Source organism: Polaromonas sp. P4_F9 (genome assembly GCF_056401235.1).
Genome location: NZ_JBFUJT010000002.1, coordinates 167615 through 225062 on the forward strand (window position 1 = coordinate 167615; position 57448 = coordinate 225062).

The 57448-nt window shown below is 62.2% G+C and carries 51 protein-coding genes, 1 tRNA gene and 1 pseudogene (2 of these 53 cut by a window edge); 19 read left to right on the forward strand and 34 right to left on the reverse strand.

The genetic code is table 11. The annotated features are described in order from the left end of the window. Both AC1DUB_RS02885 and AC1DUB_RS02890 read left to right on the forward strand, forming a co-directional pair. Positions 1–625 carry the final stretch of a translocation/assembly module TamB domain-containing protein gene (locus AC1DUB_RS02885; protein ID WP_477728212.1) on the forward strand. 3380 nt of this gene lie to the left of the window's left edge, so the window shows 625 of its 4005 coding nt (coding positions 3381–4005); its start codon lies off the left edge, out of view; it ends in the stop codon at positions 623–625. Positions 626–728: 103 nt separating this feature from the next. After that, positions 729–803, forward strand: a tRNA-Arg gene (locus tag AC1DUB_RS02890). 517 nt (positions 804–1320) lie between these two features. Here AC1DUB_RS02890 and AC1DUB_RS02895 read toward each other — a convergent pair. From AC1DUB_RS02895 to AC1DUB_RS03000, 22 genes are all read right to left on the reverse strand, one after another. Continuing rightward, on the reverse strand, positions 1321–2562 hold the full coding sequence (locus AC1DUB_RS02895) for a cytochrome P450 (RefSeq protein ID WP_477728367.1): 1242 nt from the start codon (positions 2560–2562) through the stop codon (positions 1321–1323). Positions 2563–2579: 17 nt separating this feature from the next. Next, the gene (gene bioB / locus AC1DUB_RS02900) at positions 2580–3614 is read right to left on the reverse strand and encodes a biotin synthase BioB (protein WP_477728213.1); all 1035 of its coding nucleotides are present in this window, start codon (positions 3612–3614) and stop codon (positions 2580–2582) included. A gap of 133 nt (positions 3615–3747) precedes the next feature. Next, the gene (gene bioF / locus AC1DUB_RS02905; protein WP_477728214.1) at positions 3748–4965 is read right to left on the reverse strand and encodes an 8-amino-7-oxononanoate synthase; all 1218 of its coding nucleotides are present in this window, start codon (positions 4963–4965) and stop codon (positions 3748–3750) included. Between the two features lie 45 nt (positions 4966–5010). After that, positions 5011–5391 (reverse strand): aspartate 1-decarboxylase, encoded by a 381-nt coding sequence (panD, locus tag AC1DUB_RS02910; RefSeq protein WP_477728215.1) that lies wholly within the window; start codon positions 5389–5391, stop codon positions 5011–5013. Between the two features lie 189 nt (positions 5392–5580). Next, entirely contained in the window at positions 5581–6765 is a 1185-nt protein-coding gene (gene bktB, locus AC1DUB_RS02915; RefSeq protein WP_477728216.1) for a beta-ketothiolase BktB, read from the reverse strand. 71 nt (positions 6766–6836) lie between these two features. Next, on the reverse strand, positions 6837–7622 hold the full coding sequence (locus AC1DUB_RS02920; protein WP_477728217.1) for an enoyl-CoA hydratase/isomerase family protein: 786 nt from the start codon (positions 7620–7622) through the stop codon (positions 6837–6839). Positions 7623–7656: 34 nt separating this feature from the next. Beyond that, a complete protein-coding gene (locus AC1DUB_RS02925; protein ID WP_477728218.1) occupies positions 7657–8268 on the reverse strand; it encodes a DsbA family protein in 612 nt (203 codons plus the stop codon). Positions 8269–8283: 15 nt separating this feature from the next. Then, positions 8284–9267, reverse strand: coding sequence for an NAD(P)H-dependent flavin oxidoreductase (locus AC1DUB_RS02930; RefSeq protein WP_477728219.1), 984 nt, complete (start codon positions 9265–9267; stop codon positions 8284–8286). Between the two features lie 10 nt (positions 9268–9277). Continuing rightward, positions 9278–10945: an AMP-binding protein gene (locus AC1DUB_RS02935; RefSeq protein WP_477728220.1), complete on the reverse strand. Its 1668-nt coding sequence runs from the start codon at positions 10943–10945 to the stop codon at positions 9278–9280. A gap of 33 nt (positions 10946–10978) precedes the next feature. Then, on the reverse strand, positions 10979–12586 hold the full coding sequence (locus tag AC1DUB_RS02940; protein WP_477728221.1) for an acyl-CoA carboxylase subunit beta: 1608 nt from the start codon (positions 12584–12586) through the stop codon (positions 10979–10981). Then, positions 12583–13074: an acyl-CoA carboxylase biotin carboxyl carrier protein subunit gene (locus tag AC1DUB_RS02945; RefSeq protein WP_477728222.1), complete on the reverse strand. Its 492-nt coding sequence runs from the start codon at positions 13072–13074 to the stop codon at positions 12583–12585. The genes AC1DUB_RS02940 and AC1DUB_RS02945 overlap by 4 nt, the downstream gene beginning before the upstream one ends. Before the next feature lie 8 nt (positions 13075–13082). After that, the gene (locus AC1DUB_RS02950; protein ID WP_477728223.1) at positions 13083–14555 is read right to left on the reverse strand and encodes an acetyl-CoA carboxylase biotin carboxylase subunit; all 1473 of its coding nucleotides are present in this window, start codon (positions 14553–14555) and stop codon (positions 13083–13085) included. Further along, on the reverse strand, positions 14552–15340 hold the full coding sequence (locus tag AC1DUB_RS02955) for a TetR/AcrR family transcriptional regulator (RefSeq protein WP_477728224.1): 789 nt from the start codon (positions 15338–15340) through the stop codon (positions 14552–14554). The genes AC1DUB_RS02950 and AC1DUB_RS02955 overlap by 4 nt, the downstream gene beginning before the upstream one ends. Before the next feature lie 8 nt (positions 15341–15348). Then, complete coding sequence (locus AC1DUB_RS02960) at positions 15349–17154, reverse strand: acyclic terpene utilization AtuA family protein (RefSeq protein ID WP_477728225.1); 1806 nt, start codon at positions 17152–17154, stop codon at positions 15349–15351. Positions 17155–17177: 23 nt separating this feature from the next. After that, complete coding sequence (locus tag AC1DUB_RS02965; RefSeq protein ID WP_477728226.1) at positions 17178–17969, reverse strand: enoyl-CoA hydratase-related protein; 792 nt, start codon at positions 17967–17969, stop codon at positions 17178–17180. A gap of 2 nt (positions 17970–17971) precedes the next feature. Beyond that, complete coding sequence (locus tag AC1DUB_RS02970; RefSeq protein ID WP_477728227.1) at positions 17972–18937, reverse strand: SDR family oxidoreductase; 966 nt, start codon at positions 18935–18937, stop codon at positions 17972–17974. Between the two features lie 28 nt (positions 18938–18965). Further along, on the reverse strand, positions 18966–20168 hold the full coding sequence (locus AC1DUB_RS02975; protein WP_477728228.1) for an ABC transporter substrate-binding protein: 1203 nt from the start codon (positions 20166–20168) through the stop codon (positions 18966–18968). Between the two features lie 65 nt (positions 20169–20233). After that, on the reverse strand, positions 20234–21280 hold the full coding sequence (locus tag AC1DUB_RS02980; RefSeq protein ID WP_477728229.1) for a branched-chain amino acid ABC transporter permease: 1047 nt from the start codon (positions 21278–21280) through the stop codon (positions 20234–20236). Beyond that, positions 21280–22152 carry a branched-chain amino acid ABC transporter permease gene (locus tag AC1DUB_RS02985; protein ID WP_477728230.1) on the reverse strand — a complete coding sequence of 291 codons (873 nt, stop codon included), beginning with the start codon at positions 22150–22152 and terminating at the stop codon, positions 21280–21282. The genes AC1DUB_RS02980 and AC1DUB_RS02985 overlap by 1 nt, the downstream gene beginning before the upstream one ends. Continuing rightward, the gene (locus AC1DUB_RS02990) at positions 22149–24050 is read right to left on the reverse strand and encodes an AMP-dependent synthetase/ligase (RefSeq protein WP_477728231.1); all 1902 of its coding nucleotides are present in this window, start codon (positions 24048–24050) and stop codon (positions 22149–22151) included. The genes AC1DUB_RS02985 and AC1DUB_RS02990 overlap by 4 nt, the downstream gene beginning before the upstream one ends. Continuing rightward, complete coding sequence (locus AC1DUB_RS02995) at positions 24047–24853, reverse strand: ABC transporter ATP-binding protein (RefSeq protein ID WP_477728232.1); 807 nt, start codon at positions 24851–24853, stop codon at positions 24047–24049. Before AC1DUB_RS02995 ends, AC1DUB_RS02990 begins: the two co-directional genes overlap by 4 nt. After that, positions 24850–25641, reverse strand: coding sequence for an ABC transporter ATP-binding protein (locus AC1DUB_RS03000; protein ID WP_477728233.1), 792 nt, complete (start codon positions 25639–25641; stop codon positions 24850–24852). The genes AC1DUB_RS02995 and AC1DUB_RS03000 overlap by 4 nt, the downstream gene beginning before the upstream one ends. Positions 25642–26012: 371 nt before the next feature. Here AC1DUB_RS03000 and AC1DUB_RS03005 point away from each other — a divergent pair, with 371 nt between their 5' ends. Both AC1DUB_RS03005 and AC1DUB_RS03010 read left to right on the forward strand, forming a co-directional pair. Beyond that, the gene (locus AC1DUB_RS03005; RefSeq protein WP_477728234.1) at positions 26013–26801 is read left to right on the forward strand and encodes an enoyl-CoA hydratase/isomerase family protein; all 789 of its coding nucleotides are present in this window, start codon (positions 26013–26015) and stop codon (positions 26799–26801) included. 15 nt (positions 26802–26816) lie between these two features. Then, positions 26817–28034 (forward strand): acyl-CoA dehydrogenase family protein, encoded by a 1218-nt coding sequence (locus AC1DUB_RS03010; protein WP_477728235.1) that lies wholly within the window; start codon positions 26817–26819, stop codon positions 28032–28034. A 373-nt stretch (positions 28035–28407) separates the two neighbouring features. Here AC1DUB_RS03010 and AC1DUB_RS03015 read toward each other — a convergent pair whose 3' ends face one another. The 11 genes from AC1DUB_RS03015 to AC1DUB_RS03065 form a co-directional block, all read right to left on the reverse strand. Then, positions 28408–28806: a hypothetical protein gene (locus tag AC1DUB_RS03015; protein WP_477728236.1), complete on the reverse strand. Its 399-nt coding sequence runs from the start codon at positions 28804–28806 to the stop codon at positions 28408–28410. Between the two features lie 46 nt (positions 28807–28852). Continuing rightward, entirely contained in the window at positions 28853–29596 is a 744-nt protein-coding gene (locus AC1DUB_RS03020) for a hypothetical protein (RefSeq protein WP_477728237.1), read from the reverse strand. A 605-nt stretch (positions 29597–30201) separates the two neighbouring features. Beyond that, positions 30202–31347: an ABC transporter substrate-binding protein gene (locus AC1DUB_RS03025; RefSeq protein WP_477728238.1), complete on the reverse strand. Its 1146-nt coding sequence runs from the start codon at positions 31345–31347 to the stop codon at positions 30202–30204. Positions 31348–31395: 48 nt separating this feature from the next. Next, entirely contained in the window at positions 31396–32379 is a 984-nt protein-coding gene (dhaK, locus tag AC1DUB_RS03030) for a dihydroxyacetone kinase subunit DhaK (protein ID WP_477728239.1), read from the reverse strand. Beyond that, positions 32376–33014, reverse strand: a complete 639-nt coding sequence (gene dhaL, locus AC1DUB_RS03035) for a dihydroxyacetone kinase subunit DhaL (protein ID WP_477728240.1) — start codon at positions 33012–33014, stop codon at positions 32376–32378. Before dhaL ends, dhaK (AC1DUB_RS03030) begins: the two co-directional genes overlap by 4 nt. A 27-nt stretch (positions 33015–33041) precedes the next feature. Continuing rightward, positions 33042–34052 (reverse strand): ABC transporter ATP-binding protein, encoded by a 1011-nt coding sequence (locus AC1DUB_RS03040; protein ID WP_477728241.1) that lies wholly within the window; start codon positions 34050–34052, stop codon positions 33042–33044. Next, positions 34045–35154, reverse strand: a complete 1110-nt coding sequence (locus AC1DUB_RS03045; protein WP_477728242.1) for an ABC transporter ATP-binding protein — start codon at positions 35152–35154, stop codon at positions 34045–34047. The genes AC1DUB_RS03040 and AC1DUB_RS03045 overlap by 8 nt, the downstream gene beginning before the upstream one ends. A gap of 89 nt (positions 35155–35243) precedes the next feature. Continuing rightward, complete coding sequence (locus tag AC1DUB_RS03050; protein WP_477719764.1) at positions 35244–35432, reverse strand: hypothetical protein; 189 nt, start codon at positions 35430–35432, stop codon at positions 35244–35246. Further along, complete coding sequence (locus tag AC1DUB_RS03055; protein WP_477728243.1) at positions 35429–36376, reverse strand: carbohydrate ABC transporter permease; 948 nt, start codon at positions 36374–36376, stop codon at positions 35429–35431. The genes AC1DUB_RS03050 and AC1DUB_RS03055 overlap by 4 nt, the downstream gene beginning before the upstream one ends. Beyond that, on the reverse strand, positions 36373–37383 hold the full coding sequence (locus AC1DUB_RS03060) for a carbohydrate ABC transporter permease (RefSeq protein WP_477728244.1): 1011 nt from the start codon (positions 37381–37383) through the stop codon (positions 36373–36375). The genes AC1DUB_RS03055 and AC1DUB_RS03060 overlap by 4 nt, the downstream gene beginning before the upstream one ends. Beyond that, positions 37380–38711: an ABC transporter substrate-binding protein gene (locus tag AC1DUB_RS03065; protein WP_477728245.1), complete on the reverse strand. Its 1332-nt coding sequence runs from the start codon at positions 38709–38711 to the stop codon at positions 37380–37382. Before AC1DUB_RS03065 ends, AC1DUB_RS03060 begins: the two co-directional genes overlap by 4 nt. A 313-nt stretch (positions 38712–39024) precedes the next feature. Here AC1DUB_RS03065 and AC1DUB_RS03070 point away from each other — a divergent pair, with 313 nt between their 5' ends. Beyond that, positions 39025–40053, forward strand: coding sequence for a LacI family DNA-binding transcriptional regulator (locus AC1DUB_RS03070; RefSeq protein ID WP_477728246.1), 1029 nt, complete (start codon positions 39025–39027; stop codon positions 40051–40053). Positions 40054–40105: 52 nt separating this feature from the next. Next, entirely contained in the window at positions 40106–41089 is a 984-nt protein-coding gene (gene dhaK / locus AC1DUB_RS03075; protein WP_477728247.1) for a dihydroxyacetone kinase subunit DhaK, read from the forward strand. Between the two features lie 36 nt (positions 41090–41125). Here dhaK (AC1DUB_RS03075) and AC1DUB_RS03080 read toward each other — a convergent pair. Beyond that, positions 41126–41229 (reverse strand): annotated as a pseudogene (locus tag AC1DUB_RS03080) (ArsR family transcriptional regulator); the annotation flags it as partial. Positions 41230–42081: 852 nt separating this feature from the next. Here AC1DUB_RS03080 and AC1DUB_RS03085 point away from each other — a divergent pair. The 13 genes in view from AC1DUB_RS03085 to AC1DUB_RS03145 are tightly spaced (at most 57 nt apart) and all read left to right on the forward strand, a layout consistent with a single transcriptional unit that may run on beyond the window. Continuing rightward, positions 42082–43341 carry a sarcosine oxidase subunit beta family protein gene (locus AC1DUB_RS03085; RefSeq protein WP_477728248.1) on the forward strand — a complete coding sequence of 420 codons (1260 nt, stop codon included), beginning with the start codon at positions 42082–42084 and terminating at the stop codon, positions 43339–43341. Position 43342: 1 nt separating this feature from the next. Next, positions 43343–43651: a sarcosine oxidase subunit delta gene (locus AC1DUB_RS03090; RefSeq protein WP_477728249.1), complete on the forward strand. Its 309-nt coding sequence runs from the start codon at positions 43343–43345 to the stop codon at positions 43649–43651. Next, a complete protein-coding gene (locus AC1DUB_RS03095; RefSeq protein WP_477728250.1) occupies positions 43648–46644 on the forward strand; it encodes a sarcosine oxidase subunit alpha family protein in 2997 nt (998 codons plus the stop codon). The genes AC1DUB_RS03090 and AC1DUB_RS03095 overlap by 4 nt, the downstream gene beginning before the upstream one ends. Then, positions 46637–47290: a sarcosine oxidase subunit gamma gene (locus AC1DUB_RS03100; RefSeq protein WP_477728251.1), complete on the forward strand. Its 654-nt coding sequence runs from the start codon at positions 46637–46639 to the stop codon at positions 47288–47290. The genes AC1DUB_RS03095 and AC1DUB_RS03100 overlap by 8 nt, the downstream gene beginning before the upstream one ends. Positions 47291–47302: 12 nt before the next feature. Further along, a complete protein-coding gene (locus AC1DUB_RS03105) occupies positions 47303–48577 on the forward strand; it encodes a serine hydroxymethyltransferase (RefSeq protein ID WP_477728252.1) in 1275 nt (424 codons plus the stop codon). Between the two features lie 11 nt (positions 48578–48588). Then, complete coding sequence (locus tag AC1DUB_RS03110) at positions 48589–49560, forward strand: dipeptidase (RefSeq protein ID WP_477728253.1); 972 nt, start codon at positions 48589–48591, stop codon at positions 49558–49560. A 57-nt stretch (positions 49561–49617) separates the two neighbouring features. Then, complete coding sequence (locus AC1DUB_RS03115) at positions 49618–50499, forward strand: glycine betaine ABC transporter substrate-binding protein (protein ID WP_477728254.1); 882 nt, start codon at positions 49618–49620, stop codon at positions 50497–50499. A gap of 27 nt (positions 50500–50526) precedes the next feature. Beyond that, the gene (locus AC1DUB_RS03120; RefSeq protein WP_477728255.1) at positions 50527–51060 is read left to right on the forward strand and encodes a DUF5943 domain-containing protein; all 534 of its coding nucleotides are present in this window, start codon (positions 50527–50529) and stop codon (positions 51058–51060) included. 9 nt (positions 51061–51069) lie between these two features. After that, positions 51070–53142, forward strand: coding sequence for an oxidoreductase (locus tag AC1DUB_RS03125; protein ID WP_477728256.1), 2073 nt, complete (start codon positions 51070–51072; stop codon positions 53140–53142). Position 53143: 1 nt separating this feature from the next. After that, the gene (locus tag AC1DUB_RS03130) at positions 53144–55027 is read left to right on the forward strand and encodes a (Fe-S)-binding protein (RefSeq protein WP_477728257.1); all 1884 of its coding nucleotides are present in this window, start codon (positions 53144–53146) and stop codon (positions 55025–55027) included. Continuing rightward, a complete protein-coding gene (locus AC1DUB_RS03135; protein WP_477728258.1) occupies positions 55024–56136 on the forward strand; it encodes an FAD-binding protein in 1113 nt (370 codons plus the stop codon). Before AC1DUB_RS03130 ends, AC1DUB_RS03135 begins: the two co-directional genes overlap by 4 nt. Beyond that, positions 56133–56888: an adenine nucleotide alpha hydrolase family protein gene (locus AC1DUB_RS03140; protein ID WP_477728259.1), complete on the forward strand. Its 756-nt coding sequence runs from the start codon at positions 56133–56135 to the stop codon at positions 56886–56888. Before AC1DUB_RS03135 ends, AC1DUB_RS03140 begins: the two co-directional genes overlap by 4 nt. 13 nt (positions 56889–56901) lie before the next feature. Beyond that, positions 56902–57448: the 5' portion of an aromatic ring-hydroxylating oxygenase subunit alpha gene (locus AC1DUB_RS03145; protein ID WP_477728260.1), read on the forward strand. The gene runs 710 nt beyond the window's last position; only the first 547 of its 1257 coding nucleotides appear in the window; its start codon is at positions 56902–56904; its stop codon lies beyond the right edge, outside the window.

A 57448-nucleotide genomic window follows, 5' to 3' on the forward strand; every position in this document is an offset into this window, starting at 1 on the left:
GTACGGCGAGTCGCTCCGCGAACCTCGCCTGACCGGCACTGTCAACACCGCGGGCGGACAATACCGCGCCTATGGCCAGCGCCTGGACGTCGAACAGGGCGTGCTGCGCTTCACAGGCCCCCTCGACAACCCGGCCCTCGACATTCTGGCCATCCGCCCCAACCTGACGCAGCGCGTGGGCGTGCAAATCACCGGTACCGCCCTGCTGCCCCGCGTGCGCCTGTATGCCCAGCCCGAGCTGCCCGATGCCGAAAAACTGTCCTGGCTGGTGGTGGGCCGGGCATCGGCATCCGGGGGCGCGGAAGCCGCGCTGCTGCAGCAGGCGGCGCTGGCCCTGCTGGGCAGCAAAGGCGGCGGCATGTCAGGCGGGCTGGCCTCGTCGCTGGGACTGGACGAGCTGTCGTTTCGCGGCGCCTCCAGCAATGCGGACGGCACGACCACGCAGGGCGCCGTCACGCTGGGCAAGCGCTTTTCGCGTAATTTTTATGCCGCCTACGAGCGCAGCATTTCCGGTGCGCTGGGCACCCTGTATGTTTTTTATGACCTGTCGCAGCGCTTCACGGTACGCGCACAAACGGGCCAGCAAAGCGCCGTGGACCTGATCTTCACCGTGCCTTACGATTGAACCCTGGCAACCGAGCCGCATCGAAGCAAGCACCCATCCCGGTTCCCCGGAGCCAGCGCATACAATTCCAGTTCTTCGAAAGAAGTACAAAAGCAGAAAAAGTGCCGCCATAGTTCAATGGATAGAACGAGTGCCTCCTAAGCGCTAGATACAGGTTCGATTCCTGTTGGTGGTACCACCCCAACATCCAAAAAAAGCCAAAAACCCGCATGCCTATTGGCATTGCGGGTTTTTCTTTGTCCAAGGTCGTGCAGTGGAATACACTGGTATGCAGCCGTTTTGATGGTACTTTTGATGGTACCTAGAAAACGCCCTAAAAAAAGTACCATCAAACACTGCCATGGCACTAACCGATATTGTTTAGGTTTGCCCGTGCTGCGCACCGCGGCATAAACAGCCCCCCTGCCCCCGTGCGGAGCATTGCGGGTGCATTTTGTCAACTTGCTAAAACAAGTACTTATCGAAGGTAGGCGCGTTTCCAGTGATTAATCTCCCGACTAATGAGAGGACAGCGTGCTTATTCGTAACCCATTGCGGTGCGTGCTGTGTTCGGCTCACGCAATGTCGCTGAAAATTCACCATAAAAATACGGCCATGCAAACGCTCATTGACTTCGCCGACGCTAGTGCCAAGGCAGCCTTAGTGAGTTGCGCGGCTAGATCAACTCAGCGCCGTGCTGGTTTGAATGCCGTTGGCTAGGCGGGCGCCTCACGCCTCAGTGACAGAGTCACCAGCCCACGGTAGAGCGGGTTGCTGATCCAGCGCGGCGTGGCATCGACAAGACTGAGTTCGGGCCACCGCCGCAACAATTGCCGGAAGACGATTTCGGCCTCCATCAGTGTGAGCGCCGCACCGATGCAAACGTGCGGGCCCGAGCCGAATGACAGCGAACTGCCGTCGCGCCGGGTGATGTCGAGAGCGTCGGGCTGCGCGTAACGCCGCGGGTCCCTATTGGCGGCGCCGATCAGGGGTACCACCAGATCGCCGCGGCGCAGTTGCTGGCCATGCAGCACCATATCGGTCGTTACGCGTCGCCCGGTGTATTGCACGGGACTGTCGTAGCGCAGCAGCTCGCGCACCGCGCCTGGTAGTAGTTCGGGGGCCTGCCGCAGGCGCTGCCATTGCCCGGGATGCGCCAGCAATGCCTGCAAGCCGCTTCCCAGCAAATGGCGCGTGGTTTCAAAACCCGCAAACAGCAGCATGGCGCACTGTGCGAGCAGCTCGGCGCCGCCCTGGATCTCTCCCTGGGCCTCGGCCTGCACCAGGCGGCTGGTCAGATCGTCGCCCGGCGTTTGGCGCTTTTGTTCCAGCAGGATTTCGAAGTAGCGGCCCATGGCCAGCAGGCTGGTCTGGGCCCGGCGTGCCTGCCCGCGCGTGGGCTGGGGTGCGGCTATGAAGCTGGCAAGATCCTCTGACCAGGCCATGAAGTCATCGTACTGGAGGCACTCGATGCCCAGCAGCAGCGTGATCACGCGCACCGGCAGCGGCCGGGCGACCGTCTCGATGAAGTCGAAGCAGTCCGCGCCCTCCCCCTGGTCGAGCAGTTCAGTGACCGCCTGCTCGATGTGCGGAACCAGCCGCTGAAGCACATCCATCCGAAAGCCCGCATGCAGCACCTTGCGGATGCGCGGGTGGTCCGGTGCGTCGAGAAACAGCAGGGCTCGGGCAAACAGCTGTTGAAAGCCGCTCAGTTCCCCAGGAGAGTCTTCGCGGCCCTTGACCCAGCCACCGGTACGCTGCGCAGAAAAGCGCGGGTCGCGCAACACCAGTTCGACATCGGCATGGCGTGTCAGCAGCCAGGCGCCGCCAAAGAATTCCTCGCTCCAGTGGATAGCGCCGGCCCGCCGCAAGGCGTGGTAAGTTGGATAGGGGTTGGCCAGGAACGCGGCATTCATGAGGGGACGCGCCAGCGCTGGCGGCCTCAGGTCTGCGCTCATGGTTACCGCGTTCATGTTTACTGCGCCAGTTGCGCTGTGGAGCGAGCGCCTTGGCTTTTGAGTCCCAGGCGCTCAAACAGCTGGCGGTCGCGATCGGCTTGCGGGTTGCTGGTGGTGAGCAGCTTGTAGCCATAAAAAATCGAATTGGCGCCCGCCGCGAAGCACAGCGCCTGCAGGGCTTCATCCATCTGCTCGCGTCCGGCCGATAAGCGCACCATCGTCGTGGGCATGGTGATGCGGGCCACGGCGATGGTGCGCACGAACTCGAACGGGTCCAGTGGCGGGGTGTTCGCCAGCGGCGTGCCTTCGACCGCAACCAGGTTGTTGATGGGCACCGATTCGGGGTAAGGGCTGAGGTTGGCCAGTTGCGCGATCAGCCCGGCGCGCTGCAGCCGGCTTTCGCCCATGCCGACGATGCCGCCGCAGCAGACATTGATGCCGGCATCGCGCACATGACCGAGCGTGTCGAGCCGGTCCTGGTAGGTGCGGGTGCTGATGATGTCGCCGTAAAACTCGGGCGAGCTGTCCAGGTTGTGGTTGTAATAGTCCAGCCCGGCCTCTCTCAACGCCTGGGCCTGCTCGGCCTCAAGCATGCCCAGTGTCATGCAGGTCTCCAGGCCCAGCGAGCGGACCTCGCGCACCATCTCGGTCACACGCTCCATGTCGCGCTCTTTCGGGCTGCGCCAGGCCGCGCCCATGCAAAAGCGGGTGGCACCCTGGGCCTTGGCCGCCTGCGCGGCTTGCATCACCTCGGCCAGCGGCATCAGCTTGCTGGCTTTCACCCCGGTCTCGAAATGGGACGACTGCGGGCAGTAGCCGCAGTCTTCGGCGCAGCCGCCGGTCTTGATGGACAGCAGCGTGGACAACTGCACTTCGTTGGCGTCAAAGTGTTCGCGATGCACCTGTTGGGCGCGAAACAGCAAGTCCATGAACGGCAGTTCGTACAGGGCAGCGATATCTTCGACCTGCCAGCGAAGCGGTGCTTGCGGCGCGGTGGAGGGCGCGGGGGCGCGACGCAGGGTCGAAACGGGAATGGTGGCAATGGTCGTCATGGGTGAATTTCTCAGGTGAAGAGGGAAGAGAAAAAAGGCGAAGCCAGGAAAACACGCTTCTGAGGGCCGCATTGTCCAGAGGGGCCGCCACGGCAGCGGGTAACAAAGCAGCCGGGCAGCGGAGGAGATGCGGTCATGGCAACTCCCGCGCGGCGCAGACCAGGCCATCGACCAGGCGCTGTACATCCGCGACGCTGTGGCTGGCGCTGAGCGTGATGCGCAGCCGGGCCGTGCCGACCGGTACGGTGGGCGGGCGGATGGCCGGCACCCACAGACCTTGGGCATCCAGTGCGGCCATCAGCGCCAGGGCGGCGGCATTGTCGCCCACGATCAACGGCTGAATCGCGGTGCTGGAGTCCGCCAGCCGCCAACCCAGGGTCGGGTGCGCGGCGATCAGGGCGGTAAGCTGCGTGCGCAGCTGGGCGATCAGTTGCTGAAGTTGGGCGCGCCGCTGATCGCCCTCGGCGCCGCTAATTAGCTGCAGGCTCTCGCGCAAGGCATGGGCCACGGCGGGCGGCGCGGCAGTGGTGTAGATGTAGGCGCGGGCCGACTGCACCAGCCAGTCGATGATGCTCGGGTGGGCCGCGACAAAAGCGCCGCCCAGGCCCGCCGCCTTGCCCAGCGTGCCCATGTAGATCAGGCGTTCGCTGCACAAGCCAAAATGCGACAGGCTGCCGCGGCCCTGAGCGCCGATCAAGCCAAAGCCATGGGCATCGTCCGCAATCAGCCAGGCGTCAAAACGCTCGGCCAGCGCCAGCAGCGCCGGCAGGTCGGCCAGATCGCCGTCCATGCTGAAGACCGCATCGGTCACGATCAGCTTGATGGGCGTCGTGCAGCGTCCCAGCTGGCCGGCCAGTACGGTCAGGTTGCGGTGGGCATAGCGCTGCATAGACGCCTTGGCCAGCAGCGCACCGTCAATCAGCGAAGCATGATTGAACTTGTCGGCAAAGATCGTGGCGCTGGCGTCGCCCAGGGCGGTGAGCAAGGCCAGGTTGGCCAGGTAGCCGGTGCAGAAGTACAGCGCCGCAGCATCGGGAATGCAGGGTGCCAGCCAGGCAGCCAGATCGTCTTCGAGCCCGGCATGGGCGCGCGAGTGGCCACTGATCAGGTGCGAGGCGCCACTGCCGGCGCCGAATTGCCGCGCGCCCTCCGCCAGCGCCTCGACCAGGGCCGGGTGATTGGCCAGGCCCAGATAGTCGTTGCTGCAAAACGCCAGCATCTCGCGCGCTGGCTGCCCGCCCTGGCTAACCTGCTGGCGCGGCGCGCACGGCGACTCGGCGATGCGGCGCTGGCGCTGTAGCCCCTGGGCCTCGCGTTCAAGCCGTTGACGGTTCAGGTGTTCGATGAGCATCGGGCAACGCTAATGAGGGGGTGGGCCAGCCGCGCGGGGGTGGCATTACAGGCGCTGGGTGGGAACCTTGTGGCGCAACTCAGTCTGGCGGTTCTTGTCGTCCACAAATACCAGTTGGGGTTCATGCGCGCTAAGCTGGTCGTTGTGCACCTGGGCAAAAGCCGCGATGATGATCAGGTCGCCGGCAGAGGCGCGGCGTGCGGCCGAGCCGTTGACCGAAATCATGCCGGAGCCGCGTTCACCCTTGATGGCGTACGTGACAAAACGCTCGCCATTGTTGATGTTCCACATATGGATTTGCTCGTTCTCGACAATGTTAGCCGCGTCCAGCAGGTCTTCGTCGATGGCGCACGAGCCTTCATAGTGGAGCTCGCAATGGGTTACTGCAACACGGTGGATTTTGGATTTCAGCAGGGTTCGAAACATGATGGGTCTCTGTAGTCAATAGAGGGAATTTCAGTTACGTCATGGGGCATCAGGCTTTGTAGACGGCCTGGTTCGAAACGGCCGATACTGGCTGAAACCAGGCCCGTTGACCACGCAAAGTTCGCCCCCAAGGATCAGTTGCTGCCTCATGGTTCGATTTCTCAGCCTGCTCTAACGCGCCCGCCAGCCTTACATGCGTTCAAAAATCGCAGCAATGCCCTGACCGCCACCAATACACATGGTCACTAGGGCGTAGCGGCCCTGGATACGGTGCAACTCGTGGATGGCCTTGACGGTGATCAGCGCGCCGGTCGCGCCAATCGGGTGGCCTAGCGAGATGCCCGAACCGTTGGGGTTGACCTTGGCCGGGTCCAGCCCCAAGTCACGCGTCACGGCGCAGGCCTGGGCGGCAAAGGCTTCGTTGGCCTCGATCACGTCCAGGTCCTTGACCGTGAGGCCGGCTTTTTGCAATGCCAGCTTGGTAGCGGGCACCGGGCCGATGCCCATGTACTTGGGATCCACGCCGGCGTGCGCGTAGGCCACCAGGCGGGCCAATGGTTTGGCGCCACGGGCCTTGGCGGCACCTAGCTCCATCAGCACCACGGCGGCGGCCGCGTCGTTGATGCCGGAGGCATTGCCGGCGGTGACAGTACCGTTTTCTTTCAGGAAGACAGGCTTGAGCTTGGCCATGTCCGCCACGCTGCAGTCGGCGCGAAAATGCTCGTCGGCCACATAGGCTGCCTCGCCTTTTTTGGTCTTGATCATGACGGGCACGATCTGACTCTTGAAGTAGCCTGCCTCGGTGGCGCGCTGGGCGCGGTTGTGGCTTTCGGTGGCGATGGCGTCCTGCTCTTCGCGGCTGACACCCCACTTGGCGGCGATGTTCTCGGCCGTCACACCCATGTGGATGGTCTGGAAGGGATCATGCAGCGCGCCCAGCACCATGTCGACCATTTTGCTGTCTCCCATGCGGGCACCCCAGCGGGTGTTCAAGCTGGCGTAGGGGCCGCGGCTCATGTTCTCGGCGCCGCCGCCGATGGCAATATCCGCGTCGCCGAGCAGGATGGACTGGCTGGCCGAAACGATGGCCTGCAGGCCGGAGCCGCACAGGCGGTTGACGTTCATGGCCGGTGTGCTTTCAGCACAGCCGCCCTGTATGGCTGCCACGCGTGAAAGGTACAGGTCGCGCGGCTCGGTGTTGACGACGTGGCCGAACACCACATGACCGACGTCCTTGCCTTCGACGCCGGCGCGCAACAGCGATTCGCGCACGACGATGGTGGCTAGCTCGATGGGAGGAATGTCCTTCAGGCTGCCGCCATAGGTACCGATGCCGGTGCGCACACCGCTGACAACAACAACTTCACGGCTCATAACTTGATCCTCATTTTTACTTTATTCCAATTTGAATTTTCGCATTCAGGAGTCGGGCCAACATTTACCTGTTACCTTCCTTCGAAGCAAGGTCTCCGCTTCTCCACAAACGCGCTACATCCCTCGTGCGCATCCTCGCTGTCAAACACCAGGCTGATGGTGGCGGCCTCGTGTGCCAAGGCTGCCGGGAGCGGCATGTCTGCGCCGTGGAGCATGGAGCTTTTTAAAAACTTCAGGGCGATTGGTGATTTTTCGGCGATCCGGTGGGCGAGCTTCATGGTCTCGTCCAGCAACCGCGCCCTGGGCACCGCCTGATTGACCAGGCCCATGGTCACAGCTTCTTCTGCATTCAAAAAGTCCCCGGTGAACATCAGCAGCTTGGCCTGACACAGGGGCAACTGGCGCATCAGGCGCTGGGAGCCGCCGCCGCCAGGAAAAATGCCTAGCTTGATTTCGGGCAGGCCGATCCTGGCTTCGTTGGCCATCAGCCGGATGTCAATGGTGAGCATGAACTCCATGCCGCCGCCCAGCGCCCACCCGTTAACGGCTGCAATTGTCGGCTTGTTGCAGACTTCAAACCGCCTGAAAACGCGGTGCACCGTCTCAGAAAATTCGTTGTAGTGCTGCAGGCCGCGCCTGGCATTGAGATCTTTTATGTTGCCGCCGGCGATAAACGCCTTGTCGTCCACGCCGGTGACCACGATGACGCGCACGCTGGCGTTGTGCTCCAGCACGGTGAGCGCTTCCTCCATGGCCAGCAGCATGGGAACGTGCAGCGTGTTCAGCTCTTCAGGGTTGTTGAAACGCATGAGGCCGACGTGACCGATGGTTTCCGTGATAACGAGGTCTTGCTTCATGCGTGTCTCCGGGGGGTATTGGCGTTGACAGCCGTCAAGCGGCGGTGTGGCCGGCCAGTCTTTCTGCAATCTGCGGCAGGCGATCAACGCCAAAGAAGGGCTCACCGTCGACGATGACAAACGGTGAACCAAAAACTTTTTTCTCAACCGCCGCAGTGATGGCGTCTTGCAGTAACGCCTTGGCTGCGTCGGTCTTCAAATGCTCGCGTACCGCGGCCGCAGCGCCGAGGCAGTCGGTGGTTTCACACACCATCTGCGAGATCACCTCGATGTCTGAAATATCGCACCCCTGGCAAAAGTAGCTGCGCAGCACGTCCCGCGCAAACGACACCGCGGCGCCGGGCGCTTTTTCATTGAGCAGGTAATAGGCGCGTGCTGCGTGTTGCGTCAACGCCGGAAAGGCTGCAGGCATGCGGTATTCAACATCCAGGAATTTCGCCGAACGTTCGAAGTCGGCGGTGATGTATTCCAGCTTGACGGGATGTTCAAACGGCGGCGGTAGCCCGAGTGCACGCAGCATGGCAAATAGCAAAACAGGCCGCCAGGTAACAGTACGGCCATGCTGGCCGGCCAGCGCATTGATCTTCTCCGACATGAAGTAGCCATAGGGCGACGCGAAGTCAAAATAAAAATCAATGGGCGACATGGACTTGCTCATGCATCATGCACTTGCGAGCGCCGGCCTGACGGCGGCGCTGCGGCCCAGTTTGCATGCCTGTTCGTATTCTTCCGCGATGCGCCTGACCAGCTCCGCCACCGTTGGCAGGTCACGGATGGTGGCGATGCCCTGGCCAGCGCTCCACAGGTCCTTCCAGAGTTTGGCGGTGGTGTCGGTCAATGACGCCATGTCGGGCGTCTTGGGTGGCAACGTGGCCACGTCAATGCCAAAGCGGTCCAGCGACGGTTTGAGGAAGTTGGCATGCACGCCGGACAGCCTGTCGGTATAGACCAGGTCGGACACGCCGCTGTCCACCACCATCTGCTTGAATTCGTCCTGCGCATTGGACTCCCGCGTTGCCAGGAAGCGCGTGCCCATGTAGGCAAGGTCGGCGCCCAGCGCTTCGGCGGCGCGTATCTGGTGGCCATCATTGATGCCACCACCCAATACCAGGCAGCCATCCCAGAACTCGCGGATCTCGCGTACCAATGAAAACGCACTCTGGCTGGATGCATGGCCGCCGGCCCCGGCGCCCACGCAGATAAGGCCATCCACACCGGCATCCATGGACTTGCGCGCATGGGCCGCGCTGGTAACGTCACAAAATACCGTGCCGCCATAGGCGTGCACGGCATCCACCACCTTGCCCGGGTGACCCAGGCAGGTGATGACAAAGGGTACGCGGTGCGCAACCACGATGTCGAGGTCAGGCTCAAACCGCGCATTGGTGCGGTGCACGATGAGGTTGACACCGTACGGTGCCACCACGGCGGCCGGGTTGGCCGCTCGGTGGCCGGCCAGTTCGGCCTCAATGTCTGTCAGCCACTGGTCGAACTGTGCAGAGGTGCGCGCATTGACGTGCGGAAAGGATCCGACCACGCCGGCCTTGCACTGCGCGCTGACCAGCGGCGGGAAAGACACCAGGAACATCGGTGAACCGATGGCTGGAATGGACAGGGCATTCTGGAACAGTACGGGCAAAGACATGGCAGTAGCCTCAGGCGTCAGAGAGGGATTGCGGCACGGCCGGCCGTACATCGCGTTTCTTGAGTGCGCGCAGGTCGATCATGCCGCCCAGGGTGCGTGGGTCCAGTCCGGGCTCAAAGATCTGATGTTTCTGGATTTTTTGCGTGGCCGTGGTCGGGATGCTGTCGGTCAGCCAGAGCCAGCCCGGCGCCTTGTAGTACGCCAGGTTGTTGTGGCAATGGTCAAAAAGTGTGCGGGCGGTTGCCGCAGGGTCCTGTGGCGGCCCGTTCTTCAACACGATACAGGCCAGCACTTCTTCTTCGCGCACCTCGTCTTTCACGGCCAGTACCGCCACATGCTCCACCAGCGGATGCGCCTGCAGCAAGGCCTCGACTTCTGCGGCAGCAATGTTCTCGCCCGAACGGCGGATGATGTTTTTGCGCCTGTCGACAAAACGCAGAAGGCCGGTCGCGTCTCGCGTGATGATGTCGCCGGTGTGGAACCAGCCCCCGCGCCAGGCGATCTCGGTCGCGACTTCGTCGTCGAGGTAGCCGCTGAAAAAATGCTTGCGTGGCGTAGCGGCGCTGTGGCGCACGATCATTTCGCCTTCCACACCGTCGGGCAGGTCCACATCGTTGTCATCGACCACACGCACCTCGGCGCCCGGCATGGCGCGGCCCAAGGCGCGTGTGCCCACCTCGCGCGGTACCTGGTTGTCGATGATGGCGCGGACCATCTCGGTCATGCCCCATATTTCGATCAACGGAAAGCCAAAACGTGCCTCAAACGCTGCATGGCGTTGCGGTTCGACGCCCGCGCCAATGGCGAAGCGAACGGCATGGTCACGTTCATGGGGATGCTCGGGCTGGCCCAGCAACATGGGCACGATCACGCCGAGGTAATGCACCACGGTGGCCTTTGACTCATACACCTCCGTCCACCAGCGCGAAGGCTGGAAGCGGTCGGTCTGCACCTGGCAGTTGCCCTTGAGCATGGCGCAGTAAAACGAGAAGATGGAGGCGTTGACATGGAACAGCGGCAGCGGGTTGTAGATGCGCTCACAGGCTTCGCCAAAGGTCGACAACCCGCCGCGGGTGGCGTACCAGGCGCCGGCGGCCAGTTCGTAGCCATGCGACAGCACACACCCCTTAGGCCGTCCCGTGGTACCGGAGGTGTAAAGAATGCTGGCGGGCGTGGCGGGGTCTGGCGTGGTGGACGTTGCCTTATGGGTAGCCGGTGACAAGCCAGTGGCAAAGTTCTCGAACAGCGTAATCTGTGGCTTGCTGCGCCCTGCTTGATTCATGCTCTGGCCCAACTGGGCTGCAAGCGAAGTGAGCACGACCACCAGGTCCACTTTGGCATGGTCCAGCACATACGCCAGTTCACGCGGCCTGTGGTCGGGATTGAGCGGCACACAGCACACGCCCAGGGCGTTCATGGCCAGCTTGTGCAGCATGTGCTCGGGCCGGTTTTCCAGTAACAGGGCGACGCGGTGGCCGACACCGTAACCGGCGGCGGCATAGGTCTGCATCAGGGCGCGCACGGCCTTTTCGGCATCGCCATAGGTGATCTCCACGCCGGCAGGGTGGTAGCCGCGTGCGGCGTTGACCGGCACCGCCAGCACGGACTTGCCCGCATACGCCTGGGTGGTACGAAAAAACGTCTCGCCTATGGTCGAGCTGTCGTCAACGGCAATCATGAAAACTCCTGCGGAATGCGTGACAGGAAAGAATCAAAGGCGCAGAACGCCGTAACCCATGTCGTCAAACGGCGCGTTCAGCGAGGCAACGATGGCCATGCCGAGCGCATTGCGGGTATCGACCGGGTCCAGGATGCCGTCGTCCCACATTTCCGACGTGGAGTAATAGGCATCGCTTTCGGCCTCAAAGCTTTCCAGCACCGGGTCGCGGATGGCGGCGATCTGTTCCGCATCCAGTTCGTGCCCCTTGCGCTGCAGCTGGCGTATTTTGACGTCCGCCAGCGTGTTGGCGGCCTGCTCGGCGCCCATGACGGCAATCTGCGACTGCGGCCACATCCAGAGGAAGCGGCCATCGAAGGCGCGGCCGCACATGCCGTAATTGCCGGCGCCGAACGACCCGCCCACAATAACGGTGAACTTGGGTACCGTGCAGCCGACCTGCGTCATGATCATCTTGGCGCCGTCCTTGGTGATGCCGCGCTCTTCGTACTCACGGCCCACCATGTAGCCCGTGATGTTCTGCAAAAACACCAGCGGCGTGCGGTCGCGGTCGCACAGGCGCATGAAGTGCGCCGCCTTGAGCGAGCTGTCATTGAACAGCACGCCGTTGTTGGCCAGGATGCCGACCTTGCAACCCCAGATGCGGGCGTAACCGCAAATCATGGTGGTGCCGTAGTCGGGCTGGTATTCATGAAACTGGCTGCCGTCCACCACGCGGGCAATCACTTCGCGCATGTCGAAACCGGTTTTCCAGTCGGTAGGCACGATGCCATACAGCTCCTTCGGGTCATAGAAAGGGGCTTCGGCCTCGATGCGGTCAATGGTCTGTTTGGGAATGGGTGACGTGTTGGCAAAGATGTCGCGCGCAATCGCCAGCGCATGCGGTTCGTCGTCTGCCGCATAGTCGCAGGTGCCCGAAACCGTGGTGTGCATGGTCGCTCCGCCCAACGCTTCGGCGGTGACGACTTCACCGGTCGCGGCCTTGACCAGCGGCGGCCCGCCCAGGAAGACGCCGCCATTACCGCGCACGATCACGCTGTAGTCGCACAGCGCAGGAATGTAGGCGCCGCCGGCGGTGCAATGGCCCAGCACCACCGCAATCTGCGGCACGCCCATCTTCGAGAGCGTGCACTGGTTGCGGAAGATGCGACCCGCCGCGTGGCGATCCGGGAACAAGTCGGACTGCAGCGGCAGGAAGCCGCCGGCGCTGTCACACAGGTGGATCACGGGCAGCCGGTTCTCGATGGCGATATCCAGCGTGCGGACTATCTTCTTGACCGACAGTGGGTACCACGCACCGCCCTTGATGCTGGGGTCATCCGCATGGATGATGACCTCGCGCCCGTGGATGATGCCTATGCCCGAGACCTGGCCGGCGCCCTGCACCTCGCCGTCATAGGCCTTGTTGGCCACCAGCGTTCCGATCTCCAAAAAGGGGGTGCCGGGGTCCAGCAGCAAATCCAGCCGCTCGCGCACCGTGAGCTTTTTCTGGCGGTGCAAGCGCTCAATGTCCCGCTCGGGCCGCTCGAAGCGCACCTTGTGCACCTTGGCTTGCAGTGCTTCCACCTTCTGCGTCATCGCCGCAAGGTTCTTTTTAAAGGCCGGCGATGCGGTGTCGATTTTGCTGACGATGCGGCTCATACGGTTTCTCCGGCGGTTTGCAGGCGCACCAGCATGTCGTTGCGCTGGAAAGTCTGGCCGATGATCAGCGGCATTTCGGCCACTTCACCATCCAGCGTGGCAGAAATGGTCATCTGCAGTTTCATGCTTTCGATGACCAGCAGGGCATCGCCTTTTTTGACCTGCTGGCCCAGGCTGGCCAGCAGCGACACGACCACGCCCGGCATGGGTGCATGTGAAGCACCGGCGCCGCCCGCAGCGCCAGAAGCGGTGGCGCGCGTCGGATCAACCCGGTTGACCTTGATCGACCGGCCCCTGAGTTGCACGTAAATGGTGTCGCCATGGGCCACCGCGCGAAAATGTTCGCTGCGGCCGCCCAGCATGGTAACGAAATTGCCGCTGGAGGCCTTGCGGACCTGCACGGATGCGCCATCGATATACACGGCATCGGTGCGGACCTGCGCCTGGTGCCGTGTGTCCGGCGTGTCAGAAAATTGAAGTGTGATCATTTTTGAAGTCAGTTGCGCCACGCGCCCATGGAGGCATAGGGCTCGGGGATGCGGTTGGTTGAAATATCGGGCGCGGCGCTGGCTGCGACGGCGAGCAGGGCCTGGCGTTCTGCGTCAGTCAGGGTGGCGGGCGCCAGGTCGGCCTTGTGGCGTTCCAGGAAGCCGGTGTCGGTCTCGCCACGCGCAAAAGCGGAGTGGTGCAGCACGCGGGAAAGAAAATCATTGTTGATGGTCACGCCCAGCATGGCGGTTTCAGCCAGGGCGCTGCGCATACGCGAGATCGCCAGCGTGCGGTCTGCGCCATGCACCACCAGCTTGGCCAGCATGGAATCGAAATCGGCCGTCACTGGCGCGCCCTCGGTCACGCCGCAATCAAAACGCACACCGGGGCCTGCGGGTGCATGAAGCAGCAGCACCTTGCCGGTGTCGGGCACAAAACCGGCATCGGCATCTTCGGCCAGGATGCGACATTCAATGGCATGGCCGCCGAACAGAACATCGGCTTGCCTGATCGGCAGCGGCTCACCCTGCGCCACCCGCAATTGCAGTTCGACCAGATCAAGCCCGGTCACCATCTCGGTTACCGGATGCTCCACCTGCAGGCGGGTGTTCATTTCAAGGAAGAAGAATTCGCCGTCGGGCGACACAATGCATTCCACCGTGCCTGCGTTGACATAACCCGCAGCGGCGGCCAGCTTCACTGCGGCATCGCAGATACGGTCGCGCAGGCCGTCCGGCAATTCGGGGGCCGGGGACTCCTCAATCAGTTTCTGGAAGCGCCGCTGTATCGAGCACTCACGCTCGCCCAAGTGAATGACCTGGCCATGGGTATCGCCAAACACCTGCACTTCAATATGGCGGGGCTGCTCGACAAACCGTTCCGCAAACAGTCGGCCATCGCCGAAATAACGCTGACTTTCGGCTCGCGCGACGCTGATGGCATGCGCCAGTTCCTCTTCACGCCGCGCAATTTGCATGCCCTTGCCGCCGCCGCCAGCAGCGCCCTTGACCAGCAGCGGAAAGCCTACCGCGCGTGCGCGCTGTGCAAAGGTGGCCGGGTCTTCGGCCTCGTCCGCTGAAGGCGTGACCGGAACGCCCTGGGTGACGGCAAAACGGCGTGCCGTGATCTTGTCACCCATCAGTTCGATCACTGAAGCGGGTGGGCCGACAAAGGTCAGGCCGGCTTCTGCCACTGCCTTTGCGAAGGCGGCATTCTCGGAGAGGAAGCCATAGCCCGGGTGAATCGCATCACAACCAGTATCCATCGCCGCGCGGATCATGCCGGAAATATCCAGCCAGGCAGCCACTGCGGGGGTGCCAAACACCTCGACTGTTTCATCAGCTTCGGCAAGTGCAGGCCCGAACTGGTCCTGGCTGTGGCGCGGTACGACGGTGGCGATGCCCATGCGCCGTGCAGTACGCACAATGCGCAGTGCGATCTCGGCGCGGTTCGCAATAAAAAGTTTTCGTATAGTGGTCATAAGATTTTTTTTCGGCGTGGTGCTGCGGGGGTGGAAACCGGCGATGCGCCGGCAGCCACTATTTTTTCCAGGCGTTCCAGCCGGCGTTCTATGTCTTCGCGGCTGTAAGGGGCGGATGCTGGTGACGCTTCAGTTTGTCCGGCTGGCACGATGCCGCGCAACACCATGTCGGTGAAACGGTCTGCAGCGACTTCAACATTGACGGTGTCACGCCCGAAGAGCACACCCCACATGCGGTGTTCTATGCCGCCGTAAACCATGCCACGAATCATTTCGGCGTCGGTGTCCTGGGGCAATTCACCGGATGTGATGGCATCACGCACGGTGCGCATCAAAAAATCCGTGTACCGCACATGCAGTTCGTGCAATGCGGAGTTGAAATATTCCGGCCGCGTGCGCACTTCATGCAGCACCAGGCGTGAGAGTCCCGGGTCTTCCACATACACACGCAGGTGCCGCCAGATCAAAAATCGCAGCCGGCTGCGCAGGCCCTGGAGGCGGCTGAAACCGTCTTCCATCTCGCGGATCAGCGGTTCGTACATGCCGCGCAGGACCTCATTGAGCAGATCGCGCTTGGTCGGAAAATAGGAATACAGAAGGCCTTCAACCACGCCGACCTTTGCCGCTATTTCACTGACAGATGCGCGCTCAAAGCCTTTGTCGAGAAAGGTATCGCGCGCTGCGGCAATGATCTCTGCCGCTCGCCGCATGCGGCGAGGCGTCTGTTTTCCGGCCGGATTGGTGGCCGGTGCATCGGCTTCCTGGGTATCGTTGTTGGTATCCATAACAGTTCTCATGGCAAATTCTCCAGAAGGGCGGCAGGAACGTCCACGGGAATGTCCAGCAGCATCTGGGCCAGTGCCTTGCCCTGGGGGTCGTAACGCAGCGATGCAACCCCACCACCGCCCAGAGCATTTTCCAGCGTGAAATTGAGGGCGTTGAAGCCGGGTAGGCTGTAACGCGAGACCTTGCCTTTGGCCACATGGGCGAAATAGTCGCGCACGGTGTCTGCGGTCAGGTTTTTCAGGAGCACCGCATACAACGCGTCCGAGCGCGCAATGATGCCGATGTTGGCCATATCGCCCTTGTCGCCGCTGCGGCCATGCGCCACGCGCAGCAAGGGCACGGTCAGTGTTGCGCCTTTCGAGGGATACGCGGGCATATATGCCTGGGCCAAGGCAACGTCGGACGAGTCGGGTGTGAATTTTTCTTCAAATGGCAGCGGCCGGCTGTCCATGCTGACGGATGCTTTCACAAGGCTTCTGTCCGTCAGGAAGGAAAACAGGCGCACAACAGGCGAAGGCGAGGCCCGGCCTGCGGCAAAACCGGTGAGGCCTTGCGCCATGGCTGTAGCCGAGGGGGCAATCTCGCGTGCCAGCAACTCCAGCGCCTCGCGCGACGCATGTTTGGCGGCAATTTTGAGAACGACCTCGCGTGTATGGGCAGTGCGTGCGTGGGGGCCGTAAGTGCCTTCCGCACCCAGTACTTCCAGGCTGGTTTCGCTGTAGTCGGCCCAACCCTTTTCGGAGAACATGCGGCGCGTGCGCTTCAGTATGGACTCACCGACGCGCTGCGCCTTGCGTGCTGCGTCCACTCCGCCAACCATCACGGTACTGAGGACACGCCAGCCTTCGCTGAAAGTGGCGCTGACTTTGTATGTAGCAGGCGCAGGGCGGCCGCGCGCCCCGCTCACCCGCACGCGATCTGCCCCGTCCTGCACCAGCTCTACATTCCTAAAGTCGCATGTCACGTCAGGCAGCAGGTAGGCAGCAGGATCGCCAATTTCATAAATCACCTGCTCGGCAACGCTGGCCGGCTCCACCAGCCCGCCGGTATTGACAGGTTTGGTCAGCACAAAACTTTCGCCCGACGCATCGCATTCGGCAATCGGGAAACCCATATCGTCCCAGCCGGGCACGCGCTCCCAGTCGGTAAACAGTCCACCTGTCGCCTGGGTGCCGCATTCGATGACATGGCCCGCCAGGCTACCGGTGGCAAGCTTGTCCCAGTCGGTCCAGGACCAGCCGAATTCATGCATCAGGGGGGCCAGCGTCACGGCGCTGTCAACAACCCGGCCTGTAATGACAATGTCGGCGCCTGCAGCCAGTGCAGCGGTAATCGGCTGGGCTCCCAAGTAAGCATTCATGCTCAGAAACTGGGGGGGCATAACAGCGTCGCTGAACATCTCATGGACCTCGGCAGCCCTGAATTCATCGGCCCTGGCGGAAAGATCGTCTCCTTCGATGATTGCGATTTTCAGGTCCACGCCCAACGCCTGCAATTGTTTGGCCAGCGCCTCGCCGCAGGCTTTTGGGTTGACGCCACCGCCGTTGGACACGACCTTGATGCCGCGCGCCTTAAGCTCGCCGGCCAGCGACGCGATGATGCGCACAAAGTCAGGTGCATAACCGGCATCCGCCGACTTTGCGCGGGCGCGTGCCAGCAGCGACATGGTGATTTCAGCCAAGAAATCAAAGACGAGGTATTCGATGTCGCCGTTCATCACCAACTGTGTGGCGCCGGCTTCGGAGTCGCCCCAGAAACCTGTGGCGCAGCCAATGCGCAAAGATTTTGTACGGAGCGATTTTTGTGTTGTCATGATTGCAATGAATATAAGGACGACTAGCGGCCTGGCCACACGGGAGCGCGGCGCTCGGAAAAAGCCTTCATGCCTTCCCTGGTGTCTTCGCTCTGGGCCAGGATGGGCAGCACCGCCTGCGTCAGGTTGAGCGCGTCGGAAAACGACAGGTCGGTCACAGCGGAAATCGTGCGCCTGCCGATGCGCAGGGCCACGGGCGAATTGGCCGCCAGCTTTTCAACGATGTCTGCAATGGCGGAATCCAGCTCTGACGCCGGGACTACCCGGTTTACGATATCAAACTGCTGCGCTTCAGAGGCTGAAAAACGGTGAGCGAAGAAACACATCTCCAGCAGCCGGCGGCGCGGAATAACCCGCATCAGCACCGGCAAGATCATCATGGGGAACACTCCCACTTTGGCTTCCGTCGTACCGAATTTTGCGGTGTCCGTGGCCACGGCAAAGTCGCAGGCGCAGATGAGGCCCAGTCCGCCACCAAAGGCGCTGCCGTTGACGCGTGCAATTATGGGCAGGTTGCAGCGGTCCAGGGCCTTGAACATCTCCGCAATCGGATTGTCGAAACGGCCGGGCTCCAGCGCAAAGGGAGAGCCGTCAGCCGTTGGTTTGAGTTTTCCGCCGGCGCAAAACGTTTGTTCGCCTGCACCCGTCAGCACAATGGCGCGCACGCCGTCCATGGATTCGGCCTGGTGCAATGCCAGTGCCAGTTCTTCCATGACCAGATCGGTCATGGTGTTGTGTTCTGCTGCGCGGTTGATGGTGATGTGGCAGGCCGCGCCGCGCACGTCAATCAGCAATTGCGAAAACTTGTGCTCCATATTCATTTTTCCGAGACTGCAGGCGAAGCCATGTCGGCAAACGTGGCCGGCGGCTGGTACTGCGGGAAGCCGTTGTAGGCAAAGCTGCGTTCGGCCGGCTGGAGCTTCCAGGTGTGCCGCGCAGTAGGCACGCCGCCATCCACACGGATAACACTGCCGCTGATGAATCCTGCCGCTTCCGACAGCAAATAGACCGCTGCCGATGACAATTCGGCCTCCGTGCCAAAGCGCTGCAGCGGAACTTTGGTACGGAGTCCGCGCAGCACGTTGCGGTAGTCCTCGTCATAGGTATCAATACCTGCGGAGGCAATCCATCCGGGCGCCACCGCATTGACGCGCACTCCGGCGTGCCCCCATTCGCAGGCGGCAGTTTCGGTAAATGTCAACACACCACCACGTGCGGCGCCGGAATGCCCCATGCCCGGCAGGCCGCCCCAAATGTCAGCCAGCATGTTCACAATGCTGCCGCCGTGCCCTTCCATCCATTGCACAAAACATTCACGGGAAAACAAAAAAGTGCCATGCAGGTTGTTGCGTACAACCGCGTCCCAACCCTTGAGCGAGATATCACGCAGCGGCGCCGGAAATTGCCCACCAGCGCAATTGAAAAGCCCGTCAAGCCGGCCATGCCTTTGCAGGATAGCCGCCACCGTGGCCTTGACCTCAGTTTCATCACGGATATCGCAGACGGCTGTGCTGACATCGCTGGCGCGCTCGGGATATATGCTGGCGATCTCTGCGGCCACGGCATCAAGTTTGGCCGCTTGCCGGCCCACCAGCGCGACATGCGCGCCGAGGCTGGCGAGCTCGTGCGCCGCGCATCGGCCCAGCCCGCTCCCCCCGCCTGTGACAATGATGGTCTGCCCATCGAACAGTCCAGGTCTGAATGCAGAACGGTAACGCGGGCCGCCATCCGGACCGGGCAGGCCGGTACCAGTGGCTTGGGAGACAGTGCTTTGCAGGGTCATCGTGTTTGGCGCAGCGCGCTATTTGGTTTTAGTAGGCGATGAAATCAGTCAGCGACTTGACGGTACCGCTCTTTGGATCCGTCTGGAACAGCTTGATCGGCAGGACAGCCTGGGCTTTCGGATTGTCAAACGACACCGGGCCGCTCAGTCCCCCGGTCGAGAAGTTGTGAAGCTTGTTGAGCTCGTTGACGACACAGACACGCGTGACGTTCGCACCGCAGCGGCGCACACCTTCAGCAAAGACCAGCGTACCCACATAGCCACTTACCGTGTAGCGGTTGAAGTTGGCGTAGTCGTCCGCACTCAGGTACTTCTTGGCCTTTTCCATCAGGGCAAGGCCGGCCGGGTCATAGTTTGACGTGTAGTAGTCAGGAATGAGGTACCGGTAATCTGACGGTGCGGCCAGCTTGACTGCAGCAGGAAGTTGCCCTGCCCACAGGGTACCCAGTGTCACGTCCATGTTCAGGCGCCGGAACTCCGACATGATGGAGGCTGATTCGGTGGTGAGCGTACCGAGATATACGGCGTCGACACCTTTGTCCTTAAGTGTCAACACTTCCGCAGAAAAATCCTTGGCGCCGCGCTTGAAGGATATCTCCGCGACGCTGTTCAGGCCGTACTGCTTGACCGCCTTGAGATAGCCGGCAAGGAGGGCTTTGCCGAAGTCATCGTCCTGGTAGAGGATGCCGTACTTACCGCCCTTCTTGTTCATTTTCTCAACCATGTAGCGTATTGGTACATAGCCTGCATAGTCGTAGTCCGGGCCAATCATGAACACGGTAGGACGGCGCGGTGTAACCACAGCAGGGTTTGGCGCCATGTGGACAATTGTGGGAATCTTGGCTTCTTCAATGGTTGGTAGCATGGCTACCATATGGGAGCTGCCCGTGGTACCCGTGAGACCGAATACCTTGTCGGAATCAATCAACTTCTTGACCGAGGAAACCGAGCGTGCCGGCACATAACCGTCATCTTCATAGATCGCACGAAGCTTGCGGCCGTTGATGCCGCCGTTCGCGTTGATCTCGGCGATGGCCAGCTTGGAGCCGGCAGCACCCGCCTTGCCGATCAGTGATGCCGGCCCGGACATCGGCTGCACTTCACCGATCAGGATTTCCGTTGCCGTCACGCCGACATCCTGCGCCGCAGCAGTCATGGCAGCTCCTGCCGCGAGTGCAATGAAAGACCATTTTGCGAAACAGTCGATTGTTTTTTTAAGTTTTCTACACATGTTGTCTCCTCTAGAAAAACGCTGACGCCGGGGAATTCCGGATCCATGCGAATGTGTTGGGCGACTCACTGCGACAGCGGCCATTGAACCCAGAACCTTTTTGACTTGCGCCAGATGCCGGCCATGCCTTCGGGCTCCAGCCGCAGGAAGAGCAGGATGACGATGCCGTACATCATTCCCTTGATCTCATAGATGCGGTCAGCCATCAGGGTCTTGAAACTGTCACCTGCCGCCGCGAAGCCAATATTCAGGAGTTCAGGCAGAAGCAGGATGAGCGCGGTGCCGAGAATGGCGCCGTGGATGCGCCCCATGCCACCGACGATGACCATGGCCAGCGCCTCGATGCTGATAAGGATGCTGAACGTATCCACGTTGATAAAACGCGTTTGTAGCGCCACCATCGCCCCCGCCACACCGGTATAAAACGCGCTAACCATGAAGGCAAGCAGCTTGTAGCGCATCAGGTCAATGCCCATGGCCCGTGCGGCGATGTCATGGTCGCGCAGTGCAAGCCAGGCCCGACCAATGCGCGAGCGCATCAGGTTGAGGGTGATCAGTACAAACAGCAGCAGCAGCGCCAGGGCTGCATAATAAAACCGCACGTCGCCCTTGAACGGAAAACCGAAGACAGTCAGCGCGTCCACCGGCATCCCGGCCGAGCCGCGTGTGATGCCCTCGGCGAACAGGACAATGTGGCGAACGATAAAGGTGAACGCCAGCGTCGTGATGGCCAGGTACAACCCTTTCAGGCGCAGCGACGGTATGCCCACCACCAGGCTGGCCACCGCAGCCACCAGGCCGGAGACAAACACGGCGAGCAACGTCGGCAACTTGTAGTCGGTCGTCAGGATGGCCTGCGCATAGGCGCCTATCAGCAGGAAGCCGGCATGGCCCAGCGAGATCTGCCCTGCCACGCCGGACAACAGGTTAAGGCCGAGCACGCCGATGGACGCCACAAAGATGGCGGTCAACATGTTAAGACCGAAGGAACCGAACAGCATCGGCATCAATGCCAGCACCAGGACGCCGATGGCGGCCCAGACCCACGCCGTGGGCTGGTTGGACAGGGCCACCAGGCCGGCGTAGGAGTTTTGATAAGTACGGCTACGCATCAGACACGCTCGATTTCACGTTGACCAAATAGACCATAGGGCTTGACCATCAACACCACGACGATGAGAACAAACCCCGCGATTTCCTTCAGGCCCCGGCCGAGGTAACCCCCGGCCAGGTTTTCCACCACGCCGATCACCAGGCCACCGAATGCGCCGCCAACGACAGAGTCGAGCCCGCCCAAAATGGTTGCGGGGAATCCTCGCAATCCCATCTGGGAAATTTCAGGTTCCAGGCTGAACATCAGGCAGAACGCCAGACCGGAAAATGCGGCAAACACCGCTGACAGAGCCCATGCAATCGCGCTGATGCGCTTGACGTTGATGCCCATTAGCAGTGCCGTGGTTTCGTTGTTGGAAGTCGCGCGCATCGCGATGCCGACGCGTGAGCGGCGAAAGAAAAGCCACATCGCGAGCGACAGCACGGCCAGCGAGACCAGTGAAAATATCTGCCCGGGGTATAGCGCCATGTCGCCGAAACGGATCACCGCATTGCCAAACGGCCGGGGGAAGGCGGTGGGCTCAACACCCCAGATCAGGATGACAAAGGAGCGAATGACCACCGCCAGGCCAATGGTCACCATGACACGCGAAAACATGGGTTCACCCAGCATGGGGCGGATGAAGGCCCATTCAATCAGCAGGCCCAGCATGATGGATGCGGCCAGCACACAGGCCAGCAACGGGATGAAGGCCATGCCGGGAATGCTGGCGAAGGTGTAACTCATGTAGGCGATCAGCATCATGACCTCGCCCTGGGCGAAGTTCACCATGCCGGTGGCGCGATAAATGATGGCAAAACCCATGGCGACCATGCCGTACAGGGTGCCGATGACCAGCCCCGACATCACGAGGTTCATGAAATAGTTCATGCGGCTTCCTTGGTTGGGCCATAGATTTCGCTGATCTCGGCAGCGAACTTCTTTTCGATCACGTTGCGGCGGACCTTCATCGTGGCGGTCAGTTCGCCGTCGTCATGGTCGAGCTGCTTGCGCAGGACGACAAACTTCCGGATGTTCTCGACGCGCGAGAAGCGCTCATTCACGCGGTTGACGTCTTCAGCGATGAGTTCTTTCACGGCATCCAGACGCGCCAGTGTCTCGTAGGTGGTGTAGGCCATGCCGCGCTCCTGCGCCCACTTGCCGACGGTGTCCAGGTCGATCTGGATCAACGCCGAAACGAAATGCCGACCATCCCCGAGCAATACGGCCTCGCTGATATAGAGGCTTTCCTTAAGGGTGTTTTCAATTAGCGATGGCGTAATGTTCTTGCCTCCGCTGGTAATGAGGATGGCCTTCTTGCGATCTATGATCTGCACCTGACCAGTGGCCTCATCGAGTTCGACCACATCGCCTGTACTGAGCCACCCATCGGTAAAGGCCGCCGCTGTGGCCTCATCATCGTAGAGGTAGCCATTAAAGACGATCTGGCCACGCAGCTGCAACTCGCCGTCTTCAAGGACGCGTTGCTCCACAACGCCCGGCAAAAGCGGGCCACACCAGCCAAGGCGCGACATGTTTCTTGACTGGGCATGGCTGGCGCCGCTGCTTTCCGTCATGCCGTAGATCTGGAAAATGGGTACGCCCAAAGCACGGAAGAACAGGATGACCGAAGGTGAGATGGAGGCGCCGCCTGTCATGGCGATCCAGGTGCGATCCAGTCCAATGCTGGCCAGCAGGTTGCTGAAGACAGTCACCCGCAGCAACCAGCCAATGAAGGCGTCGCGCGCATTCACGGGTTTTCCGCCATTGGCGATGGTGCGCTCCGCAATCGGCGTGGCGATGGCCAGCGACTTTTTGAAAGCCCATTGAGCCAGCGGACGCGCGTCGCGCGACTTGATCAGGATTTCGTACTGCAGCTTTTCCCAGATACGCGGGACACCGAAGAAAAAGCTGGGCCCGATCTCGCGCAGGTTCTGCGTCACTGTGTCAATGGATTCGGCAAAGTACACCACCGAGCCGTACACCAGCTGCATCACGGGCGACATCAGGCGCTCGGCCACATGGCACAGCGGCAGGTAACACACCACGGACAGCGACTGTCCCGCAAAGCCCTGAACCGTGCCAAGCGCCCAGGCATCCGAGACGATGCCGCGGTGCGAAATGCGCGCGCCCTTTGGCATGCCGGTGGTGCCGGAGGTATAGACGATGAGCGCGTCCTGTTCGGCAAGCAGGCCGTCAATTGACCGCTCAAAGGCTTCAACCTGCGCCGGTTCACCCGAAAGCCTGAGCCCCTCCGCGAGCGCATCCGCAAAGGAGGTAAGGCAGGTGTCGGTGTACTGCCGCATGCCCTTCCAGTCGACCGTGAGCACCCGCTGCATGTCGGGCAACCCGCCGTCGCGCTGCATGGCAATCAAAACCTTGTCGGTCTGTTCTTGGTCGCCGCAAACGGCTATCCGCGCTCGGCAATGCCGGGCAATGTACTGCAGCTCCGGCCAAGGGTTGGTGGGATAGATGCCGACGGTGACCCCGCCCAGCGACTGCGCAGCCAGGTCGGCAAAAAACCATTCGGGCGTACCGTCGGAGGCAATGACCAGCTTGTCGCCGGCACCAAAGCCCTGCGCCCTCAGGAACAGCGCAAACGCACGCACCTTTTCAAAGTAGCCCTGCCAGGTCGTGCCCTGCCAGATCCCGCGAGTCTTTTCCCGCAGCGCAATCTGGCCCGGCATATGGCGTGCCCGGTGGCGCAGCAGTGCCGGCATGGTGGCCAGGCCCTCGGCCACGCCCGGCGGCAACTGCATGTCGGCGATGGCGAAATCGGGGCGGCTCATGCGTTGGTCTCCGCATCCTGGCCGAGGTAGGCGGCGATCACGGCAGGGTCTTTCGAGACGGTAGCAGGCGTGCCGTCGGCAATCTTGCGGCCGAAGTTGAGAACGCACACATGGTCTGAAATATCCATCACGATGCCCATTTCATGCTCGATCATCATCACAGTCACGTTGCGTTCCTCGCGGATGTCGAGGATGAAACGTGCGATGTCTTCGGTCTCTTCCTGGTTCATGCCGGAGACCATTTCATCCAGCAGCAACAACTTGGGCTGCATCGCCAGCGCACGGCCCAGCTCAACCCGCTTTTGCAGGCCGTAAGACAGTGTGCCGACGGGAAGCTCGCGTATGGATTCAATTTCCAGGAACTCGACAATCTCCTCGGCGATTTCCCGTGCGCTGATTTCCGCGTTTCTTGTCGCGCCCCAGAACATAGCAGCGCCAAAAATCCCGGTCTCCAGCTTTGAATGCATGCCAGTCAGGATGTTGTCGATCACCGTTTCATGCTTGAATACCGCCAGGTTCTGGAAGGTGCGGGCCAGCCCGCGTTTGGCCAGCTTGTGCGCCGGCAGATCGGTGACGTCTTCGCCGTTAAAGGTCACGCAGCCAGTCGTCGGCTTGAGCAGACAGGAAGCCAGATTGAACAGCGTGGTCTTGCCGGCGCCATTGGGCCCGATAACGCTGCAGATATCGCCCGGCATCACGCGCAGGTTAATGCCACTTAGCGCTTCCAGGCCGCCAAACCTTTTGGAGACGCCAGAGAATTCAAGAATGGGCGCGAAGGCCGCTGAACGGATGCTGTTGTTCATGACAGCCACCTCTTGCGCCGTTTGTAATGTTTGATGTCGCGCATGCTACGACGTTCGCCGCCGTCCTGTACGCCGAGATAAAACTCCTTGACGTCATCGTTGGCCAGCAGTTTTTGCGGCGTGTCGTCCAGTACGATGCGCCCCCGCTCCATGATGTAGCCGTAGTCGGCCACCGAAAGTGCGAGCTGCGCATTCTGTTCGACCAGCAGCACTGTCAGACCGCGCTCGTCGCGCAGCTGGCGTATGGCCTGGAATATCTCGGTGATGATCTGCGGCGCCAGGCCAAGCGAAGGCTCATCAAGCAGCAGCATTTTGGGTTCGCCCATCAGGGCGCGGCCTATGGCCACCATCTGCTGCTGGCCACCCGAAAGGTAGCCGGAAACACGATGCCGATGGGCCTCAATCGCCGGGAACATTTGAAAGATGCGGGCCATGGCGGCGGCCGACTCGCTTGCGGGCCGGGCGTAGCCACCCATGAGCAGATTTTCTTCCACCGTCAGCGTATCGAAAAGCCGCCGGCCTTCGGGCACCTGCACCAAGCCCAGCCTGACGATCTCGTGCGGCGGGAGCTTGCCGATCTGCTTACCGCCATAGGCAATGACGCCGCCAGTGATTTCGCCTTCTTCGGGATACAGCACGCTGCTGATGGCCTTGAGGACGGTGGACTTGCCCGCGCCGTTGCTGCCCAGCAGCGCCACAATGCGGCCCGCGCCGACTTCCAGCGACACATCGCGCACAGCCTCGACTGCGTGGTCGTAAAAGACCTGCAGGTTGGTAATGCTCAGCATGCACTTAGCCGGATTGGACCGACAACACTGACGAATGAATTCATGTCTCTCTCCACGATGCTTTTGCAGCACTCTGCGCCTTGAACTGGCCGGCCTTAAAAAAAGTGCGCCGATTGCGGATAACCCGGATTCTGGAACTTTAGGAACCTAGCGCCAATGAATTATGAGGCTAACTCAAAAATAACTCCACTCATGGATTTCCCTGAGATAAAAAGGAAATTGCGCTTAACTTCCCCTTGAAATTCTTAATAACTAGTGCTTACCCTATCTCTCTTTGGGATCAATGGTGTTTACATATTGACTCTTTTTAAAGGAAATTTGAAAATGGGTCAAATTATGAAATCGATGATGTTTTTACCTGCTGCGTACGCATGAGCACTGACAAATCCGTACTCATGGTGCAGCAGGGCGCGGTGGCCACCCTGACGCTGAATCGCCCGGATCGGCTGAATGCGCTGGACCATGAAATGGCGGGTGAACTGCTCGCGGCCATTGAAGCTCTTGGCCAAAATTCTTGCGCGCGAGTGCTTGTGCTGCGTGGCGAGGGCAAGTCATTTTGCGCTGGCGGAGACGTGGCGGCCATGCATGCGCACCGCGACGACCTGCCGGCTTTCATTGAGAAAACCATCAGCCCGTTTCATGCCTGTATTCTGGGATTGCAGCGCTTGCCCATGCCGGTGCTTGCGTGTGTGCACGGCGCGCTGGCGGGCGGCGGTTTTTCACTCGCCATGGCCTGTGATTTTGTGGCGGCAGCGCGGTCTGCCCGCTTTGTCGTGGCTTACCCCAGACTGGGCGCGCCTGCGGATGGCGGCCTAAGTTTTTTCCTGGTGCAGCGCCTTGGCGCTGCAAGAGGCCTGGAGGCGCTGACGACCCGCGGCCAGTTCACTGCGGAGCAGGCCTTGCAACTGGGCCTGGTCAACCGAGTGGTCGATGACGACCGCCTTCAGCAGGAAACCGATCAATGGATCAGCGACATGCTGGCCCTACCGGAGCAGTCATTGCGGGAGCTCAAAACCCTGGCGGCGGCGCAGTCCGATGCCGCGCTCGATGCACACCTGCAGCGGGAGAAGGCGGCGTTTCTCCGGTGCGCCGCCACGCCGGACTTTGCGGCGCGCGTGGCTGCCTTCGCGCAAAAGCGGACTGCTCATCAAACACATTAACCACTTGAAAATCCTATGACCCACTCCACAAGCTTCCCCACTGACACCCAGGCCGGTTCCGCCATGCAGCGTTTTTCGGGCCTTTCGAATGACGAACAAAGCGTGCTGGACGACGCCGACCGTTTCGCGCGGCAGGAGCTCTACCCGCTGTCGCAGCGCATGGACAACGAGGAGTGGTGGCCTGAAGAGGCCTTCGCCCTGATCGGCAAGACGGGCTACTTCGGCATCACGGTGCCCGAGGCTTACGGGGGCGCCGGGCTGGACATGTTCACCAGCGGCCTGGTGCTGCAGGCGTTTTCAAGGTGGAACCACGCGCTCGCACTCAGCTGGGTGGCGCATGAGAACCTGTGCCTTTACAACATCTACCGCAACGCCAATGAAGAGCAGCGCAAGCGCTATTTGCCCGGCCTGTGCAGCGGCAAAACTGTGGGTGCGCTGGGACTGACCGAGCCCGGCGCCGGGTCGGACGCGCTGGGCTCCATGCGCACCACCGCCACGCTCGACGGCGGTGACTACCTGCTCAACGGCAGCAAGATCTATATCACCAATGGCCCGGTAGCCGATGTATTGCTGGTCTACGCAAAAACCAACCGCGAAAAAGGCGCCAAGGGCATTTCCGCTTTTATCGTCGAGAAGGACTACCCCGGCTTCAAGGTGGCACAAAAACTCATCAAGATGGGTTTTCGCGGCAGCCAGACGGCCGAGCTAGTGTTTGACAACTGCAGGGTGCCGGCGGCGAACCGCGTTGGCGAGGAAGACACTGGCGTGGAGATCGTGATGAGCGGGCTGGACCTGGAGCGGGCCATGATCGCGCCGATTTGCCTGGGGATTTCCGAACGGGCGTTGGAGCTGTCGCTGGAATATGCCCAGACCCGACAGCAGTTCGGCAAACCCATCGCCAGCTTCCAGATGATCCAGTCCAAGCTGGCCGACATGTTCGTCTGGGTTGAAGCGATGCGCGTGTTCACTTACCAAGCCTTGCGCGCCGCAAATGATCTGGAAGTCGGTGGTGGTGGCCGTGGCGACATCCACAAGATCACGGCAGCTTCGGTGATGTTTGCTGCCGAGACCATGAACAAGGTGCTCAACGAAGCTGTGCAGATCCACGGCGGCTCGGGCTACATCTGGGAGTCAGAAGTCAACCGCCTTTACCGCGCCATCAAGCTGCTGGAGATTGGCGCCGGGACGACGGAAGTGCGCAAGATCATTATCAGTGGCGAGATGATGCGTTAGACACATTAGCTTCGGTTTGAGGGTAATTCATCGGTTGTCACGCGGTCGGGCGCAGCTTCACACTTGAACTCTGCTCCAAATTTTCTTCGGGTGTTTCCCATCTATCACTCCCCTCGCCTTTTCAGCGTTTAAGAGAGTGTCCGTTATTTCAGGGGACGCCCACTCGTCTCGACTTACGCCACACGCGGCGCGCTGGCCAAGCGTGCGCCAAACACCAATTGCGCCTGCAGTTACGGTAAATGGGTGTTTTGGTAAGTAGGAAAACAGCCCACAGTAGCACCAAAACTCCCTATGCGCGGCCGTTGGCACCTAATCAAAAGCAAGGCAGGACAACTGCCGCTAAACGCTTTCGCTGCCTGCCCTCGCCCGGCACCTACTGTGCGCGCCCCTTTACCAGCTTGGGCCAAACGCGGTCTGCGCTTTTAAAACCCAGGCCTGCCTTAAATACGCCCTGAACCGTACGAAAGGCACGTTTCTGCCCATCCACGTCCATCGAGCTTTTGATATCGATACCGGTAGCAGCGAGGATGAGAGTCATCGTACGTCCGGGCGACTGGAGCAGGTTCATATTCCCCACCCAAAGCCAAATTAGCATCGTTGCCACCACGGGGGCCGCAAGCAGCGCTACGCCATAGTCGGCCAGCGGTAGGGGTTTTGCGGCTGCAGGCACTGGGCTATCAACCTCTACTAATGACCCGCAATGCTTGCATTTTTTGGCATCAACGAGGATTTCTTCTGCGCAAAAAGGGCAGCGTTTTATAGCTTCAGACATGATGGTTTCGATTGATTATTTCGGATGTGTTTGTCCAGGAGGTTTTTCAAGACAAGGGAGCGAGGCACATAGCTCGCATCACGGCGATGGTGCTGCTGCTGCCGTTTACCAGCTTGACAGTGCGGGTGCTGGTCTGTGTCGCGTATCCCTTAACCATTGCGCCTACTCTGATTTCCTCGCCATCAAAAACACGAGCCCCCTTTCCGACGACCAAGATCGTGTTGTCGGGCGGGCTGAATGCCAGTTGAAATAGGGCCGGCACCTTGCCCGAGAGAAGGATGTTTTCTCCATCAATTTGGGCGACAACACCAAAATACTGACCAACGCCTTTAGGTGATTGATACGCCGCGGCCATGACAGGGGCAAGCAGTGCTTCCGGCGTGTCATGGCCTTGTGTGACCATGTATTGCGCGCAATTTGTAGGGACGCGTTTACCGGAGCGCAGTTCGGCGACGACGACGGCCCGCTCATCCGCTTCTTTCTTTTTCTGGCGCGTTTGGTTGTCGGCCGTTTGCTGATCGCTGAATTCCTTCTGCTGCTGCATTACCAGTCGGTTACGCCGCACAAAGTCTTCGCGGATCGGTTGGCTCTGCTGCAGGCACTTCGCTTGCAATTGGTCGTAGCCTGAATTAAGGACGCGGCTGTATGCGCGGTATGCCTGCATTTCGTCCATGCAGAATTCATCGCTGGCGATCAGATGTGGCTTCGTTAGGTCCAGCTGCTCGTAGCGCTTACGTATGCTGTTGAGAATGGCCGCTAGGTTCTCTGGGGTATCCAGGTCATTGTTCATTGGCCCCCTACGTTGGTTTGCCGACGGCGTTGGTTGCTGCGCTGTGCCTTGGCTTGGCTGGCGTCAGATGCGTCCCTCGCAAAAGCGGTTCAATTTCTGGCTTGGCTTAACCAGCAGTTTGGTGCTACGGCACGCGGCAGGCACCTAGCGGCGCTTCGGCGGCAAATCCAATCGGACGTGTCGGCCCATCTTATTCAACACCGCAAGGAGATCATTCATACCGCAGCGGTGCGGGTACACAAGCAGGGCCTGCGATGGTCACCTCGTTAGCGGTTTGAGTGGTACGGCAGAAAAAAGACTGCGCTGCGGCTGCCTTATACCCAACAAATCTAATGATTGGGCGGCCGGTATAAATGCGCCGAAAGAGGGAACTGGTGCTTATATTTTCAGCTAACTGTAGCGGGGCACGACGGGCGCGGGTTACGCCTACTTGCAACGCCTGTTGCTAACAAAGTTATGCACAGCTTTTGTTTATAACCCTTACCGTGCCGCCCATAGCGGCACGCCACTTTATGCCCATGCGGTTTGCAGCCGGGGGTGGGCGTGGGCAACCTTTTTCAACCGAGTGGCGCACCAGTTCCGGGCTGGGTAACCGCCGCATCCCGCTATTTCAAAAACTTCAGCTGCTTCGAAACCACCGTCAGCTCCACAAACGATGAGGCACTTCGCGTGACGCTGCTGAAGGCCAAAGGGAAGCCGCTGAAGTTCAAGGCCGGCATTTGTTCCAACGCCGTGCCCAAAGCCGCGGCGCTCGGCTCACGGGGTTTTGCCCGCTTCAAGGCCTCCGTCAGCCAGCGGGCGGCAATGTAGCCTTCCATGCTGGCGAAGTCGGGCCTGACCTGACTGGCGGCGCAAAAGCCCAGGAACTCGCGTGAGATCGCTGTGGTGCCGCCCCACGGAAACGGCACGACCTGGGCCACGGATATTCCGACTGCGAGCTGACCCAGCTGATCGAGCAGCACCTGTCCACCCACGGTGGACACGGTGTAGAAACTGCCGCCGAAACCAGCCTTGCGCGCAGTCCGCACGAAAGCCGCACTGGCGCTCGGGTTGGCCGCCAGGATGATGGCTTGGGGATTGGCTGCAACGAGTGCCGCCACGGCCGGGCCCACGTCGGTGCTGCCCCGGGAAACGCTGGCGCTAACGCTGCTGGCGAGCTTGGCAGCATCGGCCGCCTGGACAAACGAATCCCTGATCTCCCATCCCGCCGATTCGTATTCGAACAGCAGTGCCACCCGTGTGATGCCGGTGGAACTGGTATGCCGGATAATCTGGCGGATTTCGTCGCGGTGGCCGGCACGCAGCAGGTACACGTTGGTGTTGTCGCGTTGCCGCAGCACGTCCATGCCGCTGACCGGCGCGATGAAAGGCACGCCTTCTTCCATCGCTCCCTGCATTCCTTCGCGGTTGGCACCTGGCCCAGCGAAGCCGAAGAAACCGGCGACTCCGTGCGTGCTGGTCAGGAGCTTGGCGTTGGTGGTTGCACGCTCAACCACGCCGCCGTCATCGAGCGTAATGAGTTCGATGCGATAGCCCCCCGCGCCGCCCTGGCTGTTGGCCAAATTGAACCATCCCAACGCGGCGTCGCGGAACTGTCGCCCCACCGCACCGTTGGCGCCCTTCAGCGCGGTCGACTGGCCCAGCCGCACAACGCCATCCGCGGATGGCTTCCCGGTCGCGAGGCCCAGGGTCGGCCGCGACAGCCCGGCCGCCGCCGTACAGGCCAGCGTAATGGCCTTTCTTCGGTTCATTGAGATGAGTCTCCTTTTTTTTTGGCGGCCCGGGACGGGGCGGCCGACCTACCAGCGCAGCGCAGCCGTGTGCACAGGCGCATCCCACAGGGATTTCATTTCCTCGTCCAACAGGGTGACGGTCAGCGAGGCGCCGGCCATCTCCAGCGCGGTCGTGTAGTTGCCGACCAGCGACCTTGCCACCGTCAGGCCCTGGCCCTCAAGCAGTTGATTCGCGCAGTGATACAGCAGGTAAAGCTCGATCAGGGGCGTGCCCCCGAAGCCGTTGACGTGCAGCAGAACCTCTGAGCCGGGCTTGGGCTGCAGGTCGCCCAGGATGGCTGCCATCAGCTCGTTGACCAGTTCCTGCGCAGGGCGCACCAGCCCGCGCCGGCGCCCGGGCTCCCCATGGATGCCCACGCCGAATTCCATCTCATCCTCGGCGATATCGAAGGTCGCCCGCCCCGCCGCCGGCACGGTACAGCTGGTGAATGCCACGCCCATCGACGCGGTACGGCTGTTGACCCGGTCTCCCAGGTGCTTGCAGGCGGCCAGGTCGGCGCCGCGCTCCGCAGCCGCGCCCACCAGCTTTTCCACGATCAGCGTGCCGGCCACGCCGCGCCGCCCGGTGCCGTGGGTCGAACGCTCCACGGCGACGTCGTCGTTGACGAGCACGGTCGCGCAGGGCTGCTGCATCATCTCCGCGGCCATCTGGAAGTTCATCACGTCGCCCGCGTAGTTCTTGACGATGAACAGCACTCCCTTGCCCCGGTCCACCGCCGCTGCGGCGGCCAGTATCTGGTCCGGCGTCGGCGAGGTGAACACCTGGCCGGGGCAGGCCGCATCGAGCATGCCTGTGCCTATAAAGCCGCAGTGAAGCGGCTCGTGGCCTGAACCACCACCGGATATCAGGGCCACCTTTGGTTGCGGCAACTGCTTGCGCGTGACGAACGTTGGATCCAGGTGCAGGGTCAGCAGGTCTCTGTGCGCGGCGGCCAGTCCTTGCAGCGATTCCTGCAGCAGTTGCTCCACATCGTTGACGAATTTTTTCATGATGCTGCTCCGACGGTCAGCATGTCGCACACAGCGAACAGCGCGACCTGACTGGTCTTCGCACCGGGGTCGATATGCCCCAGGGCGCGCTCGCCGAGGAAATGGGCCCGGCCTTTGGTCGCGATCATGTCGCGGGTGGCCAGCATGTTGAGCTCCGCTTCTTCCTTGAGGCGGGCACACAGTGTGTCAAGGTCGCATCCCTCGTCGGCCAGGCGCAGCAGCAGCCGCGAGGCGGGGATGAGCACGTCCAGCATCGTCTTCTCACCCAGGTCGGCTTTGCCGCGGCTCTTGATGGCTTCGACGCCTGCGGCCAGGGCGTGCGCGAAGTGCTTCGCATCCGGCTCGACCGAGCCTTCCAGCTCCCTGCCCATGGAGATGAAGAAGCTGCCGATCAGCGGCCCCGAGGCGCCGCCTATGGTGCTAAGCAGTTTCATTCCGATGCGGTTGAACGCTTGCGCCGGCGACAGCGGCACCAGTTCGGGCGTGATCGCTGCGATGGCTTCGCAGCCGCGCCGTACGTTGATGAAGTGGTCGCCGTCGCCGATGGCACGATCCAGCGATTCGATCTGCTGCTCGTTGGTCAGGATGGCGGCATGTACCGCCTGGGCGGCCGTAATGATGTCTTGAGTGTTCATGGGGTTGGTCTCGTTAGGAATAGGGTCTCAGGCTGCAAGCCGCTTTCCGGCCTGGTCGAACAGCAGGCGCTGGCCAGCCGGAAAACGCAGGCGGATACGGGACTGGGGAGGAGGCGCAACGCTTTGCATCAGGCGGGCGCGCACCTCAACGCCGGCGTGCTCGGCGATGACGTGATGCTTGAGCAAGGAGGACTCGATGACTGTGCACTCGAAGCCATCGTTCTCACCTGCCAGTTCCACGTCCTCGGGCCGCATGCCGACGCTGGCCGCCGCAGCCGGGTGCTGGCCGACGAACCACCCCGCCGGCAGCACGTTGATCGCCGGCGAACCGAGCCGCTGCGCCACCTGCACCGACACGGGCGCCTCGTAGATCTCCTCGGGTGTGCCGATCTGCTGGATGTGGCCGGCTTCCAGGATGGCAATACGGTCGGCCAGCGTGGTGGCTTCCACCTGGTCGTGCGTCACGTAGACCACGGTGGTGCCGCTTTGGCGTTGCAGGCGCTTGAGTTCCACGCGCAGTTCCTCGCGCAGCTTCGCGTCCAGAGAAGACAGTGGTTCGTCCATCAGGTATACACGCGGCTCCCGCACCAAGGCGCGGCCGATGGCTACGCGCTGCATCTCACCGCCCGACAGGGCCGTGGCTTTGCGCTGCAGCTTGCTTTCGATGTGCAGCGTGGCCGCGACCCGCTCCACTCGCTGCCGGATTTCCGCCTCGGGAATACGGCGCAGCGGCGCGCGCAGCGGAAACGCCAGGTTGTCGAACACTGTCAGATGCGGGTACAGCGAATACTGCTGGAAGACGAAGGCGCAATCGCGCTGGGCCGGCGCTGCGGTGGTGACGTCTTCGCCGTCCATTCGCACCAGGCCGGTCTCGGGTTGCTCCAACCCGGCGATGATGCGCAGGGTCGTAGTTTTCCCAGCGCCACTGGGGCCAAGCAGCACGAAGAATTCGCCGTCGGCGATCTCCAGCTGCAGGTCGGTCAGCGCTGCGATGTCGCCGAAATGTTTGTGGATGCCGTGTAGGGAAATACTAGCCATGGCGCATACTCGGTTGGTGGGCGATAGTGGTGGCGCTGGGCAGCAACCGTTCAGTGGCCGCGTCGAAAAGCACCACCCGTTGGGTGTCGAAGGCGAGGCCGACCTGCTCTTGCAGGACCGGCCGCACAGACTTGTCGACCAGCACTTTCAGCGGCCCCGCATCGGTTTGCACCTCGGCGACCCAGTGCGAGCCGAAGTACTCGACATGCTGCACGCGACCACTCAGGCTGCCCTTGCCTGGCGCCTGCAGGCGCACGTGTTCGGGTCGTACGCCCAGCAGCACTGACGGGGAAGGGGCTTCGACCGTAGGTACATCAATAGTTCCGCTCGCCCCCCGCACACCGGTGTCGCCGCGGACCACGGGCGCATCGACTTTGAGCAGGTTCATCGGCGGGCGGCCGATGAATCGCGCCACAAACAAACAGGAGGGAAAACTGTAAATGCCATGCGGGTCGTCGGCCTGGAGGATCTCGCCCTCATTCATCACCACGATGTGGTCGGCCAGCGCCATCGCCTCGTTCTGGTCATGAGTAACGAACACGGTGGTCGTCTTCAGCCGGTCGTGCAGCCTGCGCAGTTCCACGCACATCAGTTCGCGGAATTCGGCGTCCAGCGTGCCCAGCGGCTCGTCCATCAGAAAGGCCTTGGGTTGGCGCACGATGGCGCGGCCCAGCGCCACGCGCTGCCGGTCACCACCGGCCAGACCGGTGACCCGCGAACCCAGCAGGTGCTCTATACGCAGGATGGCGGCGACCTCCTGCACGCGCCGGTCTATCTCGGCGCGCGACACGCCCTCATTGCGCAGGGGGAACTCCAGGTTACCGCGCACCCCCATGTGCGGATAGAGCGCGAACAACTGAAACACCATCGCAATATCGCGCTCGCGCGGCCTGAGATATGTAACGTCCTGGTCGTCCAGCGTGATGCTACCGCCCGTGGGGTACTCCAGGCCGGCGATCATCCGCAGCGTGGTCGTCTTGCCACAGCCCGAGGGGCCGAGTAGCACGACGAATTTGCCGCTTTCGAGCACCAGCGAGGAGCCGCGCACTGCGGTGAAGTCGGCAAAGCGCTTCTGCAGGTTCTGGATTCTGATTTCGCTCATGATGGCCTCCGACAGGCCGCCCTTAGGAGGCCGAGCCCCCTCAGGGGGCAGAGCAGCGGCGTAGCCGCAAACGTGGGGGTAGTCATTTTTCAGTTCTGCGGCAGTTTGCCGGCGATGGAATAGCCGATCACGCCGGCCAGCAGCACTGTGAAGGCATAGCTGTAGACCTCGATGGACCAGGGTTGCATCAACATCACCAGGCCCAGGCCGATCAGGGTGGCTGTGCCACGTTCCCAGGGCGCGCGGCGCAGCCAGCGGGGGGATTTGCGGGACTTCATTTTCGAATGGCTCCGAAGGTCACGCCGCGCAGCAGGTGCTTGCGCAGCAACACGGTGAACACCAGCACCGGCAGCAGGAACAGCGTCGTGCCGGCTGCCATGGCGGGCCAGTCGAGACCGCCTTCGCCGATGATGGTGGGGATGAAAGGTGGCGAGGTCTGCGCCGTGCCGCTGGTGAGCAGCAGCGCGAACGCGTACTCGTTCCAGGCGAAGATCAGGCAGAAGATCGAGGTGGTGGCGATGCCGGTGGCCGCCTGCGGCAGCACCACCTTCAGGAAGGCCTGCCAACGCGTGTAGCCGTCCACCATGGCCGCCTCCTCGTACTCGCGCGGGATTTCGTCCATGAAGCCCTTGAGCAGCCACACCGCAAGCGACAGGTTCACGACGGTGTACAGCAGGATCAGGCCCAGGTGGGTGTCGTTGAGCCCCAGGTGGCGAAACATCAGGTAGATCGGGATGGCCACTGCGATCGGCGGCATCATCCGGGTGGACAAGATGAAGAACAGCCAGTCGTCCTTGCCCGGCACCCGAAAGCGCGAGAACGCATAGGCCGCCAGTGTGCCCAGTACCACCGACAGCAGGGTCGAACCAAAGCCGATCAGCAGCGAATTGAGGTAACGGTCTGAAAAGCGCGAGGGGCCGGCCAGGATCATCTGCTGTTCACGGACCAGGCCTTCGTACCAACTCGTGGCCGGTGGTTGCGCCGCCAGTTCTTCTGCGGACACGCGTGAGCGTGTGGTGAACAGGTTGACGTAGCCAATCAGGGATGCCTCGGCCACCACCTTGGGCGGATAGGCAATGGCATCCTGCGGGGTGCGCAGGCTCGTCATGAAAATCCACGCCAACGGGACCAGCGAGATGACGGTGTAGGTGATGACCAGGACGCCGGCGAACCATTTGGCGAGTGACGTCGGCTCCAGCGGGCTGTGGGGGATGGTTTTCATCTCTGTTTCACCTTGTCCAGGAAACGCACCGTCACGAGCGACATGCCGTAGATCGCGACGAAAAGGATGATGGCGAAGGCCGAGCTGTAGCCGGTGCGCCATTTCTCGAAAGCCTCGCGCTTGAGGTGGATCGATGCCAGCTCGGTCACCGAGCCGGGGCCGCCATTGGTGAGGTTGTCCACCAGGTCGAACATCTTGAAGTTCTCGATCGAGCGGAACAGCAGTGCCAGGATGATGAAGGGCATGACCATCGGCAGCGTGATGCGCCAGAATTTGGTCCACTCAGAGGCACGGTCGATCTCTGCCGCTTCATACAGATAGGGCGGGATGGAGCGCAGCCCGGCCAGCAGCAGCAGCATCACGTAAGGCGTCCACATCCAGGTGTCCACCAGCACGATGGCCCAGGGCGAAAGCTGCGTGTCGCCCAGCATGGTGAAATTGCCGGCGCCGCCGAAGAGGCGTGCGATGGCGTTGAAGATGCCGTACTGCGGCTCGAAAAAATACTTCCAGAAGGTGCCGACCACTGCCGGCGCCAGCATCATGGGCAGCAGGATCGCGGTGCTCCAGAAGCTGTGCGACCTGAACTTGCGGTTCAGCAGCAGGGCCAATGCGAAGCCCAGCAGTAGTTGCAGGGCAATCGACCAACACAGGAAGTGCGCCGTGGTGCGCATGTTCTCCCAGATTGCCTCATCGCCAAGTACGCGCTGGTAGTTGGACAAGCCCAGCCACACCACTTCTGCATTGGGCCGGTTGGCACGGAAGTTGGTGAATGAGAGATAGATCGTCCACAGCAACGGGAAGATGTTGAAGGTCAGCAGCAGCAGGATAGTGGGGCCCACGAAGAGCCAGGCCAGCGCCCGGTCTGACAGCCCCCGCAAGGCCAGGAGCGGACGCTGCCCTGACGCGGCGGAGGCGGCCCGATGGGCGGGGCCTACCGGTTCCGGGAGATTAGCGCTGGGTACCGCTGCAGGCGGCGGTACCCATTGCGTGAATTCCGTGGATTTCACTTGATTTTCCCGTCTTCCTTGAACACCTGGATCCAGTCCTTCAGCAGCGCATCCAGAGCGGTGTTGGGCGTGCCCTTGCCGGCGACCACGTACTCATGCACACGGTTCTGCATGGCCAGCAAAAGCTGTGCATAGGAGGGCTCGGCCCAGAAGTCCTTGACGATCTTCATCGAGTCCAGGAACACCCTGGCATAGGGCGTGCTGGTTTCGAAGCCCGGGGCTTCTAGAATGGACTTCATGCAGGTGAAGCCGCCGCCGTCCCACCACTTTTTCTGGATGGCAGGCTGCGCGAACCACTTCATGTACTGCAGCGCCATGTCCTTCTTGTCGGAGTACTTCACCACCGAGATACCCTGACCACCGAGTTGTGCAAATTGCTTGTCGCCCTTGGGGATGGGGAAGAAGCCGGTCTTCTCGCCACCGACCTGCGGGTCCTTGGAGATACCAGGGAAGAAGGCGATGAAGTTCATCTGCATCGCCACCTGGCCCGACTTGTAGGCGTCCAGGTCCTCGGTCATGTAGGCGTTGCCGTGGCCGGGCGGCACGCAGCAGTCGAAGAGGTCCTTGTAGAACTTCAGGCCCTTCACGGCGCCGGGGCCGTTGATGTAGCCGTTCATGTCGTATGGTTTCTTCGGGTTGTCGTACTCCATCCCATAGGCGTACATGGTGTTCGTGACGCCCATCGTGATGCCTTCTGAGCCGCGCTCGGTGTACAGCGCGGCGCCGTAAACCTTCTTGCCATCAATGACACGATTCTGGAAGAACTGGCCGATCTGCTTGAACTCGTCCCAGGTCTTGGGCGGGGCCAGCTCGCGGCCATGCTTGCTCTTGAACTCGGCCTGCAACTCGGGGCGGGCGAACCAGTCCTTGCGGTAGGTGAAGGCCACGGCATCGCCCATGGCCGGCAGCGCCCAATAGTTCTTCGTGCCCTTGGGCCAGGTCGAATAGCCCTCAACCGTCGCCGGCATGAAGTCGCCCATCTTGATGGCGTTCTTGTCGAAAAAGTCGTTGAGCTTGACGTAGTGGCCTTCGGTGGCGGCCGAACCGATCCACTGGCTGTCGCCGATCAGCAGGTCGCACAGTTTGCCCTTGGAGTTGAGCTCGTTGAGCATGCGCTGGGCGAAATTCGGCCAGGGCACGAACTCGTATTTCATCTGGATACCGGTCTTGACGGTGAAGTCTTTCGACAGTTCCACCAGCGCGTTGGCCGGGTCCCAGGCGGCCCAGCACAGGGTCAGCTGCTTGTCCTGCGCGCTTGCACCCAGCGCTGTCAATCCCAGTGCAGCCCCGGCCAGCAGGCGCCAGAGGGTTGATTTGGCTTTGCTCATGTGTTCGTCTCCTTACGGTGCGTGGCGGGCCACGCTTGGGTTGCAAATGGAAGCGGCGATTCGGGTGCATCTGCCCGCTTGTTTTTTCGGCCTCATCCGCCGATCAGCCCAGGTCATCGACTTGTCTGATGTGATTGATGGTAATCACATCATTTAATACATCAATCAATAGAAACCCTAATAGATCAATATTCCAGATATTTACGAGGCTGCCTTACCTCTGCTGATCGAAATTGAGGTACATTCTTGACAGGAAGGGCGACCACAAGATTGATTTATTTAAAATCACCTTGGCCGCAAACCCATCGATTCAATGGCAGCCACCATCAACCAGATAGCAGAAGCTGCGGGCGTAAGTACCGCCACGGTTGATCGCGTTCTGAACAATCGACCGGGCGTCAACCCAGCGACGGTGGATCGGGTCCGCACAGTGATGCAGGCGCTCGGCGCCGCCACTCCAGCCCGCGGCCGCCCACGGTCCACGCCCAACTACCGCTTCGGGTTTGTGTTGCCCGCTTCGCGGCGCGGTTTTTTCGACATCATCGACCGCGTCGTCGCCCAGGCCGCCGGTGATTTCAGGCACCAGCACATCACTGAAATCACCCATCGCCTGCCGAACCAGGACGGCGCGGACTTCGCTCAGGAACTGGCCAAGATGACCGATCTGGACGGCATCGCCCTGCTGGCGCCTGATGTGCCGCAGGTCAAGCTGGCCATCAATGAACTGGCTCGAAGCGGCGTGCATGTGGTCACCCTGTTTTCCGACGTCGCCGGTTCGCTGCGCGAGACCTTTGTTGGCGCGGACAACCGCGCAGCCGGGCGGACTGCGGGCATCTTGCTGGGCCGCTGCCTGCCACGCGGCGAGCCCGGGCGCTGCGCCATGCTGTCGCCGGCTACACGATTCGCCGCCGAGATCGACCGGCGCATCGGCTTTGCCCAAGTGCTGGAGGAGCGGTTTCCCAATGCCCGGCTGATCGAGCTGTCCGACATGCCGGAATCGGAAGACCAGGCCTACACATTTGCCCGGCAATTCCTCGATCCGGCTCAAACCGACGGGAAGCTGCACGCCCTGTACAACCTGGGCCCGGGCTCGCATGGCGTCAGCCGCGCCCTGCAGGAGTTAGGGTACGACAGCTCGCTGGGATTCGTGGTGCACGACCTGCTGGAGATGCACCGCTCGCTGCTGGTGGCCAACGTCGTCTCTTATGTGCTGCAGCAGGACGTGTACTACGCCATCATGACCGCCGCCAAGGTATTGCGGCTGCTGTGCGAAGACGTGCGCGGCGCGCTGGCCGTGAGCAACCCCCGAATAGAAATCATCACTGCGGAGAACCTCGCGTGACAAGGCACGCCCGCGGTGGCCATAATCGGCCCATTACCCACTGCGAGCCGCGATGAAGAAATTCACCAACCTCCCCAGCGACCTCGTGTTTGAAAGCATTCTGGGGTTCGGGGCCGCCCATGCCCAGTTGGTGACCGTGCATCTGGACCCGCTGTTCGTCACGCGCAAGAACCCCACGCCGTCCAAGGTGGCGCTGATCTCCGGCGGCGGGTCGGGCCACGAGCCGCTCCACACCGGCTTCGTCGGCACCGGGATGCTCGACGCCGCCTGCCCCGGCCAGGTGTTCACCTCGCCGACGCCCAACCAAATGCTGGCTGCGGCCAAGGCCGTCGGCGGCGAGGCGGGTGTGCTTTTCATCGTCAAGAACTACGCCGGCGACGTGATGAATTTCCAGATGGCCATGGACATGATGGACAGCGAATACGCCTGGGTCCTGGTCAACGACGACGTGTCGGTCGACACAGCCGGGCATCCCACGGGCCGCCGCGGCGTTGCCGGAACGCTGGTGGTCGAAAAGATGGTCGGCGCGGCCGCGGAGCGCGGCGCCGACCTGGCCGCCTGCAAGCACCTGGGTGACCGCGTGAACGCCTGCACGGCCTCCATGGGGGTGGCTTTCAGCAGCTGCACCGTGCCGGAGGCGGGCGTGCCGACTTTTGAGATCGGCCCTGACGAAATGGAGATAGGCGTGGGCATTCATGGCGAACCCGGGCGCCGGCGCGGGGCGTTCCAATCCGCCACCGCTATCGTTGACGAGCTGATGGACGAGATCCTGAAAGACTTGAACCCGAAGCAGGGGCAGGAGGTGCTGCTGTTCGTCAACGGCCTCGGCGGAACGCCGTTGATGGAGCTTTACCTGCTGTACCAGCTGGCCAGCGAGCGCCTGAGCCATGCCGGCCTGGTGCCGGCGCGGTCGCTGGTCGGCAACTACACCACCTCGCTCGAAATGGCCGGCGCCTCCCTGACCGTGACGCTACTGAACGAAGAGTTGAAGGCGCTTTGGGATGCTCCGGTGACAACGCCGGCCTTGCGGTGGTAGCTATTCTCCGAATGCCATCGGCTTGTGGTGGTGCGCCTACAGCCGGATAGCCGAAGGCAACGGCAACGCATCTTGTATCGCACCTGCTTCAGCGCAAAACTCGATCGAATTTTCTCAATCTCCGGAATCGGCGTGAGCTGGTTTGCCTGCAGGAGCCCTCATGAGGAATAAAGATCTGAGCGAGCCGGGGCTTCTTCGGCCCCTGCCCGGGCCGCGCGCCGCGGGTTAAACAGCCCCTGCCCTCTGTGCGGGCTTAGCGGGCTCAAATTCTCAACTTGCTAAAACAAGTACTTATGGTAAGCACGTCGCCAGTTTCAAAGGTGCCGTTCTGCGCAATTAAAGTCGTAACCACGGCTCTAGCATCCATGCGAGTTTGTGGGCAAGTGAATTTTTTAGGCCGTTTTGAGAAGTCGTAAACACGGGGTGCGAAGCCAGCTCCGACGGACTGAAATGCAGCGAAAGCGGGCATTGACTGGGTGGTAACTGCTTCATTCCGGACGAGGCCTGTCAGTGCACGCGTCGGAGGGCGGTAGTTTGCCTCTTGCTTGCATCGGAACCTTCGATACCGCTTACACAAGGTCAGGGCTCATTTTTTTTGATCTTGCCCGATCGCGGGTTTTTTGGATTGAAGCAGCATATGTGCCCAAACCCAAGGGATCGCCACGGAACTTGATTGATAGGGTTAAGTGGGGTTCCTCACTGACGGATCGCAGGGCACATTCATTGATGGAAATCATCTAGGGCAACTGTCTGCTACCGCCCAATAGCGTTATCACAACGTTCAGTCCAAGGGCTCTCGACAAGGCCAGTGATGTGTACGGAGTCACGGGCCGATTTTCAACAATCCGTCAGTGCCATCCGGTAATTCTCAAAAATCACCAAACTCGACATCATGTCGAATTTGAGCAAGTGCGCGTCTGCCCGGCGCAAGTTGGCGTACCAGGGACATCCAACAATGGACGCAGATTCATTGGACCCCCTCACGAGCGACTATGCGCGGCCAAAACTACTCTCTCTGGAGCCTGCTCAAGCACGGCTTCAAAAACCACCAAACCTGGGAACCTGCCTGGGAGCGGGTGGCGTTAAAGCCATCCTACGACGTGGTGATCGTCGGCGGCGGCGGGCACGGCTTGGCCACGGCCTATTACCTGGCCAAGAACCACCCCCAGGTCGGCCGCATCGCGGTGCTGGAAAAAGGCTACCTGGGCGGCGGCAACACCGCGCGCAATACCACCATCGTGCGCTCCAACTACCTGTGGGACGAATCGGCCGCCATCTATGAGCATTCGCTCAAGCTGTGGGAAGGCCTGACCGAGGACCTGAACTTCAACGTGATGTTCAGCCAGCGCGGCGTGTTCAACCTGGGCCATACCCTGCAGGACATGCGCGACATCGAGCGCCGGGTCAACGCCAACGCGCTGCAAGGCATTGACGCCCATGTGCTGAATGCACAGGAAGTGAAAGAAAAGATTCCCCAGCTTGACTGCAGCCGCAGTCGCCGCTTCCCGGTGCTGGGTGCCAGCTGGCAGCCGCGCGCCGGCATCGCCCACCACGACGCCGTAGCGCGCGGCTTTGCCCGCGCCGCCAGCCGCCTGGGCGTGGATCTGATCGAGGGCTGCGAAGTCACCGGCATGGACATAGCAGGCGGCAAGATCCGCGGCCTGCAAACCAACCTGGGCGCCATCAAGACCGACCGCGTGGGTTGCGTGGCCGCCGGCCATTCGTCGGTGCTGGCCAAGATGGCTGGCCTGCGCATGCCGCTGGAAAGCCATCCGTTGCAGGCCTTTGTGTCCGAATCGATGCAGCGCGTGATTGACACCGTGATCATGTCCAACGCAGTCCACGGCTACCTCAGCCAGTCCGACAAGGGCGAACTGGTGATCGGCGCCGGCATCGACAGCTACCTGGGCTACGGCCAGCGTGGCAGCCCGCACGTCATAGAGCACACGGCCGCCGCCATCATCGAGCTGTTTCCCCAGTTCTCCCGCGTGCGCATGAATCGCCAATGGGGCGGCATTGTGGACGTGACGCCTGACGCCTGCCCCATCATCTCCAAGACCGCAGTGCAAGGCCTGTTTTTCAACTGCGGCTGGGGCACCGGCGGCTTCAAGGCCACGCCGGGCTCGGGCCATGTATTTGCCGACATGCTGGCAAGAGGGGAGCCCAACGCCCTCGCCAAATCCTTCTCCGTGGACCGCTTCCACACTGGTCACCTCATCGACGAACACGGCGCTGCAGGCGTCGCCCACTGATATGTTTTTATTGCACTGCCCCCACTGCGGCGAAACGCGGGACGAAGAAGAGTTCAGCAACGCCGGTGAAGCCTATATCCCCCGCCCGCTCCAGCCCGAAGCCGTAGACGACGCCACCTGGGGCGACTATGTTTTTATGCGCAGGAACACCAAGGGCTGGTTCTGGGAGCAATGGCAGCACACCGCGGCCTGCCGCAAGGTGTTTGCCGTGAAGCGCAACACCGCCACCTACGAGATCGCCGGCAGCTGGACCCTGGCCGAAGGCAAGGCCTTGTTTCTGGCCGACATGGCCAAGGAGCAAACGGCATGAGCGGCACACGGGTACCACAGACCGGCACGCGCATCGACGCCACGCGCACAGTCAAGTTCACCTTCGACGGCCGCGACTACACCGGCCACCCCGGCGACACGCTGGCCTCCGCCCTCCTGGCCCATGGCGTGCGCCGCATGGCGCGCAGCTTCAAGTACGGCCGTCCGCGCGGCATCATCGGCGCCGGTGCGGAAGAACCGAATGCACTGGTGCAGCTGGGCGTGGGCGCGCTGACCACGCCGAACGTCAAGGCCACCCAGGCCGAGCTGTATGACGGCCTGAGCGCCCGCTCCACCTCGGGCTGGCCCTCGCTGGACTTCGATCTGAAGTCGGTGCTGGGCCAGGGCTCGCGCTTCATGCCGGCCGGCTTCTACAGCAAGACCTTCAAGTGGCCGCAAAAGCTCTGGCCGCTGTATGAAACCGTGATCCGCAAGTTCGCCGGCTTTGGCGACGCACCGACCGAACCCGATTCCGAGAACTACGACCACCTGCATCACCACGTGGACGTGCTGGTCGTCGGCGGCGGCGCCTGCGGCCTGCTGGCCGCGCTGCAGGCCGGTCGCGCCGGGCTCAAGACCGTGCTGCTGGACGAACAAAACGAACTCGGCGGCTGGCTGCTGTCCGACCCGCATGCACAAATCGATGGCCGCAACAGCGATGCCTATATCCGCTCGGTGCAAGCTGTCCTGGCCGGCATGCCGCATGTGACGGTGCTGACTCGCACCACCGCCTTCGGCATGTACGAGCAGAACCTGGTACAGGCCGTGGAACTGGTGCAGGACCATATCGCGCCAGAGCAGCGCCAGGCCCATCTGCCACGCCACCGCATGCATAAGATCCGCGCCCACCATGTGGTGCTGGCCACCGGAGCCATCGAACGCCCACTGGTGTTCGGCAACAACGACCTGCCCGGCGTGATGACCGTCTCGGCGGGCCAGACCTTTCTGCACCGCTACGGCGTGCGCGTCGGCCAACGCGTGGTGATCTGCGGCACCAGCGACCTGGTCCACGACTGCGCCGAAGGCCTGGCCAAGGCCGGCGCCACCGTCACGGTCGCCGATGTGCGCCATGGCGCGGTGGCGCGCAACAGCAGCTACACGGTGATGGCCGGCCACGGCATTGCCGAAGTCACCGGCGGCAGCGAAGTCAAGGGCGTCAAATTGGTGCCCCTGCATGCCACCCGCGACGAAGTGGCCGGCACCGGAACCTTCATCGCCTGCGATGTGGTGCTGAGCTCCGGCGGCCTGTCACCCACGGTGCACCTGTTCTGCCACGACGGCAGCCGCCCGCAATGGGATGAATCGGTAGCCGCCTTCGTCGCGCCACGTACCGGCCGCAAAGGCGTGGCCTGCGTAGGCGCGGTCACCGGTGCGTTCGAGCTGGCGGATGCGCTGGCGCAAACCACCGAAGTCATGGAGCAACTGCTGAAAGCCTGTGGCAAGGACGAACTGCTGCAAGCCCCGCTGTGCGTGCAGCCCAAGCGCCTGGCGGCCCGCCCGATGTTCCGCTTGCCCGACGGCAAGGCTGAAGGCGTCGGCGCCAAGGCCTTTGTCGACTACCAGAACGACGTCAGCGCCGCCGACATCGAACTGGCGGTGCGCGAGAACTACCACTCGATCGAGCACGTCAAGCGCTATACCGCGCTGGGCTTCGGCACCGACCAGGGCAAGCTGTCCAACGTCAACGGCTTCGTCATCACCGCCCGCGCGCTGAAGCGCCCGGTGAACGAGGTTGGCACCACCACCTACCGCCCGGCCTACACCCCGGTGAGCTTGGGCGCGCTGGCCGGTACCATGCGCGAAGAACTGTTCGACCCGAACCGCTACAGCGCTATCCACGCCGCCCATGTGGCGCGCGGCGCGGCGCTGGAGCCGGTCGGCCAATGGCAGCGGCCCTGGCATTTCGCCAAGCCCGGCGAAGATATGCACGCCGCGGTGAACCGCGAATGCCTGGCAGCGCGCAACGGCGTGGCGGTGATGGACGCGTCGACTCTGGGCAAGATCCAGATCGACGGCCCGGATGCGCGCGAATTCCTGAACCGCATCTACGCCAACGCCTGGACCCAGCTGGCCGTCGGCAAATGCCGCTACGGCCTGATGCTGGACGAAAACGGCATGGTGATGGACGACGGCGTGACCGCCTGCATTCAGCAGAACCAGTTCTACATGACCACCACCACCGGCGGTGCGGCCCGGGTGTTGAACTGGCTGGAGCGCTGGCACCAGACCGAATGGCCCGAACTCAAGGTATGGATGACTTCGGTGACCGATCATTGGTCCACCATCGCCCTGGTGGGACCCAAGTCCCGCGCGGTGCTGGCAAAGCTGTGCCCGGACATCGATCTGTCGCCCGACAACTTCAAGTTCATGGACTGGCGTGCGGGCACGGTGTTTGGCCTGCCTGCCCGGGTCTTCCGCATCAGCTTCTCAGGCGAGCTGTCGTATGAGCTGAACGTCGAATCCGGCTACGGCCACGCGCTGTGGGAGGCCGTGATGGCCGCCGGCGCCGAGTTCGACATCACGCCCTACGGCACCGAAACCATGCACGTGCTGCGCGCCGAAAAAGGCTTCATCATCGTCGGCCAGGACACCGATGGCTCGATGAGCCCGCTGGACCTGGACATGGCCTGGGCGGTCGGCATGAAAAAGCCGTTCAGCTTCCTCGGCAAGCGCTCGCTGGCACGCAGCGACACGGCCCGGGAAGGCCGCAAGCAGCTGGTCGGCCTGCTGCCCGAAGACCCCCACAGCGTGCTGATCGAAGGCGCGCAAATCATGGAAAGCGCCACCGTCGGTGCAAGCAACCAGATGCTGGGCCATGTGACCTCCAGCTACCACAGCGCCTTCCTGGGCCGCTCCATCGCCATGGCGGTGGTGGCCGGTGGTCTGCAGCGCAAAGAGCAAACCCTGTATGTGCACGCTCACGGCAAGGTCACGCCCGTCAAGGTCGGCGGCAGCGTGTTTGTGGATGTGAAAGGTGACCGCCAAAATGTTTAATCCACTGAATGTGATGCTGGAGTCCCCGCTGCACGGCTTTGACCTGCCGGCCCGCGTGGCCGCCCCCACGCCGCGGAACCGGGTGGTGATGAGCGAACTGGGCAACCTGGGCTACCTGGTCTTGCGCGGCAAGGCCGATGACGCCGCCTTCATGCAAGGCGTAGCCGGCGTGCTGGGCCAGGCCCTGCCGACCCAGCCGATGACGGTTTTATCCACCGGCGCCGGTGCAGTGCTGTGGGTATCGCCCGATGAATGGCTGCTGGTGTGCAAGCGCTCGGCCTGCAATGCGCTGCTGATCGCGCTGACCAGCGCGCTCCAAGATGTGTTCGCCCAGGTGGTGGACAACAGCGGCGGCCTGACGGCACTGCGCATCACCGGGCCCGACCACATGCTGCTGCTGCGCCAGCTCGGCCCTTACGACTATGAGAGCCTGGCCGTGGGCCGCTGCGCCAGTACCGTGGCTTCCAAGACCGGCTTCACCGTGGTGCGTACCGACACCGCCGGTGTGGTCCTCGTGTTCCGCCGCAGCTTCGCCGATTACACCTGGCGCTTGCTGGAACGCACCGCCAAGCCTTACCACCTGTGCATCACCAGCCCGGTGCAATGCGTCGACCCGACTTTCACCCCCTTGTTCGAAATCGTTTGAGGACTCTCCCCCATGACAACTGAAAACTTCTTCTCCGTGGGCGTGGCACAGGCCGATGCAGCGGTCAACACAGCCATGAGCCACGAACTGCAGCGCCAGCGCGACCAGATCGAACTCATCGCCTCGGAGAACATCGTCTCCCAGGCCGTGCTCGAAGCCCAAGGCTCGGTGCTGACCAACAAGTACGCCGAAGGCTACCCGGGCAAGCGCTACTACGGCGGCTGCGAGCATGTGGACGTGGTCGAGGCCCTGGCCATCGAGCGCCTATGCAAGCTGTTTGGTTGCGAATTCGCCAATGTGCAGCCCCACTCCGGTGCGCAGGCCAACACCGCGGTGATGCTGGCGCTGGTGCAGCCTGGCGACACGGTGCTGGGCATGTCGCTATCGGCCGGCGGCCATCTGACGCACGGTGCCAAGCCGGCGCTGTCCGGAAAATGGTTCAAGGCGGTGCAATACGGCGTGCGCCGCGCCGATTCGCTGATCGACTATGACGAAGTCGAAGCCTTGGCCGTCGAGCACAAGCCCAAACTCATCATTGCGGGCTTTTCCGCCTACCCGCGCACCATCGACTGGGCGCGCTTCCGCACGATTGCTGACAAGGTCGGCGCATTCCTGATGGTAGACATGGCCCACGTGGCCGGCCTGGTGGCCACCGGCGTCTACCCCAGCCCGGTGCCGCACGCTCATGTGACGACTTCCACCACCCACAAAACCCTGCGCGGCCCGCGCGGCGGCGTGGTGCTGACCAATGACGCAGAGATCGCCAAGAAGATCAACTCCGCTGTGTTTCCCGGCTCGCAAGGCGGCCCGCTGATGCACGTGATCGCCGCCAAGGCCGTGGCGTTTGGCGAGGCACTGCAGCCCAGCTTCAAGGCCTACACCCAGCAGGTGGTTGCCAATGCAAAGGCCTTGGGCGCAGTGCTCAAGGCCGGCGGCCTGGACCTGGTGACGGGCGGCACCGATAACCATTTGTTGCTGGTCGATTTGCGGCCTCTGGGCCTGAAGGGCAACCAGACCGAAGTGGCGCTGGAACGTGCGGGCATTACCTGCAACAAGAACGGCATCCCGTTTGACGATGAAAAGCCCACCATCACCTCCGGCATCCGCGTCGGCACGGCCGCAGGCACCACGCGCGGCTTTGGCTTGGCCGAGTTTGAAGAGGTCGGGCGTCTCATGCTCGAAGTCTTCAACAGTCTGAAAACCAACCCCGCCGGCGACGCAGCAGTAGAAGCCTCGGTCTACGTCCGCGTCAAAGCCCTGACCGCCCGCTTCCCTCTTTACGCTTGAAAGAACCCACCATGAGCACCCTGCACCAAGACGCATTGATCATCGACGGCCTCATTATTTCCAAGTGGGATCGCTCGGTGTTTGAAGACATGAAAAAAGGCGGCGTCAGCGCCGCCAACTGCACTGTCTCGGTGTGGGAAGACTTCAAGGGCACGGTGGCCAACATCGCCCAGATGAAGCGGCTGATCCGCGACAACAGCGACCTGCTGACCCTGGCGCGTACCACCGCAGATATCGAGCAGGCCAAGAAGGACGGCAAAACTGGCATCGTGCTGGGCTTCCAAAACGCCCATGCGTTCGAAGATCAGCTGGGCTACATCGAGGCCTTCCACGACATGGGCGTGCGCGTGGTCCAGCTCTGCTACAACACGCAAAACCTGATCGGCACCGGCTGCTACGAGCGCGATGGCGGCCTGTCGGGCTACGGCCACGAGGTAGTGGCCGAGATGAACCGCGTAGGCATCATGGTCGACTTGTCGCACGTGGGTGCCAAGACCTCCGAAGAAGCCATACTGGCGTCCAGGAAACCAGTCACCTATTCGCATTGCCTGCCCGCAGGCTTGAAAGAGCACCCGCGCAACAAAAACGACGAACAGCTCAAGTTCATTGCCGACCACGGCGGCTTCATCGGCGTAACCATGTTCCCGCCTTTCCTCAAGCGTGGCATTGAAGCCACGGTGGACGACTACGTGGAAGCGCTGGACTATGTGATTAACCTGGTAGGCGAAGACTGCGTGGGCGTGGGCACCGACTTCACCCAAGGCTATGGCGACGACTTCTTCGAGTGGCTGACACACGACAAGGGCACCAACCGCCGTCTCACAAAATTTGGCACCGTACAAAACCCGCTGGGCATCCGCACCATCGGCGAAATGCCCAACCTCACCGCCGCGATGGAGCTGGCGGGCTGGCCTGCGTCCAAGATCACCAAGGTGATGGGGCGCAACTGGCTGCGTGTATTTGATGAAGTGTGGAGCGTGTGATCCACGCTCAAACCCGGTTTCCCGTGTCCCGTTCTTTCAACTAGGAGTATTTGTACCATGGCTCAATCGCATTTGACTTCCACCCGCCAGCGTCGCCGGTTCCTGGCGCAAACCCTGGGACTGTCCGCACTGGCGGCCTCAGGCATGGGCGCTTTCGCCCAGACCAAATCCACGATCAAAATCGGCTTCGTCGATGGCTGGTCCGACAGCGTGGCCACGACCCACCTGGCGGCTGCGATCATCCGCAGCAAGCTGGGCACCCCGGTGGAGTTGGTACCACTGGCCGCAGGCATCATGTGGCAGGGTGTGGCGCGGGGCGACCTGGATGCAACGCTGTCGGCCTGGCTGCCGGTCACGCACGAAGCCTATCTGACCAGCTTCAAGGACAAGGTGCAAATCCTGGGTGCCAACTACCCTGGCGCCAAGATCGGCCTGATCGTGCCCGACTATGTGAAGGCCACCAGCCTGGCTGACCTGAACAGCCACCGCGCCGATTTTGACAACCGTATCGTCGGCATCGATGCGGGCGCGGGCGTCATGCGCAAGACCGAAGAAGCCATCAAGGCCTATGGCCTGGAAATGCGTTTGCTGCCCAGCTCTGGCCCCGCCATGGCGGCAGAACTGGACCGCGCCTACCGCGCCAACAAGGCCATTGCCGTGACCGGCTGGATTCCACACTGGATGTTCGCCAAGTACAAGCTGCGCTTCCTGGCCGATCCAAAAAACATCTACGGCGCCGAAGAGCATGTGGACAGCGTCATCAACCCTGCGCTGAACACCAAGGCCCCTGCAGTCGTGGCCTTCCTGAAAAAGCTGTCGTGGAAGCCCGAGGAAATCGGCGCAGTGATGCTGGCCGTCGAAGGTGGTGCCAAGCCCGATGCAGCAGCCGAAAAATGGATTGCCGACAACCCAGCACGCGTAGCTAGCTGGCTCTCTTAAGCCCCCGACCATCTGAGGACGCGCACGATGCACCCCCAACTCCCCATTGAAGTGAACGCCGACACAGGCGTCTGGACCACCGACGGTTTACCGATGATTTATGTGCCCCGGCACTTCTTCGTCAACAACCATGTCGAAACCGAGGCCGTGGTGGGGCGGGAGGTGTATGCCCCGGCGCTGTACAAGGCCGGGCACCGCTCGGCCTACTTCTGGTGCCAGCAAGAATCGGCGACCCATGGCCTCTCCGGCATGGCGGTGTACGAGCACTACCTCAAGCGCTTGTCGCAACGCGGCTGGGGGCTGTTTTCGTTCATTGAAGCAGACGCCATCACCGGCCATGCCCGGGTCAAGCTGGATAACTCGGTCTTCGTACTGGCGCAAGGCATTGCCGGAGTGCCGGTAGACCACAGCAAGGTCTGCTACCTGTTTGCGGGCTGGTTTTCAGGCGCAATGGACTGGGTGCTGGAGTCCAGTGGCTCCGCCGTGCGCACCACCAGCACCGAGACCCAATGCGCGGCAGAAGGCCACAGCCACTGCGTCTTCACCGTCAGCCCACGCTAGAGTTTTGCCATGCGCTACCCGCATTTGTTTGAGCCCATCCGCCTGAACCAGGTCCTGCTGCGCAACCGCATCGTCAGCACCGCGCATGCCGAGGTGTATGCCGAAGGTGGCAACCCGACCGAGCGCTACATCCGGTATTACGAGGAGAAAGCCAAGGGCGGCGTAGGCCTGGCGATTTGCGGCGGCTCCAGCCCGGTGTCGCGCGACAGCCCCTGGTCGTGGTGGAGCTCCATCAATCTGGCCAAAAACTCGGTGATCGAGCCACTGGCCAGGCTGGCCGACACCATGCACAAACATGGCGCCAAGCTGATGATCCAGGCTACCCACATGGGCCGGCGCAACGCCTGGCACGGCTTCGACTGGCCGCACCTGGTCAGCCCTTCCGGCATACGCGAGCCGGTGCACCGTGGTAATGCCAAAACCATCGAGATCGAAGAAATCCGCCGCATCGTGGCCGACTACGGCCGGGCTGCCAAGCGCGTCAAAGACGCCGGGCTGGATGGCATCGAAATCTCTGCCGCGCACCAGCAGCTGGTCGACCAGTTCTGGAGCCCGCGCGTGAATCACCGTACCGACGAATACGGCGGCAGCCTGGAAAACCGCTTGCGCTTCGGCATGGAAGTGCTGCAAGCCGTGCGCGAACAGGTTGGAGCCGACTTCTGCGTCGGCATGCGCATGTGCGGCGATGAGTTCCATGAAGACGGTATCAGCCATGAGATGGCCAAAGAAATTGCCCAGGCCATGTCCGAAAGCGGACTGATCGACTTCCTGAGCGTGGTGGGCTCGGGTGCCGATACCCACAACACCCTGGTGAACTGCATGCCACCGATGGCGCTGCCGCCCGAGCCGTTTGTGCACCTGGCCGCTGGCATCAAGTCGGTGTCCAGGGTGCCGGTCATGCACGCGCAGAGCATCCGCGATGCATCCCAGGCCGAGCGCATCCTGGCCACCGGCATGGTGGACATGGTGGGCATGACCCGCGCGCAGATTGCCGACCCGCACATGGTCATCAAGATCCGCGACGGCAAGGAAGACCAGATCAAGCAATGCGTCGGTGCCAACTACTGCATCGACCGCCAGTACAACGGCCTGGATGTCCTCTGTATCCAGAACGCCGCCACCAGCCGTGAAGAAACCATGCCGCATGTGATCCAGAAGACCACCGGCGTGCGCCGCAAGGTGGTCGTCGTCGGCGCCGGGCCGGCGGGCCTGGAAGCCGCCCGCGTGGCGCGCGAGCGCGGCCACGAGGTGGTGCTGTTCGAGAAGAACACGATCGTCGGTGGCCAGGTGAATCTGGCCGCCAAGCCGCCCAAGCGCGAGCAGATGGCCGGCATCATCCGCTGGTTCGACATGGAAACCGTGCGCCTGGGCGTGGACCGCCGATTCGGCGTGGCCGCCACCCCGGAAATGATCCAGGCCGAGCAGCCCGACATCGTAGTGCTGGCCACAGGTGGCCTGCCGCACACCGGCCAGACGCCGGCCTGGGGCGCGGCCGAGGGCCTGTGCGTCAGCAGCTGGGACATCCTGTCGGGTGCGGTCGCACCGGGCGAAAACGTGCTGGTCTACGACAGCATCAGCACCCATGCGGGCACCGGCGTGGCCGACTTCATCGCCGCGCGCGGCAAGCTGGTGGAGATCGTCACGCCCGACGTGAAGGTGGCCGACGACGTGGGCGGCACCACCTTCCCGATCTTCTACCGCCAGCTGTATGCCAATGCCGTGATCCAGACGCCGAATTTCTGGCTGGAAAAGGTCTACAAAGAACATACCCCGGAAGGCGACAAGCTGATCGCCGTGCTGAAGAACGAATACACCGAGGCGCTGGAAGAACGCGCGGTGGACCAGGTGGTGGTGGAAAACGGCATCCTGCCGAACGACGGCCTGTACTGGCAGCTCAAGCCGCTGTCGTTGAACAAGGGCCAGACCGACATCGAAGCGCTGTTTGATGCGCTGCCGCAGCCCGGCCTGAGTCAGGCCACCGGCAACGGCAGTTTCCTGCTGTACCGCGTGGGCGATTGCGTGTCAATGCACAACATCCATGCGGCGATCTACGACTCGCTGCGCCTGTGCAAGGACTTTTGAGATGCTGCCGCACCTGGTAAGCACCGTGTTCTGGCTGGCGGTCCTGGGCCTGGCCTGGGGCATGGCGCGGCGGGCCGTTATATGGAAAACAGGCCGTTCGCGTCATGTGGACCTGCGCGGGCTGCTACAAATTCCGAAGCGTTACTTTGTAGATCTGCACGACGTGGTGGCACGCGAGCCGTTTGTGGCACGTGCCCACGTCGGCGTGGCGGGCGGTGCTTTGCTGGCGTTGGCGCTGGTGGCCCTCAACTACGGACTGGGTTTGTACTGGCACAGCCTGGATGCCGTGCTGTTGCTGGCAGGCCTGATGATGCTGGCCGGTGCGACCGCGATGGCCTGGCGGCGGCGCAACGCGCCGATGCGCTTATCCAGGGGCTCATGGAGCCGGTTGCCCTATTCCTTGCTGCTGTTTGCGCTGGCAGTCACGCTGGTCGGCGCCGTGGCGCTGACCGGCACCGCACTCGCGCCTTGGCTGGCGGGCTTGATTGCTCTGGCGTTTGCGGCGGGAGCAGCTGAACTCGCACTGGGCGTAGGCTTGGGCGGTCCCATGAAACACGCCGTGGCGGGCCTGTTGCATCTGGGCCTGCACCCCCGACCCGAGCGATTTGGCGACAAACGTTTCGCCACGGCCCTGAAGCCCCTGCGCTTGACTGCCGACGACATGGGCGTGGGCAAACCGGCAGATTTCGCCTGGAACAAGCTGTTGTCGTTTGACGCCTGCGTGCAGTGCGGAAAATGCGAAGCCGCCTGCCCCGCGTTTGCAGCGGGCCAGCCACTGAACCCGAAAAAACTGATCCAGGATTTGGTAGTGGGCATGAGCGCCAGGAGCGACGCCCACTATGCTGGCAGCCCCTACCCGGGCAAACCCATCGGTGAACACGCCGGTGCCCCCGGCCTGCCCATCGTCAACGGCCTGATCAACAGCGACACGCTCTGGTCCTGCACCACCTGCCGCGCCTGCGTGCAGGAATGCCCGATGCTGATCGAGCATGTGGACGCGATCGTCGACATGCGCCGCCACATGACCCTGGTCGGTGGCGTGGTGCCGAACAAGGGCATGGAAGCGCTGGAACAGCTGCGCGATACCGACACCGTCGGCGGTTTCCCGCTCACCGCCCGCCACCACTGGGCGGCCGACCTGAACGTGCCGCTGCTGGATGTCGGCGGCCAGACCGACTGGCTGGTGCTGGTCGGCGAAGGCGGCTTCGATATGCGCTACCAGCGCACCCTGCGCGCCTTCGTCAAGACGCTGCAAAAAGCCGGCCTGAAGATCGCCCTGCTGGGCACGGCGGAAACCGATTGCGGCGACCTGGCACGTCGCCTGGGCGACGAAGCCGGCTTCCAGCGCCTGTCCCTGCAGCTCATCGCCACCCTGAAGACACGCGGCTTTCTGCACATCGTGACGCCCGACCCCCACATCTTCCACTCGCTGAAGAACGAGTACCCGGCCATGGGCGGCGACTTCGACGTCTGGCACCACACCCAGCTGCTGGCCGACCTGCTGGCCAAGGGCCAACTGCAACCCACCCGCGCCGGCAGCCTGGAGGCCGTGACCTACCACGACCCCTGCTACCTGGGCCGCTACGGCCGCGAAGTGGAGGCTCCGCGCGCCGTGCTCAAAGGCATAGGCATCAAGGTGGTGGAGATGGAGCGTAGCCGCGAACGGGGCCGCTGCTGCGGCGGCGGCGGCGGCGCGCCGTTTACCGACATTCCCGGTGCCACCCGCATCCCCGACATCCGCATCGCAGACGCCAAAAGCACCGGCGCAGGCGTGGTGGCTGTCGCCTGCCCGAACTGCACCGCCATGCTGGAGGGCGTGGTCGGACCGCGTCCCGAGGTGCTGGATATCGCCGAGCTGCTGGCCCACGCATTGGAGGTGGCATGAACACACACGCACCCTCAGCACCCACACGCCGCGTAGACCCGCGCCGCCCCGCCATCACCACACCGGCAGGCCTGCGCCGCATCGTGTTGGGCAGCAGCGAAGGCGAACGCCTCAGCGCACACCGCCCCACGCACCAAGCCGCGGTCAAAACAGTGCGCAGCGCAGGCCCGTTCACCCGTGCCACCCTGGTCGTCACCCACGCAGAGCGTGGTGCATTGACCGACGTGGCGCACCAGACCATTGCGGCGGCGGCGATTTTGGCCCCCGCCGATACAGAAGTCATCGTGGCGGTACTCGGTGCCTGCCATGACGACGTGGCCGTGCTCGGTGTGGACCGCTTACTCGCATTAGACAGTTTTGATGCCAGCCGCTACCAGCCCACAGCCTGCGTGCAATGGCTGCAAGGCCTGCAGACTACTTGGACCCCGGCGCATTGGCTCTTCGTCGACAGCGGGGCCGACGGCCAGCTGGGTCGCCGTTTTGCGATCCAGGCGGGGCTGAGCCTGGCCTGTGGCGTGGTGGAGCTGGGGACCGACGCCTTGCGCGTGCCCGCCAGTGCCAGCCAGGACTGGCTGCGCCCGCATACCCAGGTCATGCTGCTAACCAAAGGTGTAGCCAGCACCAAGCTGCCGTTTGTGGGGCTGGGCCTGCGAGACGTAGCTGCCGCGTTGCCCGACGTATTCGACGCCGGGATCGAAGACCTGGGCGTGCAAGCCGGAGATCCGCAGACACTGGCGCTGGAGGAAGCCGACTTCATCCTGGCAGCAGGCAATGGGGTGACGGATCTGCCGCTGTTCCACTCGCTGGCGCTGGAGGTGGGAGCCGCGGTTGGGGCCTCGCGGGTCGCGGTGGACGATGGCCGCTTCGCCCGCGCCCAACAAATTGGTGCCACCGGAAAAACCGTTTCCGCCTCGGGCTATCTGGCTCTGGGGATTTCCGGTGCGGTGCAGCATCTGCAAGGCATCAAAGACTGCCGCCACGTCATAGCGGTCAATCTGGACGCCTCCGCGCCGATTGCGCGCCGCGCCGACCTGACCGTGGTGGAAGACAGCGCGGCCTTGATGCAGGCCCTGCTGGAACTGGTGCGCCGGCAAAAGGAAGATGTATGAGCGACATCACAGTATTGGTCGCAGCCCGTGCCCATGCGGTCAGCGCCAGGCCCACACGCAGCCGTGCCGATGCCAGCGCGGCGGCCCTGGCTTTAGGTTTATCGGGCACCGTGCGGCTGCTCACCGCAGGCTCCTTGCCGGACGCTGTGGCCCGCGACTACCTGGCCCTGGGCGCACCGCGGCTTGAAATTGTAGAGTGTGGCGAGGCTGCCGATGTCTTGGCAGCGCTGCTCCCGGCTTTGCACAATGTGCCCTGGGTATTGACCGGCACCCGTTCAGAATCCGAGCACGGCACGGGCATGCTGCCCCATGCCCTGGCAGCTGCGTTGGGACGCCCGGTGGTCACCGATGTACTGGCCGTGCAGCCCGACGGCGACGCCTGGATCGTGACCCAGGCCCTACCCAAAGGAGCCCGAAGACGCCTGCGCATTAGCCCACCTGCCGTGCTGGCGGTGAGCGCCGCTACCCCCCAGATATTGCGCCATTCACTGGCCGACGCCATGGCGGGCCAGATCGTGCGAACGCCCGTTCAAACCTCTGGGCCGGCAACCGCGCCTGCAGGCCAGCGTGTGCCCAATAGCAAGCGCCGCAAGTTACTGGAGGCCAAGACCGTCCAAAGCGGTCACGCCCGCATGCTGGGAGCGATTGAGTCGCCTTCGACCGGCGGCACGGTGCTCCAGGCAGGCAACCCACACACCAAGGCGCAGGCGGTATTGGACTACCTGCGAGCCCATTGTCTTGTGCATTTTTGAAGAGACACCCACCATGACAAAAACCATTTCTGCACAAACCCTGCTCACGCGCGAGTTGCTGGCGCGGCGACGCCCTGGCTACAGCCTGGAGGCGCCGTTCTACCTGAGCGATACGCTGCTCCAGGCCGACATGGAGCACATCTTCGGCCAACACTGGATCTTCGTCGCGGTCGAGCCGCAGCTACCGGAAGCCGGGGACTACATCACCGTGGACTTCGGGACCAACTCCATCCTGATCGTGCGCGACGACGACATGCAGATCCAGGCCTTCCACAACGTCTGCCGCCACCGGGGTTCGCGCCTGTGCGCCAGCCAGCAGGGCGTGGTGGGCAACATCGTTTGCCCCTACCACCAGTGGACCTATGACTTGAAAGGGCAATTGATCCACGCCAAGCACATGGGCGATGATTTTGACCCCCGTGGTCTGGGCCTCAAGCCGGTACATGTGCGCAGTCTGGCCGGCTTGATCTTCATCTGCCTGGCCGAGAATCCCCCCGAAGACTTTGAGCAGATGGCGGCGGAGATGACCCCCTACCTGGCACCGCACCAGCTCAGCCAGT

Coding starts and splice junctions, on each gene's coding strand:
- AC1DUB_RS02895 (WP_477728367.1), bottom strand. CDS start 2,562: ATGAGCGCAGACCTGAGGCCGCCAGCGCTGGCGCGTCCCCTCATGAAT.
- bioB (WP_477728213.1), bottom strand. CDS start 3,614: ATGACGACCATTGCCACCATTCCCGTTTCGACCCTGCGTCGCGCCCCC.
- bioF (WP_477728214.1), bottom strand. CDS start 4,965: ATGCTCATCGAACACCTGAACCGTCAACGGCTTGAACGCGAGGCCCAG.
- panD (WP_477728215.1), bottom strand. CDS start 5,391: ATGTTTCGAACCCTGCTGAAATCCAAAATCCACCGTGTTGCAGTAACC.
- bktB (WP_477728216.1), bottom strand. CDS start 6,765: ATGAGCCGTGAAGTTGTTGTTGTCAGCGGTGTGCGCACCGGCATCGGT.
- AC1DUB_RS02920 (WP_477728217.1), bottom strand. CDS start 7,622: ATGAAGCAAGACCTCGTTATCACGGAAACCATCGGTCACGTCGGCCTC.
- AC1DUB_RS02925 (WP_477728218.1), bottom strand. CDS start 8,268: ATGTCGCCCATTGATTTTTATTTTGACTTCGCGTCGCCCTATGGCTAC.
- AC1DUB_RS02930 (WP_477728219.1), bottom strand. CDS start 9,267: ATGTCTTTGCCCGTACTGTTCCAGAATGCCCTGTCCATTCCAGCCATC.
- AC1DUB_RS02935 (WP_477728220.1), bottom strand. CDS start 10,945: ATGATTGCCGTTGACGACAGCTCGACCATAGGCGAGACGTTTTTTCGT.
- AC1DUB_RS02940 (WP_477728221.1), bottom strand. CDS start 12,586: ATGAGCCGCATCGTCAGCAAAATCGACACCGCATCGCCGGCCTTTAAA.
- AC1DUB_RS02945 (WP_477728222.1), bottom strand. CDS start 13,074: ATGATCACACTTCAATTTTCTGACACGCCGGACACACGGCACCAGGCG.
- AC1DUB_RS02950 (WP_477728223.1), bottom strand. CDS start 14,555: ATGACCACTATACGAAAACTTTTTATTGCGAACCGCGCCGAGATCGCA.
- AC1DUB_RS02955 (WP_477728224.1), bottom strand. CDS start 15,340: ATGGATACCAACAACGATACCCAGGAAGCCGATGCACCGGCCACCAAT.
- AC1DUB_RS02960 (WP_477728225.1), bottom strand. CDS start 17,154: ATGACAACACAAAAATCGCTCCGTACAAAATCTTTGCGCATTGGCTGC.
- AC1DUB_RS02965 (WP_477728226.1), bottom strand. CDS start 17,969: ATGGAGCACAAGTTTTCGCAATTGCTGATTGACGTGCGCGGCGCGGCC.
- AC1DUB_RS02970 (WP_477728227.1), bottom strand. CDS start 18,937: ATGACCCTGCAAAGCACTGTCTCCCAAGCCACTGGTACCGGCCTGCCC.
- AC1DUB_RS02975 (WP_477728228.1), bottom strand. CDS start 20,168: ATGTGTAGAAAACTTAAAAAAACAATCGACTGTTTCGCAAAATGGTCT.
- AC1DUB_RS02980 (WP_477728229.1), bottom strand. CDS start 21,280: ATGCGTAGCCGTACTTATCAAAACTCCTACGCCGGCCTGGTGGCCCTG.
- AC1DUB_RS02985 (WP_477728230.1), bottom strand. CDS start 22,152: ATGAACTATTTCATGAACCTCGTGATGTCGGGGCTGGTCATCGGCACC.
- AC1DUB_RS02990 (WP_477728231.1), bottom strand. CDS start 24,050: ATGAGCCGCCCCGATTTCGCCATCGCCGACATGCAGTTGCCGCCGGGC.
- AC1DUB_RS02995 (WP_477728232.1), bottom strand. CDS start 24,853: ATGAACAACAGCATCCGTTCAGCGGCCTTCGCGCCCATTCTTGAATTC.
- AC1DUB_RS03000 (WP_477728233.1), bottom strand. CDS start 25,641: ATGCTGAGCATTACCAACCTGCAGGTCTTTTACGACCACGCAGTCGAG.
- AC1DUB_RS03005 (WP_477728234.1), top strand. CDS start 26,013: ATGAGCACTGACAAATCCGTACTCATGGTGCAGCAGGGCGCGGTGGCC.
- AC1DUB_RS03010 (WP_477728235.1), top strand. CDS start 26,817: ATGACCCACTCCACAAGCTTCCCCACTGACACCCAGGCCGGTTCCGCC.
- AC1DUB_RS03015 (WP_477728236.1), bottom strand. CDS start 28,806: ATGTCTGAAGCTATAAAACGCTGCCCTTTTTGCGCAGAAGAAATCCTC.
- AC1DUB_RS03020 (WP_477728237.1), bottom strand. CDS start 29,596: ATGAACAATGACCTGGATACCCCAGAGAACCTAGCGGCCATTCTCAAC.
- AC1DUB_RS03025 (WP_477728238.1), bottom strand. CDS start 31,347: ATGAACCGAAGAAAGGCCATTACGCTGGCCTGTACGGCGGCGGCCGGG.
- dhaK (WP_477728239.1), bottom strand. CDS start 32,379: ATGAAAAAATTCGTCAACGATGTGGAGCAACTGCTGCAGGAATCGCTG.
- dhaL (WP_477728240.1), bottom strand. CDS start 33,014: ATGAACACTCAAGACATCATTACGGCCGCCCAGGCGGTACATGCCGCC.
- AC1DUB_RS03040 (WP_477728241.1), bottom strand. CDS start 34,052: ATGGCTAGTATTTCCCTACACGGCATCCACAAACATTTCGGCGACATC.
- AC1DUB_RS03045 (WP_477728242.1), bottom strand. CDS start 35,154: ATGAGCGAAATCAGAATCCAGAACCTGCAGAAGCGCTTTGCCGACTTC.
- AC1DUB_RS03050 (WP_477719764.1), bottom strand. CDS start 35,432: ATGAAGTCCCGCAAATCCCCCCGCTGGCTGCGCCGCGCGCCCTGGGAA.
- AC1DUB_RS03055 (WP_477728243.1), bottom strand. CDS start 36,376: ATGAAAACCATCCCCCACAGCCCGCTGGAGCCGACGTCACTCGCCAAA.
- AC1DUB_RS03065 (WP_477728245.1), bottom strand. CDS start 38,711: ATGAGCAAAGCCAAATCAACCCTCTGGCGCCTGCTGGCCGGGGCTGCA.
- AC1DUB_RS03070 (WP_477728246.1), top strand. CDS start 39,025: ATGGCAGCCACCATCAACCAGATAGCAGAAGCTGCGGGCGTAAGTACC.
- dhaK (WP_477728247.1), top strand. CDS start 40,106: ATGAAGAAATTCACCAACCTCCCCAGCGACCTCGTGTTTGAAAGCATT.
- AC1DUB_RS03085 (WP_477728248.1), top strand. CDS start 42,082: ATGCGCGGCCAAAACTACTCTCTCTGGAGCCTGCTCAAGCACGGCTTC.
- AC1DUB_RS03090 (WP_477728249.1), top strand. CDS start 43,343: ATGTTTTTATTGCACTGCCCCCACTGCGGCGAAACGCGGGACGAAGAA.
- AC1DUB_RS03095 (WP_477728250.1), top strand. CDS start 43,648: ATGAGCGGCACACGGGTACCACAGACCGGCACGCGCATCGACGCCACG.
- AC1DUB_RS03100 (WP_477728251.1), top strand. CDS start 46,637: ATGTTTAATCCACTGAATGTGATGCTGGAGTCCCCGCTGCACGGCTTT.
- AC1DUB_RS03105 (WP_477728252.1), top strand. CDS start 47,303: ATGACAACTGAAAACTTCTTCTCCGTGGGCGTGGCACAGGCCGATGCA.
- AC1DUB_RS03110 (WP_477728253.1), top strand. CDS start 48,589: ATGAGCACCCTGCACCAAGACGCATTGATCATCGACGGCCTCATTATT.
- AC1DUB_RS03115 (WP_477728254.1), top strand. CDS start 49,618: ATGGCTCAATCGCATTTGACTTCCACCCGCCAGCGTCGCCGGTTCCTG.
- AC1DUB_RS03120 (WP_477728255.1), top strand. CDS start 50,527: ATGCACCCCCAACTCCCCATTGAAGTGAACGCCGACACAGGCGTCTGG.
- AC1DUB_RS03125 (WP_477728256.1), top strand. CDS start 51,070: ATGCGCTACCCGCATTTGTTTGAGCCCATCCGCCTGAACCAGGTCCTG.
- AC1DUB_RS03130 (WP_477728257.1), top strand. CDS start 53,144: ATGCTGCCGCACCTGGTAAGCACCGTGTTCTGGCTGGCGGTCCTGGGC.
- AC1DUB_RS03135 (WP_477728258.1), top strand. CDS start 55,024: ATGAACACACACGCACCCTCAGCACCCACACGCCGCGTAGACCCGCGC.
- AC1DUB_RS03140 (WP_477728259.1), top strand. CDS start 56,133: ATGAGCGACATCACAGTATTGGTCGCAGCCCGTGCCCATGCGGTCAGC.